The sequence below is a fragment of the Corynebacterium sp. HMSC05C01 genome (genome assembly GCF_001807155.1).
Taxonomy (GTDB): Bacteria; Actinomycetota; Actinomycetes; order Mycobacteriales; family Mycobacteriaceae; genus Corynebacterium; species Corynebacterium coyleae.
This window is the reverse complement of the sequence record NZ_KV787933.1, coordinates 1-54684: the sequence shown is the minus strand read 5'-3', so window position 1 is coordinate 54684 and position 54684 is coordinate 1. Positions and strand designations below refer to the sequence as shown.

Here is a 54684-nt window from a genome sequence, read left to right as displayed (position 1 = left end):
TTCGGTTGACCGCCGAGTGCATGGCGGGGTCTGTGGTGTTTACGTGACGGGTGCCGTCGGCCTTGACCAGCACGGCGGTGCCGGTTGTGGGGTCGTAATCCATGTAGCCCTTGTTAAAGGAGCCGTCCCGGTGGTCATTGTTGCACCGGTGATGGGTGGGGCACAGGCCGGTGAGGTTGGTGATGTCGGTGCCGCCGTACCGCAGCCAGGAGATGATGTGGTGGGCTTCGCACTCGCTCATGGCGGTGGTGCAGCCGGCCCATGAGCACACGCCTTGGATGGCGAACATGGCGATGCGTTGCGCAACAGACGCGAGCCGTTTCGACCTGCCCAGGTGCAGCGGCACTCCGGTGAGGCCGTCGACGGTGAGTAAGAAGTCGGAGGTGCCGTCCATGCCGAGGCGCACGAGGTTGAAGGCGTTGAGCTCCACGCCGACGTTGGTTTGGAACAGGGTGGTGGCGTCGGCGTCGGCAAGATCGTCCAGCGTCACCGAGACCACCACGGAGGCGGCGCCGCCGTTGGCGGCCTGCTCGCCGTGTTCGTATTGGCGCATGATGTCCATGAACTGGTCGTAGCGGCGCTGGCCTCGGGTGCGGGGGTCGCGGTCCTGCTGGTGTTCAGCCGGGATGTTGGAGTTTGGTGCGAGCCCCTTGTCGGTGAGTGCTTTGTAGAGGGCGTAGTCGCCTGCGGTCATGTGAAGGCGCACGTCGTAGGTGCCGTCGGAGTTTTCCTTGCCCAGGGTGGCCTCGCGCTTTTCAAAGCCAGCGTTGGGGTTCTTCTTTGCGTGTGGCTTGTTCGCCTTGTCCACGAGGCGCTTCACAAACAGCCGCAGGTCCTTTTCGCTGCGTGTCTTCGCTTCCTCCATGGCGCGGGCGTAGATGCTCATGCGTTCGCCCTCGGCGGCCTTGAGCAGTTTGTCGAGTTCTCGCCGGATGATGTCCTGCTTGGCGGCGGGGACCTCGCCGGCGCGACGGCGGGCGTCCTCCTGGTCTTTGCGGCGACGCTCGGCTTCCTCGTCGGCGGCCTTGCGGGCGGCTTCTTCGGCGGCGGCGCGCTCCTCGTCGGTCGGTTCATCGCCAGCGCCAAACAAGTCCCCAAGAAAGTCGTCAAGGTCGGGCTCAGGTGGCGGGGGCGGGGCGAACATGGCTTTGGCGCGGGCGAGCCGGTTGTAGGCCTCGCCCTTGGAGATGCCCAACATCTCCATGAGGTAGGCGTCCGGGTAGTTCGCCCCGACGAGTTTGCCGGCGTCGGCGAGCACGCAGGCGTGGGCGAAGGAGGCGTCGACGTAGGCCTTCTTATCCATAGCTTGTTCGAGGCGTGCGATGTCGCGGGCGATGGTAGTGAAGGGGAGGGACGTGGGGTCGTCGAAAAGCAGGCGCAATTGCGTCAGGCTGTCTACGACCTGGTCAACGAGCCGAGACACGTTGTTCATGTTCCCTCCTTCAAGTAGTTGAGGGTCAATCTATCAACGCGCCCGACGTGACAATCAAACGTTCGAACACCCGTTCTATTGCAACTGCTTGACCAGGTGCGCTGCCGCCGCAAGGCCGAGCCGCGGATTCGCCTCGCGCACGTCCTTCACCGCGCGCACATACTCGACCTCAGGGTCGGTGCCGGTCTCCGCGAGCACCCCGCGCGCCCACTCGACTGCGGCGTCCATGTCGGGGAAGAAGCCGACGAGCGACTCCTCCGGGGTCGGCCCGGCATTGACCACACTGTTGAAAATGTTGCGTAAAAAGCGGAACATGGGCCCCACTATGCCTGAAGGTGATTCCGTTTATCAGCTCTCGAAGCGCCTGCAGTGGATGCAGAACCGCGAAGTCGCAGCCACAAGCATTCGCGTCCCGCGCTACGCCACCGTTGATTTCACGGGCATGACCTGCGAGCGCGTTTGGCCTCGCGGCAAGCACCTCTTCATGCAGTTCGCTAAAGGCGGCCACCAGGCGCAGATCCTGCACACGCACCTCAAAATGGAGGGCACGTGGTCGATGCATCGCGCCGGAACACGCTGGAAGAAGCCTGGTCATGCGGCTCGCGTGGTGCTTTCGCTTAGCGACGACCCCCAGCCCGACATCGAACTCGTCGGCTTTTGGCTCGGCCTCGTTCGGGTGTTCCCCGCCCGCCAATACGAGCAGGAGATGGGGTATCTCGGTCCGGATTTGCTCGACCCGGATTTCGATCTGGCGGAGGCGGTCAGGCGCATTGAGGCACAGCCGAACCTCGAAATCGGACGTGCCCTGCTGGATCAGCGCAATCTTGCCGGCATTGGGAACGAGTACCGCGCGGAGATCAACTTCCTCGCGGGTACCCACCCGAGGGAACGGGTGGGGGAGGTGGACGTCGAAAAGCATGTGCGTCTTGCGCGACGGCTGATGTGGGCGAATAAAGACGCCCCCGTCCGCGTGACCACTGGGATCAAGCGGGCTGGGGAGACAAGTTACGTGTTCGGCCGCAACAACAAGCCGTGTAGGCGCTGCGGCACGCTCATTGAGAAGGGATTTCTCGGCGGCGACGGCGACCTCGAGCGGGTTATTTGGTGGTGTCCGCGGTGTCAGCCGGAGCCCTGATATATTCCATTTCTGGAAAAGGGGGGGCGAGATATGGACTTTGAATTTTTGAGAGAAAAACGTCCGTGGGAGAAGCGAGAAATCGACCGGCGCGGAGAATATTTCGCTGGTAGTGCCAGTGTTCCTGCGGAAGCCGCGGAGATGATTATCTGGCACGACGAGTTAGCTCGACGGACTGCTGCTGCCTGTGCAGGTTTTGCGCAGGAACTTTTTGGCCAGGAAAACCAAAGTCCGGACATTGTCAGTGCTTATCGAGTGAAATCGCAGGCGACTATTGGTGACAAAATCAGACGGTCGAATGAGGACAAAACGAAGAAGGTTCAACTCGGCCGGATGTGGGATTTCGCCGGGGCTCGAATTACGGCCAACGTGTTGCACGACGATTTGCGCCATCTCTCATGGGAGCTGCAGCAGGTGCTGCGGGCAGAGGGGCATCGTGTGATTGAGCGTGACTATATCGCCCGTGCGCAGCCCGGGGGTTACCGGGCTATTCATCTGGTGGTTCAGTCGGCTGCGGGTAATGTCGAACTCCAAATGCGGACCTTGCTCCAGTCGGAGTGGGCGAACACCTTTGAAAAGTTAGCGGACAAAACTGGGCGAAAGATCCGATACGAAAACGATGCGCGGCCAGGGAACAAAGAGCTAGCCAGGGTTTTTGATGCGCTAGTTGCGATTGCGCGTGATATTCACCATATGGAACGGCAACGAGCAGCGACGCGTCGGAGTAGTTCGAACTCGATGAAGCAGTTAGCGAATATCCCGAGGGGTCTGCCATTGAACTCGAGGCTGCATGAATTGCGGGCGGAAGCTTTTCGAGCATTGTCGTACTCGGAGACTGCTACGAGTCAGCATGCCTCGAGTATTCTGAGCCTCATTGAATCTTTGCGAGCCCTATCGCAACGTCTCAGTTCGTACGAGGTGGAAGAGTGAGGGGGAGACGATGAAGCACTTCCTTATGGTGTTCAACCGCAAGACCGGCGCGCTTCGGATGAAAGAGTATGCGGATGTACGTGATGCGATCCTGCAGCGGCTTGAGGAAGAACAGGCCAACGACAATCCAGATGTCGAGATTGTTGTGATCGGGGCGCCGTCCTTAGAAGACTTGAAGGTTACGCACTCCCGATACTTCGCGGTCGATGAACTTCCCGATGTTGCTTCGTATTGGGCGCAAGGCGAGAAGGTTTCTTAAAGGGGAGAGGGCGACCGTCACTTTCGTGATCGGTCGCCCTCGAGCGGGTTATTTGGTGGTGTCCGCAGTGTCAGACTTTTTCGCCTCCCAGTCGCTGAGTGCGCGGCGGATGAAGAACACCAGGAATCCGAGGATGATCAGGATGAGCACGACGTAGATGACGTTGGAGTAGGTGTCCGCGTACTCGGTGGCCTTTTCCCAGTTGTCGCCGAGGATGTAGCCCAGGTAGATCAGGATGGCGTTCCAGATGCCGGAGCCAAGCGTGGTCCACAGGCCGAAGGTGAGAAGGTTCATGTTGCCCAGGCCCGCCGGGATGGAGATCAGCGACCGCACACCCGGGATGAGGCGACCGATGAACACGCTGGGCTTGCCGTATTTGTTGAAGAAATCCATCGATGCGTCCACGTCGGAGGCGCGCACGAGCCACATCCAATCGGCGATCTTGCGCAGGCGCTCCAGGCCGAGCCAGGCGCCGACGCCGTAGAGGATGTATGCGCCGATGACGGAGCCAAGCACGGACCAGATGAACACGCTGACCATGTTCAGGGATCCCTGCGCGACGGTGAAGCCTGCCAGCGGCAGTACGACCTCGGACGGAATGGGTGGGAAGAGGTTCTCCAAGAGGATCGCAATGCCGACACCGGGGGCGCCAAGGGTTTCCATTAGGCCGACGATCCAGTCGATGATGCTCTGCATTGGGCCTATCTTGCCTTATTCGACCTCAAGGTTCCAAGTGTGCACCGGCGCGTCTGCCTGGGAGTTTTTGATGTACTGCCGCAAAACCCGTGCGAGGCCTTCGGCGCGTTCGCTGGTGGCGGGTTTGGATCCGGCGGCGGCGCGGCTCAGGGCGTCGAGTTGCCAGGTGGCACCGTTTTGGCCGGTGCGTACGCGGCCTTCGATGACACCGAGGTATTCGTCGGCGCAGGATTGGTCCACGTCAAGGGCTCGCAGCCCCTCGTAGGCGAGGTCGAGCAGATGCTTCTCGACGAGCTCACGTACCGGAACCGAACCCAACGTCGGCCATTCCATCTCGGCGTTGATGCCGTGCTTGGCGCCGGCGAGGAAGTTACGGTTTGCGGCGTCGAAGGTGAGGCGCGACCACACAGGTCGGGTCTGGTTGCTTAGGGCTTTGACCAGGCCGTAGTAGAGCGCAGCGTCGGCAACGATGTCCTTGACGGTCGGGCCAGCGGGAAGCAGGCGGTTTTCCACGCGGATGTGGCTGAGTTCGCCCGCCGGATCGTAGATGGGCCGGTTCCAGCGCCAGATCGTGCCGTTGTGCAGGTTGAGGTAGTGCAGGCCAGGGTTGTCGCCGTTCATGAACGGGGTGCCTGCGTCGGCGCGGCCTTCGGGCAGCAGCGGGGAGAAGTAGCGCACGTTTTCTTCAAACAGGTCGAAGACGCTGGTGATCCAGCGTTCGCCGAACCACACACGCGGGCGCACGCCTTGGTTGATCAGTTCTTTGGTGCGTGTATCGATGGACTGTTTGAACACCGGGATGCGCGACTCGTGCCACACCTTGTGGCCGAGGAACAGCGGTGAGTTTGCTGAGAGCGCGACCTGCACACCCGCGATGGCTTGGGAAGCGTTCCACGCTTCCGCGAACCGGTCTGGTGCCACCTGGAGGTGTAGCTGCATGGATGTGCAGGTGGATTCGGGGGCGATGGTCTCAAAGTAGTGGGTGTATTTCTCCTCGCCCCGCAGGTCGATTTTGACCAGTTCACCGCGCGATTCCAGGATCGAGTTGTTCAGTCCGGCGTAGCGATTCTCTGGCGTCATCCACTCGTCGCTATCGAGAAACTGCGAGGTCATCGTGGGCAGGGTGCCGATCATTGCCAGGTGCGACCCGGCCCGCTTTGCTGCCTCGCGCACGCGGGCAAGTCGCTTCTCGACGCCACCAGCCAACTCCGCTAGCCCCTGGCCTTGAATATCCAAGGGTGGGTGGTTCATCTCCACGTTGTAAGCGCCGATTTCGGCCTGGTACTCGCTATCAAGCAGCGCGAGCACGGCTTGGTTGTTGGGGTGGGGGAGCATGGTGTCGTCGACAAGATTGAGCTCCAACTCCAGCCCGATCGTGCCGTGATCGACGAACTCGGCGCCCTGGAGGTGCCGGTCGAAGCGCTCCAGCTCATCCTCGAGCCGACGGCGGTACGTGGTGCGCTGGCGTGGCGTGTAGGACTCGGATGAGATGGCGTCGCCCATTAGCGGTGCTCCCTAAACCAGGTGATGAGGTTGTCGGTGGATTGGTCGCCGGAGGCGGGCTCTTCCTCGCCCGCAACGGCAGCGGCGAGGTCATTGGCCTGAGCCTTGCCCAACTCCACGCCCCACTGGTCGAAGGCGTTGATGCCCCAGATGGCGGCCTCCACGAACACGATGTGCTCGTACAACGCAATCAACGCGCCGAGGGAGTGCGGGGAGAGTTCCTCCGCCAGGATCGTGGTGGTGGGGCGGTTGCCAGGCATAACCTTGTGCGGCGCAAGTGCATGCGGGACACCTTCTGCTTCGATTTCCTGCTGGGTTTTGCCAAACGCCAGCACCTTCGTCTGCGCGAAGAAATTACCCATGAGCAGGTCGTGCATGGAGCCTTCGCCGGTGGCGGTGGGCAGATCAGCGCGTGGTTTGGCAAAGCCGATGAAGTCCGCCGGAATCAGTGTGGTGCCCTGGTGGATCAATTGGAAAAAGGCGTGTTGGCCGTTGGTGCCGGGCTCGCCGAAGAAGATTTCGCCGGTGTCATAGGTGACCGGGGTGCCGTCGATACGCGTGCGCTTGCCGTTGGACTCCATGGTCAACTGCTGCAGATACGCCGGGAAGCGGGCGAGGTCCTGCGCGTACGGCAACACCGCATGGGTCTGGGCCTGGTAGAAGTTGCGGTACCACACGTTGAGCAGCCCCATGAGTACAGGCACGTTGCGCTCGAAATCGGTGGTGCGGAAGTGCTCATCCATCGCGTGGAACCCGGCGAGGAACTCGCGGAAACGCTCCGGGCCGATGACCACCATCAGCGACAGGCCGATTGCGGAATCCACCGAGTAGCGGCCGCCAACCCAGTCCCAGAAGCCGAACATGTTGTTCGTATTAATACCGAACTCGGAGACCTTCTCCACATTGGTAGAGACGGCTACGAAGTGCTTCGCAACCGCGGTGTCGTCGCCATCGAAAGCCTCGAGCAGCCAGCGCTTCGCCGCATGCGCGTTGGACAGGGTTTCCTGGGTAGTAAACGTTTTGGAGGCGACGATAAACAGCGTCTGCTCCGGGTCAGCGTCAGCGAGCACCCGGGTCATATCGGCCGGATCCACGTTGGAGACGAACTCCGCGCTCACCCCAGCATCCGCGTAGGTACGCAACGCCTGAGCAGCCATGGCTGGCCCGAGGTCAGAGCCGCCGATGCCGATGTTGACCACCTTGGTAATCGGCTTGCCCGTGTGGCCGAGCCAATCGCCAGAGCGCACCGACTCCGCAAACGCACTCATGCGCTCCAGCACATCGTGCACGTCAGCGGTGACATCCTGGCCGTCGACGATCAGCGCCCGATCCGCCGGGGCGCGCAGCGCGGTGTGCAGCACAGCCCGGTCCTCGGTGGTGTTGAGGTGCTCGCCCGAAAACATTGCAGTGATGCGTTCGGTCAGGTCGGCGTCGTCGGCAAGTGCAATCAGCGCCTCCATGACACGCCCGTTGAACAGGTTCTTCGACAGATCCACGTGCAAACCGGCGGCGTCGAAAGTGAAGCGCTCGGCGCGCTGCGCGTCGGCCCGAAACAGATCACGCAGCGTCGTGCGAGACGTTTCAGCATGGAGTTTTTCGAGCTTTTTCCAGCTCGGTGCGGACGTAATGTCGTGCATTGCAGCCTCCCAGGCGGCGGTAATCATCTCCAGCGTTCAATGCAAACTACGGTAGTCAAAACCTGCCGTACCTTCCGGGTATACACCCCACCACCCGGCAAATCTGGATAATGGCGCCCATGAGCATCGTCAAGATCAACGCGATTACTGTCCCCGAAGGCGCCGGCGAGGAACTCGAGCGCCGCTTCGCTGCCCGCAAGCACGCCATCGACTCCCAGCCCGGCTTCGAAGGCTTCCAGCTTCTGCGCCCAGTCAAGGGGGAGGAGCGCTACTTCGTGGTCACCCGCTGGGCCGACGAGGAGTCCTACAACGCCTGGTGGGAAGGCGCAGGCCGCGCCGGGCACGCTGAAAGCGACAAGGGCGGCGATAACGGTGAGGGCCCGCGCAAGCCGGTGTCACAGTCTGCTGAACTGCTGGAATTTGAGGTCGTGCTCGATTCCACCGAGCAGGACTAGCCGTCCGGAGCGCTAGCCCCAAGTGCGTTAACCCAACTTGCCCCGGCCGAGCCGCAGCAGGATCTGTGCCAGGCCGGGGCCTTCCTCGCCCAACTCGTCGCGGAACTGGTTAATGATGGCCACCTCGCGAGTGTGGACAAGGCGCGTGCCGCCCGAGCCCATGCGTGTCTTACCAATCGCGGCGGAAATCTGGCTGCGGCGCTTCACTGCGTCGAGGATGACGCGGTCAAGTCGGTCGATTTCCTTGCGGTATTCCTGGATCTCCGCGTCCGAAAGGGGATCGTCGGTGCCGGATGGCATGCGGATTTCAAGCTCACTCATGGCAGTAGATTATGCCAGTTCGAACACACGGTCAGGGTCGTGTCGGCGGCGTTAGTACAGTGACTGCCATGACTGATGTGACCCTTGGCCTGAACCCGCAGCAACAGGCGGCCGTCGTGCACGAAGGTAGCCCGCTGCTTATCGTCGCCGGCGCTGGTTCCGGCAAAACTGCGGTGCTGACCCGCCGTATTGCCTATTTGCTGCAAAACCGTGGGGTAGCGCCGTGGCAGATCCTTGCCATCACCTTTACTAATAAGGCCGCAGCGGAGATGAAGGAGCGCGTCGGCCAACTCGTCGGACCTGAGGCGGAACGCATGTGGGTGGCCACGTTCCACTCGGTGTGCGTGCGTATTTTGCGCCAGCAGGCGCAGTTGGTGCCGGGGTTGAATACCAACTTCACTATTTATGATTCGGACGATTCACGTCGACTGCTCGGCATGATCGGCAAAGACATGAACTTGGATCTGAAGAAGTTCTCGCCGCGCGTGCTGGCCAACGCGATTTCGAATCTGAAAAACGAGTTGGTGGATCCGGACCAGGCGCAAGCACAGGCGCAACGCACCCACAACCCGTTCGAGACCACGGTGGCGAACGTGTTCGCGGAATATCAGCGCCGCCTGCGTCAATCCAACGCGCTCGATTTCGACGATCTGATCGGCGAGGTAGTCCGCATCTTCAAGACGCATCCGCAGGTCACGGAGTACTACCGGCGTCGCTTCAGGCATGTGCTTGTCGACGAATACCAGGACACCAACCACGCTCAATACGAACTCATCCACACCCTGGTGGGCGACGGCCCCGACGCGCCCGAGCTGGCGGTGGTGGGCGATTCTGACCAGTCCATTTACGCCTTCCGTGGCGCGACGATCCGCAACATCGAGGAGTTCGAGCGCGACTACCCCGATGCGGAGACGATCATGCTGGAGCAGAACTACCGCTCCACGCAGAACATCTTGAGTGCCGCGAACGCTGTCATCGCGCAGAACGAGGGCCGCCGCCCGAAGAAGCTGTGGACTGACCACGGCACGGGGGAGAAGATCGTCGGCTATGTCGCGGACAACGAGCACGACGAGGCCCGCTTCATCGCCACGGAAATCGATGCCCTGTCGGATCGCGGCGTGCCGTACTCGGATATCGCAGTGATGTATCGCACCAACAACGCCTCGCGCGCGTTGGAAGACATTTTCATCCGCTCGGGTATTCCGTACAAGGTAGTCGGCGGGACCCGCTTCTACGAGCGCCGCGAGATCCGCGACATCGTTGCTTACCTGAAGGTGCTAGAAAACCCGGACGACACGGTGAGCATGCGGCGCATTGTCAACGTGCCAAAACGCGGCATTGGCGACAAGGCGCAAGCCATGGTGGCGCTGCACTCGGAGCAAAACAATCAAAGCTTTGGGCGTTCGCTTATCGACGCCACTGAGGGCAACGTGGACATGCTGGCCAAGGCCGCCACGAACTCCATTACCCGCTTCGTGGACATGATGAGGGGGCTCCGCCAGGACATGCCGAACATGGTCAATGAGGTCACCGGCATGCCAGACCTCGGGCAACTGGTCGCCCAGGTGCTTGATGCCACCGGCTACAAGGCAGAGCTTGAAGCCTCCAACGACCCGCAGGACGGGGCGCGCCTGGACAACCTCAACGAGTTGGTCTCTGTCGCCCGTGAGTTCTCCTCGGACGCTGCGAACCAGATGGCGTACATGACCGATGAAGAAATCGACGAGGTTATGCAGGAAGGCGAACCCGCGCCGGGATCACTGCAGGCGTTTTTGGAGAAGGTTTCGCTCGTCGCTGATGCGGATCAGTTGCCGGACAACGAGCAGGGCGTGGTCACGTTGATGACGTTGCACACTGCAAAGGGCCTGGAGTTCCCGGTGGTGTTTGTTACCGGCTGGGAGGACGGACAGTTCCCACACCTGCGTGCGTTGGGGGATCCAGCGGAGCTCGCCGAGGAACGTCGCCTGGCGTATGTGGGGATTACGCGCGCCCGCGAGCGGCTATATCTGACGCGTGCGATGCTGCGCTCATCGTGGGGCTCTCCGGTAACCAACCCGGCCAGTCGCTTCCTCGCAGAGGTCCCGGAGGACCTCATCGACTGGCGCAGGTTGGAACCGGAGCGCTCCTTCAACGCGGATGCGTGGGGCTCGCCCTCGCGTCCACGCACGCAGATGCGCTCTGCGCGCCGTGCACCGAAACAGACGGTGCACAAGAATTTGAACTTAGTGGCCGGAGACCGCGTCAACCACGCGAAGTACGGGTTGGGCACGGTCCTCACCGTGGAAGGTTCCGGCGTGAGGGAGACGGTGACAATCGATTTCGGGTCGTCTGGCACCGTCAGGCTGATGACCATCGGCGGGGTGCCGATGGAAAAGCTTTAGATCCGGATACCCTGCTGGGCCAGCCAGACCTCGGGGTCGGCGTGGTTCACACCGTCCGGCTTGACCTCGAAGTGGAGGTGCGGGCCCGTGGAGTAGCCCTCGTTGCCGATGGAGGCGATCTTCTGGCCCGCCTTGACGCGCTGGCCGACCTGCACGTCGTAGTAACGCATGTGGCCGTAGACGGTCTCTTCGCCACCGTCGTGCTTGATCACGACCCAGTTGCCAAAGCCCTGCGCCGGACCTGCTGCGGTGACGGTGCCGTCCATTGCCGCGTAGATCGGGGTGCCTTCCGTGTTGGCAATGTCGATGCCACGGTGGAACGTGCCCCAGCGTGGACCGTAACCGGAGGTGTAGCGGCCAGACGCCGGCATGACCACGGTGCGGCCATCTGCGGTGCGGCCGCGCTGCGGTGCGACCCAGTCCGTGCCATCGGCAGGAGCGAACGCGGCCGACAGCGGCGCATCGAGGGCGCGCGGGTCGTACACGATCTTGTAGCCGCCGGCGGTCACGGTTGCACCGTTGTCCAGGATGGCGTCTGCAGCCTTTGCAAGGGCGCCCAAGGCGTCGCCCTGGTTGCCGATAGGTGCGCCACCGACAGTGAGGGTCAGTGCGTGCGCTGGCGACGCTACAAGCGTCAGCGCCAATGCTGCAGCGGCTGCCACGGAGGCACCGGGGAACATACGACTGGTTTTCACAGTTTTACCTTCTCTACGCAGGTCTGGTTCGGCGCAGCTTTGGCTACGCGCACAGCAGGTCAATTTAACGTGTGTCCACCCGCGAAGCAATGGCGTGACCTGCACGTTTGTTCTAATTGGGCGTAGCTATGTGGTATCGCTGCAGGCAGGCGCGATGTTACTGAAGTGAAATTTGTTACGGATGTTAATTGCCTGTGGGGGTGGATGGTGTACCCCCGCATGCTCCGAAAAGTTGGACACCCAACAATGAAAAAGCCCCGCCGAAGCGGGGCAGAAGTCTGTGTGGCTTAGAGCTGGATGCCGCGTGCGGCCAACCAAGGCTCCGGGTCGACGGCGGTTGCGCCGTCCGGCCAGATTTCAAAGTGCAGGTGCGAGCCGGTGGAGAAGCCCAGCGAACCCATGCCGGCGATGTCCTGGCCGGCATGGACCTGCTCGCCGACGCCTACGTACAGAGACTGCATGTGGCCGTAGACGGAAATGGAGCCGTCCTCGTGGCGGATGCGGATCCACTGGCCGTAGCCCTGGGCCGGGCCGGAGTCGATCACAGTGCCATCGGCAACTGCGCGGATCGGGGTGCCTTCCACGTTGGCGATATCGATGCCGGAGTGCATCGAACCCCAGCGCATGCCGAAGCCGGAGGTGTAAGCGCCGTCGGCCGGGCGGACGACCAGCGGGGCACGTGCTGCTTCGTCTTGGCGAGCGACCTCGTCGGAGTGCTGGACTGCCTTGTTGAGCTGGTCGGTAAGGTTCTCAACCGGCTTGTACTCCGCGATCGCCAGGATCTGCGGGGTTGCGGCGTCGCTGTCTGGGGTGCCGGCAATTTCGTCGGTATCGGCTGCGAGCTGGATGGAGTAATCCGCGTCTTGGCTCTTGTCTGATGTGAGAGCGCCTGCGGCGAGGCCGGAGAAGCCGGCGGTGGAAACCGCGCCAGTGGCGGCGGCGACGACAGCTGCGCGACCCGTGTTCGGCGTCTGCTTACGGTGCTTGCCGCCCTGCTTCTTCGAAATGAACATTTGCCCTCTTTGAGATTTCCCGTTGGTCCCGAATCTTCCCTGCTGGCAGTGTTTCCGGCAGGGGAATCGTAACCTTCCTGTTATCTACGAGTGGTTACTGTAACGAATTGGTTTCATCGGGGCAAGATGAATCTGAAAATTGTCTTAATCGTTCGCTGTCTCTGCAGTGTTACATCCCGGTCGCATCCACGTCATGTGTAGTCGTGTGTGAACGGTGTGACTCTCCGGACGGGTGGGGCAAATTGGAAGATCGGGTGTCCTTCCCCAGAAGTGGGGGTGAGGAGTGGCAGAGTTGGCGGGGATGAGCACCACACCGAAACCACGCCCGGCGTCGTCGACAAGCGGGCGCCGCGCGCGCAACGCCAGCATGTCCAAGCGCAAGATCACCGGTATTAAGAAGCGGTCTGCCCCCGCAAAGGTCCCGGAGACGACCGAAGAGCGGATCAAGCACTACCTGCCGTATGTCGCTGTGCCGAATGCTGTCGTCGGGCTCGGGCTGCTTGTGGTGTGCTTTGCCGTCATCCTCATCGCAGGTTGGCGCCTGACCTACTTGCCTGCCGCGGTGGGGGAGAGCTGGTTCGTCTTCCACGGAGTGCCAGTGCGTATCGACGACATCGAGCTCGCCGCCGTACCCCTTTTGCCAGCCATCGGTGTTGTCGCACTCGTGGCGCGCCGTATCCGTGCGGCTACGGCGGGACGAGTAAGCATCCTGGACCTCCTCGTGCTGCTTGGTCTTGTCATCGGCTTTGCGCTGGTGTTCAGCGGCATCGCGTTGTTCATGGTCGCTGACGCGTCGGCCGTCTATCCGGTGGCCGCACCACACCCCGTGGCCGCGCTGCTTTGCCCGGTCATCTTGCACCTCATTGGTTACTGCATCGGAATCCGCAACGTGGTGTGGCATGCGCTCGCGAAGCGTGCGGGGGTTCCCGCGGAAACCGTTGATGCAGGTGAGGCTGCAGGCAACATCGTTGTACGCCTGCTGAGTGCAGCCGCAGTGATCTACCTTGCGTTCCTCGTTGCAGGTTTTGGTGAGGTTCGCGAACTGCTCGGCCAGTACCCATCCCTCGGGTGGGGCGGCGGTATTGGCCTGTTCGTGCTCTGTGTGGCGTACCTGCCAAATGCGGCTATCGGGGCGCTGTCGGTCATGCTCGGCGGGTCCTTTACCTACGGTGCCGGTTCGATAAACCTCTTCGACGCAGTCCAGATCCCGTACCCACCCCTGCCCCTGTTTGGTGCGATCCCGGCGGAGGTGCCCGCGTGGGCGCCGGTGCTGTTGGTGGTGCCGGCGGCGGTGCTGGTGCATTACTTCGTCGCAAAGCAAGTGTCTCTGATTGCTATTGCAGCAACTGCCACGTGGTGCGCCCTATTCGGCGCGGCCGCAGGCGTCTTCTCCTCAGGGCAAGCAGGCGCTTATGGGGTCATCGGCGTGGACCCTTGGGTGCTGGCGCTACTGCTATTTGTATGGGTTGCCGTCACCGGTGCAACCGTGTTGGGGGTAGCTGCGCTAAGGCAACGCACACCTGCGAACACTGACAGCTAGACTGCTTCGCGTGAGTGATTCAGTGAAATCAATTGCTGTGCTCGTCTCTGGAACGGGTACGTTGCTGCGGTCCATGATCGACAATGCGCAAGGTCGCTACCGCATCGACATTGTGGTGGCGGATCAAATTTGCCCAGCGATCCAACGTGCGAAGAACGCGGGTATCCGCACCGCAGTGGTGCCAATGGAAACCAACCGCAACGCGTGGAACGAAAAACTTGCCGCCACGCTTGCGTCCGTGAAGCCAGACCTTGTCGTTTCGGCGGGCTTCATGCGCATCCTGGGCAAGCCCTTCCTTGAGAAGTATGAAGGTCGAACCATCAACGCGCACCCGTCGTTGCTGCCATCATTCCCGGGCGCACACGCTGTCCGGGATGCTCTGGAATACGGTGTGAAGGTCACCGGCTGCACCGTCCACTACGTCGATTCCGGACTGGATAGCGGCGAGATCATCGCCCAGCGTGCCGTTGAGGTGCTGCCGGACGACACCACCTCCACGCTGCACGAGCGCATCAAGAAGGTCGAGCGCGAGCAGATCGTGGAACTGCTCCATAACGCTCAAGTAGTAAACGGAAAGGTCCTTTTCTCATGACGAATGCCGCGAAGCGGGAAATCAAGCGCGCGCTAATCAGCGTCTACGACAAGACGGGGCTGGAGGATCTGGCTCGCGCGTTGGGCGAAGCCGGCATAGAAATCGTCTCCACCGGTTCCACCGCGAAGCGCATTGCAGACGCAGGCGTGCCGGTGACCGAGGTTGCAGAGGTCACCGGTTTCCCGGAGGTGCTCGACGGCCGTGTGAAGACGCTGCACCCGCGCGTGCACTCGGGCATCCTGGCAGACCTGCGTAAGGACGACCACAAGGCGCAGCTTGAGGAGCTGGGCATCGAGCCGTTCTCGCTCGTCGTGGTCAACCTGTACCCGTTCGAGGAAACCGTCGCCTCAGGTGCCAACTTTGACGAGTGCGTCGAGCAGATCGATATCGGTGGTCCGTCGATGGTGCGCGCGGCAGCCAAGAACCACCCGTCTGTCGCGGTTGTGACCTCCCCGAAGCGCTACGCCGACGTTGTGGAGGCCGTGAAGAACGGTGGCTTTACGCTCGACGAGCGCCGCGAGCTCGCCCTCGAGGCGTTCACGCACACTGCGCGTTACGACGCCGCCGTGTCCTCCTGGCTCGCCTCCCAGCTCGAGAGCCAGACCGAGTCTGGTGCGCAGACCACGGAACTGCGCTACGGCGAGAACCCGCACCAGGCAGCCCGCCTGGAAAGCGACGGCTGGGGCATTGCCGCTGCGAAGCAGCACGGCGGCAAGGCAATGAGCTACAACAACTACCAGGACGCTGACGCCGCATGGCGTGCGGCTTGGGATCACAACCGTCCGTGCGTCGCGATTATCAAGCACGCCAATCCGTGTGGTCTCGCAGTTTCCGACGAGTCCATCGCGGATGCACACAAGAAGGCACACGCCTGCGACCCTGTCTCTGCTTACGGCGGCGTGATCGCTGCGAACCGCGAGGTTACCCTTGAGCTTGCAGAGCAGATCCACCCGATCTTCACCGAGGTGGTCATCGCCCCGTCTTTCGCGCCGGAAGCACTCGAGCTGCTGCGCACGAAGGAGAACCTGCGCCTGCTGGAGGTCACCCCGGAGCAACTCACCGAGGAACGCAAGCAGATCACCGGTGGTTGGCTGGTCCAGGAGCGCGACCAGTTCCAGGCCGACGGCGACGCAGCCGCCAACTGGAAGCTGGTTGCCGGCGACGCTGCCGACGAGCAGACCCTCGCCGATCTTGAGTTCGCGTGGCGCTCGGTGCGTTGCGTGAAGTCCAACGCCATCCTGATTGCCAACGACGGCGCATCGGTGGGCATCGGCATGGGCCAGGTCAACCGCGTCGATTCGGCCAAGCTGGCCGTTGACCGCGCGAACACACTGGACGAGGGCCGCAACCGCACCAACGGTGCCGTGGCAGCCTCCGACGCGTTCTTCCCGTTTGCCGACGGATTCCAGTTGCTTGCAGACGCCGGTGTGAAGGCCGTTGTCCAGCCCGGCGGATCCATCCGTGACGAGGAAGTCATCGCTGCAGCCAAGGAAGCCGGCGTGACCATGTATCTCACCGGAACCCGCCACTTCGCCCACTAACCCTCTGAAGGAGAGTACCTCCGTGTCCTCCAAGCTCGCCGCGCTTGCGCTCACCGCAGGTATTTCGCTTCCGGGCCTGCCGGCCATTCCCACCTACTCCGCGATTGATCAGATCCCGGTTGTAGGCCCGGCCATTGTGCAGACCTACAAGCAACTGCCGCCGCAAGTGCAGCGAGCCATCCACCTGCCGTTGCCGCTGACGGCACCGGCCGCCGCGAAGAGACAGCCGACGGGCAAGAGTGCCACGGAGGTTCAAGCGCAGCTTGATCAGCTTGTGCGCGACGTTGTTGCGCGACATGGTGGCCGCGCGACAGCATCTGTCGGTGGCATTACCGCAGGGGATAACCGCCCGGAGCCGGCATTTTCCACTATGAAGGTCCCGGTGGCTATTGGTGCGCTGCGCAAGAGCCCGGCAGCCTACCCGGATGCTGAGGTCGCCGTGACCCGCTCCGATAACCCTGCCGCGCACCGTATGTTTGGCCAGGTATCGGGCGCGGAACTCGACGGCATCATCGCCGAGGCAGGATCGCGGACCACCAACTCCGCGGGATACCAGATGGGCACGCTGTGGACCACCAGCGACCAGGCGGCGTTTGCATCGGGCCTGCGCTGCGTGAAGGGGCATGAGCCGGTGCTGGACATGATGGGGCGCGTCGTCGATTATCAGCGCTGGGGTGTAGGGCGCATCCCTGGTGCACGCTTCAAGGGCGGCTGGAACTACTACGAGAACGGGCACCTCGCCCGCCAGTTTGGCCTCATCCCTGGGCCGAACGGGGATATCGCCGTGGCGATCACCGCGCACAGCCCGAATGGGCACGAGGGTAGTTTCGCCATGCTCAACGAGCTGGCGGACGGCATCGCAGCAATGCGCGGCGATCTGCCGACGGCCCGCTGCTAAACATGACGCCGCGACTGAGGTTTGCTGCAGCGCTGGTCGCCGCTGGGCTTGCGCTCAGCGCGTGCGGGGCAGGGGAGCGGGCCTCAGAACCAGCGACGGAAACTGTGACGGCAACCCACGTAATTACGCCGAGTTCACTCGCACCCTCGCCCGTCCCCGCGCCTGTTCTGGAGCAGTTGCAACCGCAGCTCCAAGCAGCAGTCGATGCCGTGGTTGCTCAATACGGGGGAACGGCAGAGCTCGCGGTGTCTGACGGCCGGGACGCAGTAGGATCGCCGGAACAAGATCCGCAGGTAGCGTGGTCAACTTCGAAGGTTCCGATCGCGGTCACTGCGCTTCGCAAAGACCCTTCGCTACTTCCGGTTGCGGAGTCTGCGATTACCGCCTCAGACAACTTCGCAGCAGAAACACTGTGGGCGACGGTTGAGCCTGCGGAGGTAGAAGCAGTGCTGCGTGAAGCAGGAGTAGATCTCCCGATGAACACCGTTGTGCTCAGGCCTGGATTCACGGCTTTCGGTCAAACGCGATGGGGCACTCGTGAGCAGGCAGTGTTCGCCTCCAACCTGCGCTGCGTGGCGGGGGCCGACGAGGTACTCGACATGATGCGCAGAGTCGTGCCGGAGCAGCGCTACGGTCTGGGGATGTTGCCGGATGTTGCCTTCAAAGGTGGCTGGGGTCCGGGGGACGACGGGAAGTACACCGTGCGCCAGCTCGGCGTGTACAACGGCTACGGCATCGCCATGACAGTTTCGCCTGCAGACGGCACGTACGCAACGGCTCAATTGATGGTCACTGATCTTGCAAACGCTGTGCTCGAGCTGCAATTGGGCTCGCCAAAGCCTGACTGCTCGTCTACCGGACGATAGACTGCGGGACAAACACCCCCGTAGCTTGGAGATTCCACGATGTCGAACCCAAATGCCAACCCCAACGATGAGTGGGCGGCATACACCCCGAAACCATCCGAATACGACGAGTGGGGACAACCACAGCAGCATATGCCCACCCAGCAGTTCCCGGCGCAAAGTTGGGAACAGCAGCAGTGGAGCCAACCTGCGTACGCGCCGGCGCCCGGCCCACAAGAGCCGAAGTCGTCGAACCGGGTGCTCTACATCATCATTGGCGTGCTCGCCGTTGCCCTCCTGGCTGTGCTCGGTGCGTTCGCCGCGTGGAGCTTTAGCGGATCGTCCAGTGGCTCCAAGGAGCCGGTGACCTCCACTGTTGTGGAAACGTCGACGCGTGCTCCAGGTGGGGCCGCGACTGACGGCGCAAAGCCATCGGCGGCACCGTCGTCGGCGAAGCCAGACGCTGACCGAAAGGACCGTACCTTCGGGGTTGGCGTGCCGGAAACGTCCGTCACAACTGAGGGCTTCGCGCGTGCCGTAGGTGATGATTTCCGCGCGTACTACGCGGAGCACGGAAAGACGCCGACTTCGCTGCGTAGCCTGAGCCCGAAGACCGGCCAGTACTACATGATGTCCTGCTCGCCGGCGCAGGGCGGTTTCCGCTGCACCGGCGGCAACAACGCCTCCGTCTTCATCAGCGAGCAGTAGAAGGAAACCGGGATGCAGCATTACAACCTGTACAAGACGCTCGAACTTGATCCGTCGGCTTCGAGCGAGCTGCTTGTCGACGAGCTCACACAGCGCCTCAACAACGGCCTCACCTCCAACCCTGGTGGCGAGGAGGAACTGCGCCTGGCTCGGGAGATTCTGGGAGATCCGACTAAGCGCCAGATGTACGACTCTCGCCTGAAGGCAGACAGTGGAACGCCCATGAACGTGCAAAGCCTTCGGTCGCTGGCCGCCATGGCGTCACCGGCTGCAACGGCTGCACCGACCGCACCCGAAGCACCAGAAGCCCCCGAAGTTTCCGAACCAGCCGCTGTTCCCGCCCCTGGCGACAGTGACAGCACACCGGAGAAGTCCTTCGATGTGAAGCGTTGGTGGCCTATTGCTGCTGTTGTTGCGGGTGTGCTCGTCATTGCGCTGGTAGTTCCTCAGCTTGTTGGCGCTGGGCTGGGCTCGAGCGGACCTGAGAAGCTCGCCAACGAAATCGCCCAGCTTGATGAGGACGATAGGGCCGACTGGATGAATCAGCATGCCGCTGCTGGCCGTGCAGCGTTGCTTGAAAACAAGCTTGAGAACACGAGCATCGGATCATCCGACGATGCCGAGTACGCCGCGGGGGAGAGCTACGACCTGAAGGACCTCGTCGCAAAGAAACAAGGTGACGATGCGTCGGAGAATACCGACTACCTCGACCGTCTTTACGGGTTGAGTGGGATCAAGGAGGCGCGACTCGTTGGGATCAACACGGAGGTGAAAAACAAGAACGTCCATGCGACATCGGTCAATACCCAACTGTTTCTGTTCGCTCGAGATGGCGGCGACTGGAAGCTCTACGACATCTTTGACTAACACGGCGAGAGAAAGAAGAGGTTGAACATGAATAAGACGAAAGCAATCGCACTTCTTGGAGCAGGGCTGTTGACAGTTTCGCTGAGTGCCTGTGGCGGCGCGGATGAAACCGAAACGGAAGTGCTTGACCCAACTAAGCACGCAACTACGGCTGCGGAATCCCTTAAGCCACAGTGGAACAACAACGCACGCATGGCCGTCGATCCGTTAGAGGCGGCGCCTGAAGCAGCACGTGACTTGCCAGAAACAAGGTCACTTGGGATCGACAACCTCGACGTGTTCAATCCGACATTCAATCAGGCGGTCCCTGCAAAACTCGCTGTCAAATCTTGGGACGAAGAAACCCGTGCACTCGATCTGGACACGGGAGCGTTGTACGACGTCTCCCCGAAGAAGTTCGATGGCTCTGAGGACAAACGTTTGACCACGACGATGATGCTGGTTGCCGACGATGGGAAGACCAAAGGTGCCAGCCTTGTGAAGACTGTGGAGAGTACCCAAGGCCTACAAACCGAGAAGGTAAGCCTGTCGACGTTCCTTGACGATTTTGCATCCTTCGACGAGCCAACCCTCGCGGAAGTGGATTCGAAGAACCTCGACGCTAAGTCCGCCGAAATTATCGCGGCGAGTGCGGAGAAGATCTATCTCGCGAACATTCCGGAGGCCGGCTCGAAGAAACAAATCGATGTCGTTGCGGTGGATATCGCCTCTGGCCAAGAAACAAGGCATGAGCGCATCGAGACCAATGATTTCTTCGGCGTGATTGCACAGAGCGGGGAGCCCGTGCTGTATTACGCAAGCAACGATGGGGATTTGAGGCGCCGAAACCTAGAGTCGGGCGAGGACGTTGAGATACGTAAAGGTTTCGCACCCGAAGCCGTGTGGCGTATCGGCGACGATGCCCTTGTGTACGGCAAGGATACTGCGGAAAAAGAGCGCTGCATCGTTGGGGTAACGAAACTTTGCGAAGTGACATTCCTTTATGTCAGCGGTGGCAAGGCAGACGAGGCAATGAGCATGGAAACCAGAACCTACAGTTCTGTACCTGTGGTGCGGCGCAGCGGTGACGTCATTACGGCCATCTTCTACTCGCCACTCGATGACCTAGAAAAACTCTTTGTCCTCAAGCCCGAGACTGGAGAAGTCCTGCTCGAAATAGGCGAGGACGAACTCAAGAAGTTGGACTTCGTCGACGCGATTTCGGACGGGGAGTCGATCTTTACCTACGACGGCAATCGAACTTCCCCGCGCGTTGCTCAAAGCGATGTGAAGACTAAGGAACTTATCACCGCTGATGCGGATGTGTTCCCGATTGATTCACCGTCAGGGGCCCGGATTTGGGGCGTGAAGCGAGACGACGGGGATTGGTTCGAGGCCCGCGTCGCGGTCGAGGATTTAGACAAGTTCTAAACTAAGCGTCCTCGTCGCGCGATACCTGCGCGACGAGGCTGAGCATGCGCTCGGCGCGGCGATCCGGAAGGTCCGTATGGAGCACGTCCAAAACGGCATCGGCGATGGTGACGGAGGGGGCGGGCAGGGCGTCGTCGACAAGCGGGTATGGCGCAACGCCGGTGTTGTCGCGCATCTCGATGGCGGCGAGCGTCATGTGGAACGGTAGGTCGATGCGGGGGTCGTCGTCGCCAACGATCTGCGCCGCCAGGTCGCGGAAGATACCCTCCAGGCGTTGGCGTGCCTCGTGGTACTCGTCAAACTCCTCCGACTCCAACACTGGCAATTGGTAGAGTCGGCCGACGTTCCAATTCGAGGACAACAAGATACGGGTCTCGGCGGCGACGAGCGCCCAGAGCTTCACAGCTGCGGTCTCGTCGGTCTTGGCCAAGTCTGATGCGAGATCCAGCGAAGGCTGCAGTGTCCCCATGAGCAGCGTGAGGAAGATGTCGCGCTTGGAGGGGAAGTGGTAGTACAGCGACGCCTGACGGATGCCTACGGCGTCAGCAATGTCGTGAGTGGAGGTAGTTGCGAAGCCTTTGCGTGTGAAAAGTTCGGATGCGGCATCGAGGATTTCTTCGCGGGCGGTTGCGCCTTTGCGCCGTGGGCTTTGCTTGCGTGGTCGTCCGACCGAATTCGCCATACCCTGCCTACCTTTCTGGGATACGCCACTACTTTAGAAGAAAAACACCCGCTCTCAACCCTCACGGAGAGGGGAGTGCGGGTGCTTAGAGCCGAAGACTCTTACGCTGTCATCGTCAACCGGCTAATTAGCGGGTGGTGAACGGCAGAAGAGCCATCTCGCGCGCGTTCTTCACAGCGGTAGCGACCTGGCGCTGCTGCTGCGGGGTCAGGCCCGTGACGCGGCGGGAACGAATCTTGTGACGGTCGGAGATAAACAGACGCAGGGTCTCAATATCCTTGTAGTCGACGGTCTCGATGCCCTTTGCCTTCAGCGGGTTCTTCTTCGGGCGACGGGACTGCTCAATGCGCGGCTTACGCGAATTGTTGCGCTTCATAATTTGAGTCCTCCTTACCACGAAGACTTACGGACGCCAGGCAGCTCACCGCGGTGAGCCATCTCGCGCATACGGACACGGGAAACACCGAACTTGCGGAGGTAGCCGCGGGGGCGGCCGTCACGCGAGTCACGGTTGCGCACGCGCACCGGGGATGCGTCGCGCGGCTGACGGTTGAGCTCAAACTGAGCGTCCAGACGATCCTCGTCAGAGGTCTCCGGGTTCTTGATGATTGCCTTGAGCTCGTTACGACGCTCCGCGTAGCGGGCGACGATCTCTTTACGCTGCTCGTTCTTAGCGATCTTAGACTTCTTCGCCATGGATTATCGCTCCTCGCGGAATTCGACGTGCTTGCGAACTACCGGATCGTACTTCTTCAGCGTGATGCGGTCCGGGTTGTTGCGCTTGTTCTTGCGGGTGACGTAGGTGAAGCCGGTGCCCGCGGTGGACTTCAGCTTGATGATCGGGCGGATATCGTTACGTGCCATTAGATCTTCTCACCTCGTGCACGGATCTGGGCTACGACGGACTCGATGCCGTCGCGGTCAATGATCTTCAGACCCTTCGTGGAAACGTTCAGGGTGATGGTACGGCCCTCGGAGGGCAGGTAAAACTTCCGCTTCTGCACGTTGGGGTTCCAACGGCGCGAGTGGCGGCGGTGCGAGTGCGAGACGGTCTTGCCGAACGACGGCTGACGTCCCGTGACCTGGCAATGTGCCGACATGGGTTTCTTCCTTACTCTTCTTACCGCCCACGACTCGATCACGATGTGAGGAAAGCGCCAGGTGAGAAGCGGTGTGAGGGTCCGCTACCGGCGCAAATGCAATCGGTTGACGTAGGCGTATATGTGTACTTCGACAACAGCGAGAGACAACCCTACCGTCTTTGCGCCATTTCTCATAATCGCGTTCTTCTTTAATATGGCACCCGTGAATGAACCCACCTATCGGCGAATCGTTGCTCTCGACGTGGCTCGCGGCATCGCAATTCTGGGCACCTTGGCAACGAATATCTGGATCTTTGCCACCTGGCACCAGATGGACAACGTCATGGAGCAATATTTCGATCCGAACTTCACGCTCTGGGATTCGGTTCGCGCCGCTTCCACGAATGGAACTGCAGCAGAGGCCGCCGACGCGCTGTTCAATGCCGCAAGTGCGTTGGTCACGGACGGCAAGTTCCTGGGACTGCTCACCATCATGTTCGGCATCGGCATGGAGATCCAGCGCCAATCTGCAGCGAAACGAAACCAGCGCTGGCCCGGGCTGTACTACTGGCGCGCCATCCTCCTTGTGATCGAGGGCCTGCTGAACTACATCTTCATTTTCGAGTTCGATGTGTTGATGGGCTACGGCCTAACCGCCCTTGCGGTGGCGCCGATTATTGCGCGCAGCGAGCGCGTGCAAAAGGTATGGATGTGGCTGGCGCTGAGCGCACATGTCCTTGTCATGTTGCTGTTCTCCGTGGGCACCTATCTGCTTAACAGTATTCCGCTCGACGAGATCGAGGGTGGCGAGGATATCCCCACGTTTGACCAGTCGTTTGCGCTCTACACCGCAACCGACAGCTATCCGGCGATGGTGCAGGCGCGTATCGACGACTTCTTCGGCGGCAGGTTCGAAATCCCAATCATGTTCGTGATGGGCATCGGTGTGTTTCTCCTCGCGGCCAGGTTGTACCGCGCTGGATTGTTCCAACCCGCCGGGGCGGGGTTGCGTCGCAAAGTAATGCTCGTCGGCCTTGGTGTTGGTATCCCGCTGGACTGGGGGCTGCGCTTGTTTGCCACCGGCGCATCCGCATCGTTGACGCGCTACGTCACCTCGACGGTAGTGGCGTTCGGTGTCCTCGCGCTCATCGCGGCCTTCTACATCCGCCGCGACAACACGCTTGGTGTGGTGGGAACCGGTTTGGCTGCAGTCGGTCGCACCGCGCTGACGTGCTACATCCTGCAGAATGTGCTCGCCTCTGTGGTGTTCTACGACTTCGGGTTTGGTCTAGCCCGGTACGTAGAGGGGCCTGCCGGCACCTTGCTCGTGTGTGGGGTTTATCTCGCGTTGTGTGCGCTGCTTGTTGCCTTCAGCATGTTGTGGCTGAAGCGCTTCCAGCGGGGACCGTTTGAAATTGTCATGCACCGGGCTGTCGACATGGTTGCGGCTAAGCAACGGCAAGCAGTGCAGCGGTAGCGGCAATGACGGTAACTGGTGCCAGGAGTAGGCCCCACAGGATGAAACCGCGCCACGGTACTGGGGCCTTTGCGCGGCGGAGTTGATCTGCCCACAGCAGTGTGGCGAGCGATGCCCATGGGGTGATCACCGGGCCGACATTGACGCCGATCAGGAGAGCCAACACGCTGGCCGGATCGCTGACTGCAGGTTCGAGCATCAAAAACGCAGGGATGTTGTTGATTGCGTTCGCTGTGATCGCGCCAGCAGCTGCAATTGCAAAGGGGTGTGTGCCGGCGAGTTGCTGCATGGCGGACGAAATATCGCTGATCTGCAGGGCCAGTGTCGCCACCGCGGAGAAGGCAGTGGCAAGGCTGAGCGCCGACCACGGGATGAGTGGAGCAATGCCGCCGCGCCGTCCGGTCGGGCCCACCGCACACCACATTGCGGTGGCGGCGACGGTGCTCGTCAGCCAGTAGGGGATCGGGCTGAGGAGTGCGAGGACGGTGACGCCCAGTACCGCGAGGGCGCCCGTTGGGCGTGGGAGGATCGACGACGCTTCGGGCATAGGTTCGGCTGCTGCGCTGCGGTATATCGCCCGGGCTGCGTAGGACGCTGCCACTGCGACCGCCACTGCCACGGCTGCAGGGGCGGCGGCGAGTTTCACGTATTCACCGGTGGTGGAAAACGCGTCGCCGCCCACCGCCAGCAAATTCGTCAAGTTGGAAACCGGCAAAGGCATGGACGCAAAGTTGGCAATCCACACCACGGAAAGCGCCACCGCCGGCACCGGGAGGCGGAAGCGGGAGGCGAGTTGCACCGCCAGCGGGGTCAGCATGATCGCAGTGGTGTCGAGCGAGAGGAACGCCGTTGCGGCGACACACAGTGCGAGAAACCCCGCCAGAACGATCTCTCTGCGTGACGTCGTGCGCTGCAACGCGCCAACCAGCCACTCGAAGGTGTGCACACGAGCAGCGAGATTGACGACGACAGACATGCCGGCCGCGAAACCCAGTACTGGAACAAGCCGAAGGGCAACTTCAGTGGCGTCGTTCAGGGACACCGCGGCGAGCACAGCGAGACTGGCGATTGCGGCCAGCGGCAAAGAAAACGAGGAAAGCTTCATGGCGGAGTTGAGGGTAAGTGGTGGATGAGCAGGGCGGAGGTCGTCGATAAGCAAGTTGCAATGATTAGGTCGCAGCGTAAGTGAGCTGTATGCTATTTCGAGTTGTCCGGCAACCGTCGGATGAAAAGACCATTTCGCACCCAACTCGGGCACGATCCTTAATGTAAGGAACCGACCCGTAGTTCAATCCTGAGGGAGACGAATACTAATGAGGAAAGACATTCACCCGGATTACCACCCGGTGATTTTCCAGGACGCGAACACGGGCCACAAGTTCCTGACGCGCTCCACCCTGACTTCCGCACGCACCGAGCAGTGGGAGGACGGCAACGAGTACCCGCTCATCGTGGTTGACGTGACCGCAGAGTCTCACCCGTTCTGGACTGGCGCTCAGCGTCTCATGGACACCGCTGGCCGTGTTGAGAAGTTCAACCAGCGTTTCGGTGGCATGGCACGCCGCAAGAAGAAGTCCGCTAACTAAAGGGCGTAAAGGAGCACAATCATGGCAACCCCTAAGTTCAAGATGTCCCGCGCTAACACGCGCATGCGCCGTTCCCAGTGGAAGGCCAACAACCCTGACTTGGTCAACGTCAAGATCGACGGCCGCGAGGTGCAGATCCCGCGTCGTCTCGTTAAGGCGGCTCAGGCTGGCCTGATCGACGTCGAGCAGTTCTAAGCTTCCGCAAGGTAAAACTCGCGCAAAAATACCGGGTTCCCACAGGTGGGGCCCGGTTTTTTGATGCCGTTTTCACTCTTAGAGGAAAATAAGTCATAATATCCGCATGAAAATTCTCGTTGCCGATGACGAACAGGCTGTGCGCGAGTCACTGCGTAGGTCGCTTCGTTTCAACGGATACGACGTTGTCCTCGCCGTAGATGGTGAGGATGCGCTCGACCAGATCCGGTTAGAGCAGCCGGATCTGACCATTTTGGACCTTATGATGCCAAAGCTTGACGGCCTCGGTGTCTGCCGTACGCTGCGTTCTTCGGGCTACGATGGCCCGATTCTTATGCTGACGGCGCGCGATGGTGTCGCGGACCGTGTGGCTGGCCTCGACGCTGGTGCGGACGACTACCTGCCCAAGCCGTTCGCGCTTGAGGAGCTGCTGGCGCGTGTCGGCTCGCTGCTGCGTCGCTCCCGTGCGGAATCGCGTCACAGTGAGCAGAAGGATTCGACCACGCTGAAGTTCGAGGACCTGACCATGGATACCTCGACGCGTGACGTGTTCCGCGATGGCCGACCGATCTCGCTGACCCGTACGGAGTTTGCGTTGCTGCACTTGTTGATGCAGAATCCGCGCCACGTATTGGCCCGTCAGACCATTCTTGAGGAAGTATGGGGCTACGACTTCCCAACCTCCGGAAACGCCCTGGAGGTTTACATCGGTTACCTTCGTCGCAAGACTGAGGCTGGCGGTGAATCTCGCCTTATCCATACCGTGCGCGGTGTTGGTTACGTGCTTCGGGAGACTGCTCCGTGATGTTGCGCGTCGCGTCTGGCGATGCCTATGAGACCCGCCTCGGGGCAGGTCATTCCTTGCGCCTGAAATTGGCGGTGTTGTCCGGCTTCATTGTCGCTGCCGCAGTTGGGTTAACGACGATGCTTGGCATGTGGCTGTCTACCAAAACCCACGAAGGCGTGTTGGATACTGAGCTGCGGAGCAAGACGTTGGGGATGGCTCGCCAGCTCGACGGGGCCTCGGAAGATCAGATCCGCTCTGAAATTGCGGCGTTTCGGCGATCAAACCCGTTGACAAGCATTACGGTTTCAGGGGCAGACTCGAACCTGTTCTTGGGGGATCCGGTATCCATTTCAGGGCCGTATTTGCGTACGGAGAGCGGCGATGCGGTATCCGTGCGCTCAGTCAACGGTAAGCGTGTTGTTGTGCGCCAAACACCGGATGGGATGGTCGTTGCCGCATCTCGGACAGAGGATCCGTACGGTCGCATCTCTGGAAGCCGGGCGGCGGCAGCGCTGGTGGTTATCGGTGTCGGCAGCCTGGTGGCGTGGATTTCTGGTGCGTTCATTTCGGCGGTGGGCTTGACTCCGGTGCGCAGGCTGCACCGTGAGTTGGACAACGCTAACGAGTCGAGTGGGCCGCGTGAACTTCCGGTGGAGGGCGACGACGAATTTGCGGAGGTGACCTCTTCGATCAACGCCTTGGTGAGGTCGTTGGAGGAGTCCAAGAAGCGTCAGGCGCAATTGGTGGCGGATGCGGGCCATGAGCTCAAGACGCCGTTGACATCGATGCGCACCAACATTGAGTTGTTGATGATGTTGCATAACTCCGGCCGTCAGGACCAGATTTCGGCTGAGGACCGGGCCGATTTGGAACGTGATGTGCTTGCCCAAATGGAGGAGATGTCGATCCTGATCGGCGACCTGGTCGACCTTTCCCGCGACGAGTCGCATGAGACCGAGCCGGAGGATTTCCGCCTCGACGAGGTGCTCGAAGAGGCGCTGGACCGTGTGCGTCGTCGTCGCCCCGATGTGACGTTCTTGTTCCACGCCGACCCGTGGGTCATTCGTGGTGATCGTTTTGCCATGGGACGTGCGCCGATCAACTTGATCGATAATGCTGCGAAGTGGTCGCCGGAGGGTGGTGCAGTGCGTGTGTCGCTTAAGGCGGCGAAGCGCAACGCGGTGCTTATTGTCGACGACTCGGGCCCCGGCATCCCACCCGAGGAGCGCGAGAAAGTCTTTGAACGGTTCTACCGTTCCCCGGAGTCGCGCGCTATGCCGGGTTCTGGCCTGGGGTTGGCGATTGTGAAGCAGGTAATGGACCGCCACGGTGCGACAATCGTGGCGGAGGAGTCGGACGACGGTGGCGCTCGCTTCCGGGTGGTGTTCCCGGGACGTCCTCCGGAGGACGAGACGGCTGAGGATCTTATAGTCGAAGACGAGAACGAGACCCGCGTCATCCCGAAGAAAAGCTACAGCTAAACCTGTACAGAAAACGTACAGAAAACACTACGTTTCGTTTGGTGAGGTCGCAAGCGCCACCACAGCGCGGTAGGGCATACTCGCAATCCATGAGCAATACGCGCGATTTCGGAGAGCAACCCAACGATGAAACCTCCAGCTTTCCGCACCAGACAACTGAAAACTACGAACAAGCACCGTATGTGCCAAGCGGCGGCGTGTACACGGTTCCGCCGCAATCCCAGGCTCCGAAGCGTCGCGCAGGCGTAGGAACCGCCTTTGCGGTTGCGTTGGTGACAGCCCTTGCAGCCGGTGGTGGTGCGGGTTACGTTGCGGGGTCGGCGGGGTCGTCGCAAAGCGCAGATGCTCCGCGTGGAGAGCAGGCGCAAGAAAACGCCCTGGAGAATCCCTCTGTGTCGAATGCCGCGGAGGCACCAGATGGATCGGTAGAGAAGGTGGCGGCGCAGGTGCTGCCGTCTGTGGTGTCCATTGAGGTGGCCACGCGCTCTGGTGGGGCGGAGGGATCCGGCTCCATCATTTCCTCTGATGGGTATGTGCTGACCAACCACCATGTGATTGCCGCAGGTGCGCAGCCTGGGACCGAAATTCAAGTCACGCTCAACGATGGTTCTCGCCACCGCGCGCAGTATGTTGCCTCCGATGTGAACACCGACATTGGCGTGCTCAAGATCGAGGGCGTAGACAACTTGCCGGTGGTGCAGTTCGGCAATTCTAACGACCTGCGCGTGGGCCAGCAGGTCGTGGCGGTCGGCTCGCCGTTGGGTCTGTCTGCGACGGTAACCTCAGGTATCGTCTCTGCGCTCAACCGACCGGTGCGCGCGAGCCAGGGTGGCGGCGAGAGCTCGCTGATGGACGGCATCCAGACGGATGCGGCGATCAACCCCGGTAACTCGGGCGGCCCGTTGGTGGATATGAACGGCAACCTGATCGGTATGAACTCGGCGATTGCGTCGCTGTCCCAGAGCAGCTTTGGCGGAGAGAGCTCCGGCGGTTCGATCGGTCTTGGGTTCTCCATTCCGTCGAACTTTGCCAAGCGAGTGGCGGACCAGCTGATCCGTAATGGTGAGGCGACGCAACCGATGCTGGGTGTGCAGGTCAGCATCGCCCAGGCCATCACTGGCGGCGCTGTGGTTGCTGCGGTGGAGCCGGGCAGCCCCGCGGAGCAGGCGGGCCTGAAACGGGGAGATGTGATCACGCGGTTGAATGACCGACTTATAGATTCAGCTGACGCGTTGATTGCCGCTACCCGTTCGCAGGACTTTGGCCAGACAGTGACGCTGCAAGTGGAGCGTCAAGGAGAAGGTGAGCCGATTCCGGTAGAGGTGACCCTCAGTACAGAGTAAGTTCTTTAGAGACTTGCAATAATTTCTCACCGCGCTGACGGACGGGAACCCGTTTTACGATGACTGAACTGTATGACTCGGTTGATCTTGCTGATCTGGACATGAACGAGCCGGACGATGCAACCCTTCGTGCCTCTGAGCTGGAGCAGGCTGCGCCGGAATCGCCGCGTGCCATTGTTGTGCTGGTGGGGGATCGTCGATACGACGCCCCCGGCGACAACACCGACAAGATGGTGGTGGAGCTCCTTAGCGAGTTCAATTACCGGGTTGACGGTGTGGTGCGGGTGAAGTCGAAGAAGTCCGACATCCGCAAGGCGATTGAGACCGGTGTCGTCGGTGGTGTGGACTTGGTGCTCACGCTCGGCGGTACGGGTGTTGGCCCGCGCGATAAGACGCCGGAGGCGACGCGCGGCATCATCGATAAGGTGGTGCCGGGGGTGAGCCAGGCGATTCGGGCGTCGGGGCAGGCGTGTGGCGCGGTTGATGCGTGCACCTCCCGCGGCATTTGCGGTGTATCCGGCTCTACGGTGGTGGTGAACCTGGCGTCGAGCCGTCAGGCGATTCGCGATGGCGTATCGACGATTGCCCCGCTGGTCACCCACCTCATCGGCGAACTCAACCAGTACTCGGTGTAGATAGCGCGCGGTGACAGTGCAGATGGAACGCAAGAGAAGAAGAGTCGTGCGTCGTGCGGATGTGGATTACGACCGCACGGCGGATAAGGCGCCGTCGCAACAACGCAAAAGCCCGGCGTTCGACGGCGAGCGCGAAGTGCTACTCGATGACGAAGAGCCGGGCTTGACTGGCCGCGCCTTCTACGAAGAGCAGCGGCCGCCGCATCACGGGGATTAGTTCAGCGGCTTCTGGGTGGAGTTCGGGTTCTGGTTGGACAGCAGGTCGCGGATTTCCGCGAGCAGCTCGGTCTCGGTCGGAGCCGGCTCCTCTGGGTCGACGCCCTTGTGACGCTTCTGTGCCTCGTCGAGCTTGTTCATCGGCATGACCAGCAGGAAGTAGATCACTGCAGCGATGAGCAGGAAGTTGATGATTGCGGTGATCAGTGCACCGAAGTCAACGAAGGTAGCCTCGTTGCCCTCACGGACGAAGAAGCCGAGGCCGGAGTAGTCCACGCCGCCGAGGGCTGCGAGGAACGGGTTGATGATGGAATCGGAAAATGCGGTGACGACAGCGGTGAAAGCTGCACCAATCACAACGCCAACGGCAAGGTCAATGACGTTGCCGCGCATGATGAAATCTTTAAAACCTTGAAGCATGTTAGGGAATACTAGGCGGTTGTATATGACGACTCAAAAGTAAGGTCAATGGGCCATCCAGCGAGGCTGCAGCAACGGCTTCTGCTTGAGACTGCCGAAATAGCACAAGAACTGTACCTTTCTCACCTGATGTGACCACGCGCCCGCCAGTTGCGACAGTGCGCGGCCCTTGTGCGATCACGTCCACCCGTGCACCGTGATGCAGCAGCGGAATGATGTCTGATTCCGCGACCGGAACCGGCACCAGAGAGAACTCTTCGCCGGGTGGTTCCTCCGCAATCAAGGTTGCGGTGAGATCCGGTCCGACAAGGCGTGTGGAGGTCACCACCTCACCAGCTGATGCCGCCGCGGCAAGAAGTTGGCCCTCCGCCAGCGCGAGATCAGACAGTGCCCCCTGCGGTACTGCGTCAGCTGGAAGTCGCCGCAGGGCCACGTCCTCGCCGGTAAGCGTGGTGCCGGGCGCAACCTCACGGGCAAAGACAACCACCGCTGGATCATCGCGTGACACACCGACGATGACGTGCAACGCCGCGGCGATGACAAGAACCACCGCAACGATGCGGCGAATGATGACAGACCGGCGGTATCCGGGCGTGCGCAACTGTGCGAACTGTGCGTGAAGGTCCATAGGTATCTGACGGACCCTGCGCTACCCCGGTTCCCTCAGACCCTAAAAAATCCGCTTGGGGTGATGATGTAGTCCACGGGTTGGTCGTGGTCGTCGCAAGGCACGGCGTCCACGATGTCCGCGTCGTAGACCACCGCGGCCACCGGCACGTTGAGTCCTGCAAGCGCACGGTCGTAATAGCCTTTGCCTTTACCTAGGCGCATCCCGCCTCGGTCCACCGCGAGTGCCGGCGCGACGATCAACCCGCACGAGCGCAACACCTGGGAGGTGAATCGTGCGCCGGTGGGCTCGACGACTCCGAGTGCACCGGTTGCACCGGCGTCGTCGGCTGCGGCTGGGGACCACGCCAGCTCGCCGCTGCTGAGCGAGATTGGCAAGAACACCGTGCGGGCGGGCCCGGTAAGACGTGTCGCGAAATCGGCTGGGCCCGGCTCAGTAGCCAACGGGTTGTAGGCCGCGATGTTGGTCCCCACCGCATTCGTCTCACGCAAACACGCCAGTGTGTGCGACACAATCGCGTCGTCAAGTGACTGCTTACGTGCAGTGTCTGCGGCTAATTCGCGCCGGGTGGAGAGGTGGGCTCGTCGTAAAGCATCTTTTGCATTGACGGCTGGTGTGGATTGAGACACGGAACTCCTTGGGTCGCTCACCGGGTTTACAGGGGCGTCAGGTTAAGCTCATGACTTATGCGGAATTCTACTGACCACACTGCTGCGGCCCCGGCTGCCACGGACGGCAACGCGTTTTCGCTGAAGACGGTTGTTGTTCCTGCTGCTGGTATGGGGACGCGTTTTTTGCCGGCGACGAAGACTGTGCCGAAGGAGTTGCTGCCGGTGGTGGACACTCCGGGCATTGAGTTGATCGCCCAGGAGGCTGCGGCCTGTGGTGCGCAGCGTTTGGCGGTGGTGGTGGCGCCGAATAAGGAAGAGATCATGCGCCACTTCGGTGACTTTGCCGAGTTGCAGGATCTCATGGTCGCGCGCGGCAAGGAAGAGCAGGCTGAAAAGGTTGCTCGTGCTGGCGAGCTGATTCAGGCTGTTGCGGTTGAGCAGGATCAGCCCCTCGGCCTGGGTCATGCTGTGGGGTGTGCGGAGCAGGCGCTTGACGACGACGAAGATGCCGTGGCCGTCATGTTGCCGGATGATCTTGTGCTGCCGATGGGGGTGATGGACAAGATGGTCGAAGTGCGCAATCGCCTCGGTGGGTCTGTGCTGTGCGCGTTTAACGTCTCGCGTGAAGAGGTGTTTAACTACGGCGTGTTTGATGTTGAGGATGCGGGGGAGTCCTTTGATGGCATCGAGGTGTTGAAGGTGCGTGGCATGGTGGAAAAGCCTGCTGTGGAGGATGCGCCGTCGACGCTTGTGGCTACTGGCCGGTATTTGTTGGATCGTGGCATTTTTGATGCGCTGCGTCGTATTACCCCGGGTAAGGGCGGCGAGCTGCAGTTAACTGATGCCATTGAGTTGATGATCTCTGAAGGCCACCCGGTGCATGTGGTGGTTCATGAGGGCAAGCGCCATGACCTGGGCAACCCGGGTGGTTATATTCCGGCGAATGTGGACTTTGGTCTGCACGACGAAAAGTACGGGCCGGCGTTGTACACGGCGTTGAAGAAGATCATCACCGAATACGAAGCAGAACACCCCGAACTGACAAACTAAGGCGAAAGTAAGGCGGGTACATCCATGCGCAGCGTTGAGGAGCAGCTTGCAGCGGTGATTGATGCTGCCGTTGCGCCGGAGCCCATCCGCGTCGCACTCACTGATGCCCTCGGGCTGCGGTGCGCGGAGGAAATCGCCGCCACCCGCCAGGTTCCCGGTTTTGCTCAGGCTGCCATCGACGGGTTTGCGGTTCGCGCCGTCGACGTCGGCGGTACCGCAGGTCTGCGCAGGCGACCAGCAGCTGGCGCCGAGGATGAGTCCGAAGCGGACGCCGAAGAGCAGAAGGCCCCGCGCCCGGCGCCCGATCGTGCGCTGCCGGTCGTCGGTGAGGTGCCCGCCGGATCTCAGAAGCCGCTGCGCCTCCAACCGCGCCAGGCGGTGCGTGTGGCCACGGGCGCACCACTGCCCACCCTGGCTGATGCTGTGTTGCCGCTGGAGTGGACCGACCGCGGCCGCAAGCGCGTGACTCCGCTGCGCCCCGTGCGCACCGGTGACTTTGTGCGCAAGGCCGGCGACGATATCCAGCCCGGCGACGTTGCCGTGCGCCAGGGCACCATCTTCGGTCCCGCGCAGGTGGGGCTGGCTGCTGCGGCCGGTCGCGACAAGGTGCTCGTTTACCCGCGCCCGCGAGTGACGGTGATGAGCTACGGTCTGGAACTCGTCGATTTGGAGCGCGACCCCGGTTTGGGTCAAGTCTTCGACATCGCTTCCTACGCTGTGGCTGCCGCTGCTGAAGAGGCTGGCGCTGAGGTGCAACGCGCGGGCATCATCAACGCGGAGCCGCGCCGCATGCGCGAGACCATCGCCGGTTACGTGGATAAGAGCGAGTGCATCATCATCACCGGCGCCGTCGGTGGCTCCGGTGCTGCGGCGATCCAGGAGATCCTGCGCGAGATGGGGCAGATCGACACCACCCGCGTTGCCATGCACCCTGGCTCCGTTCAGGGCTTCGGCGTGCTGGGGGAGGAGAGGATCCCAGTGTTCCTCTTGCCCTCGAATCCGGTGAGCGCTCTGGTGATTACGGAGACCATCGTCCGGCCACTCATCCGCCGTGCCCTCGGGGCGCCGACGATCACGCGTCAGACGGTGCGTGCGCGTTCGTTGCGTCCGATGGAGTCCATCGACGGTCGTCGGGGCTACATTCGCGCCCGCCTCATGCGAGACAGCGAGACCGGCGAGTACCTCGTGGAGCCGCTGAGCGTGCTCGACGCCGGCCCGACCCACTTGCTGGCTGGGTTTGCGGAGGCCAACGCCATGATCCACTTGCCAGAGGGTGCCACCCACGTGCGCCCGGGCGACGAGGTGGACGTCGAGTTCATCCGGCAGCGCAGCTAGCGTGTTTGCCATGTTTCGCCCGCCCACACCGGGCTGGCCAGAACTGACCCCTGCCGTCGGGCTGCCGGACGGTGCGCGTGTGCAGTTGCGTCCGCTGCGCGGTAGTGATGGGGCGGATTGGTGTGAGACGCGCGTCGTCGATAGGCAATGGCTCGCGCCTGTCGAGCCCACAGTGGACGGCACCTGGGAGGACGCCCACTCGCATGCAGCGTGGCGCAACTCGTGGCTCAACCTCAAACGCATGGCGCAGCAGGGCACGGTGGTGCCGATGGTCATCGAGGTCGACGGCGCGTTTGCCGGCCAAGTGACGTTGGGCAACATCCAGCACGGGATCGTCTCCGAATGTTGGATCGGCTACTGGGTGCATTCGCCGTATATGGGTCGCGGGGTCGCGTCGGCGGCGTGTGCACTCGGCGTGGATCACGCCTTCGGGCGCGTGGGTCTGCACCGTGTGACGGCGACGTATCTGCCGGGCAATCCTGCCTCTGGCAAGGTGCTGCGCACCAACGGCTTTGTGGAGGAAGGCTATTTGCGACGCAACCTGCACATCGACGGGCAGTGGCGTGACCATCACTTCGTCGCCATCAATATCGACGACTATCCCACGACCGCGGTGCAACGGCTCCGCCGCGCGGGTCGGCTTGTCTAGGTTGTCTGGTTTTTGAATTCCTTTCTGTGACCACGGCGCGCCAACCCGCCGAGTGTCGGTTGTGCCGATACCGTGGCGTGAAGTGTCTATTGGGTGCATGTAGTTGCGGAAAGGTCTGTGATGGGCAGCTCGAGCTTATTGATCGTTTTGATCCTCATCGTGTGGGTGATCGTGCTCGCGCCGTTGGCGGTGGGGAATAACAAGCCGATTCGCCGCTCCGGTGAGGGCTACGAAGAGACGCGCGTGCTGCACAAAGGTGGCGACGCCCCCATGGCAACCCGCCGTCGCCCGAAGCTGACCCAGGCTGACATCCACCGCCACGACGACGCAGATGACGATTACGAGGTTGTCGAGGCTGTCGCCGAGGAGGAGCAGGTGCTTATCGACGACGCCCCGAACCTGCGCCTCTTCAAATCCGCACAGGCCGAAGACGCTGCCCAGGACGACAACACCGTCGATGGCGAAGTTATCGAGCACGTCGCCGACGAGGCTGACGCTGAATCCCAGGACGAGGCTGCACCCGCCGAGTCTGAGGAATCTGTCGAGACCGCTGAATCTGCTGAGACCGCCAGTGTTGTCGCCGCAGAGGCTGGCGGCTCGACCGCAATCTCTGTGCTCGTCCAGAACGAAGAAGGCGCTGAACACACCGCTGAAGAAGCTGTCGAGGAAGACCTCTACGAGCTCGACGAGACGTACACCTCGCCGGCGGACCTGGGCTACGCCACCGCAGACACCGTCACAGATGCAGACACAGGCGCTGAGGCTGAGGTCGCTGACGCTGAAGGTGCGGAGGACGCAGAGGACAACCCGGACGCTGTCGAGGCCGTCGACGCTGAGGATGCTGTGGACGCAGACACAGACGCTGAAGACGCGGCCGAAAACGATGTCGTCGACGAGGCAGACATCGCATTTGCGGCGTCGCGTCGTGGCCGCGGTGGCTACGACCCACAGCGCGAGCAGGCAGCCAAGGCCACGCGCCAGCAGCGCCGCCAGCGCACGCTGCTCGGTCTGCTTGCAGCGTGTGTGATCACGTTTGTGGCCGCGTTCGTCGCCGGTGGCTGGGTGTGGGCGCTCAACATCGTCGCGCTTGGCCTGACCGCGTGGTACATGATCGCACTGCGCCACACCGTGCTGCAGGAGCGCGCACTGCACCAGCGTCGTCTCCGCCAGCTGCGTCGCGCGCGCCTGGGTGTCGCTCTGGGTGATGAGGCCAACTCGCGCGAGCGCGTTGCTCGTCGCTACTCGGGCTCGGTGATCCTGGATCTTGATGACGACAGCCCCGACTTCGACGCACTGCCCGTTTCTCGCTTCACTCCGCCAGAAGACGACCACGACCGGGCCGACTACCGCGATATCCGCGACCGCTTCGCTGCACGCGCCAGCTAGGGCTTATAACCAGGCGATTTAACCACATCGGGTTGCAGGAGTAACGTGGCAATCGCCTTCAAGAGGCGCCCTTGAGGGGCTATAGCTCAGTTGGTAGAGCGTCGCGTTCGCAATGCGAAGGTCAGGGGTTCGATTCCCCTTAGCTCCACTTTCCGCCCCGCACGATAGAACGATCGTGCGGGGCTTTCGCTATGGAAAGGATTGGTCACAGTGTCCGCGCAGTGCTCATCGTTGCGCTGCTGAACCTCGCGTACTTCTTCGTTGAGTTCGTCGCTGCGATATCGATTGGTTCCGCATCATTGTTTGCGGACTCGGCCGACTTCCTCGAAGACACCGCTATCAACCTGCTCGTGTTTGTTGCGGTTGCATGGCCTGCTTCGAGGCGACGCGCTGCCGGCAGTGTCCTTGCCACCCTGATTCTGATCCCGGCGGTGGCAGCCGTGGTGACTGTGGTGGTCAAGATTTTGAACCCAGAGCCACCCTCACCGGAAGGGCTGACCGGTGTTGCGCTCGGCGCGCTGGCGGTCAACCTGATCTGTGCCGTGATCCTGCTGCGGCTGCGCGACGAAGGCTCGTCGCTTGCCACCGGCGCGTGGCTCGCGGCACGCAACGACGCGTTGGCCAACGTGCTCATCATCGTCGCGGGATTGCTGACCTTCGTGTGGCACACCGCGTGGTTCGACATCATCGTCGGCGCGATCATCGCCGCGGTGAACTTTTCGGCGGCGAAGGAAGTGTGGGAGGCCTCCCGCGAGGAGTACGACTCGGTCGAGGACGCCTTCGCCGAAATGGACGACGACTAGTCCCACACTCCGGATCTGCCACGCTTCCACGTGCCGATGAGGTTCGTGTCCAAGATGCCGGTGGACTCCATCAGCGCGTACATGGTCACCGGTCCGACGAAGGTGAACCCCCGCTTCTTCAGATCCTTGGCTAACTGTGCAGACTCGTCGGATTGTGTCGGGACTTCCGCCATCGTGCGCGGGGCAGGGGTTGTTTCCGGCTTGTAGGACCAGATGAACTCGCCCAGGTGCGTGCCCTCCTCGCGCAGGGCAAGTGTTGCCTTGGCGTTGGTCACGGCGGCTTGGAGTTTGCGGCGGTTGCGGATCAAGGTGTCGTCGTCAAGCAAATGCTCAATGCTCATGCCCGCGACCACCTCCGGGTCGAAGTTTGCAAAGGCGTCGCGGAACGCATCGCGCTTTTGCAGGATCAACCGCCACGACAAGCCCACCTGGAAGCCCTCGAGGCAGACGCGTTCAAACATGCCCCGCTCGTCGCGTACGGGGTCGCCCCACTCTGCGTCGTAGTAGTCGCGCAGCAGGGGATCGGTTGCGGCCCATGGCGGGCGCGCACGGCCGTCTTCGCCGACGACGGGCCATCCTGCGGCGTCTGGAAGTTGGTCAGTTTCGTTCATCTTGTTTTCACTCATAACTATTGGACTCGTTTCTACCCCATTCGGTTCCACGGGTACGCTCATTGGCATGAATAGGCCTGCCGTACGTGACTTTGCGCTGCTCCTTTTGCGTCTTGTCCTCGGCACCGTATTTGTCGCCCGCGGGTTTCAACACTGGTTTGACACCGGCATGGCGCAAACCGGGCGCGATTTCGCGGCACTCGGGGTGCCGCAGCCACAACTGTCCGCATACCTGACTGGTACCGCTGAACTTATCGGTGGGGCGTTTTTGGCAGTGGGGCTGCTCACTACGATCGTCGCGTCGGTGCTGACGCTGCTCGTGCTCGCCGCGGGGTATTTCGTGCACCTGGATAACGGGTTCTTCGTGGAAAACGCCGGGATCGAGTACCCGCTGGTGCTAGCTGCGGCGTTGTTTATCATCATCGTGTTCGGCACCGGTCGTGCGAGTTTGGATGGGGTGTTAACGCGTGCTTAGCCACGAGGAAGTTCAGACAGCGCTGTCTGCGCGTATCGACGGCGAACCGGCCGGTCTCGACGACGCCGTCGTCGACGCACACCTGGCGAGCTGTGATGAGTGCCAGGCCTTCCTCGACCAGGCCCTGGTGCTCTCCCATGAGTTCGTGCCGCAGGAGCGTCCCGCGATGGCCCCGCCGCAGGATCTGTCAGAGGTGATCCTGGCAAGCGTGGACGACGAATGGCGCAAGCTCTCGCAACGGCGCGCTTTCGGCCTTGCCATCGGGCGCACCCTGCTTTTCGCTATGGCGGTGGCGTGGGTGCTGTGGGCCATCAGCCTTATCGTTGCCGGTGGGGAAGAACCGGTGGTGGCGTCTAGCGCGTCTGTACGCCTCGGTGTGGCGCTCGCGCTGGCGTTTACGGCGTGGAAGCCGCGTCAGATCCCGGGCGTGCTGTTGATCGTGGGGTCGATGTTCACCTTCACGGTCGGCTTCGCGGTGCGCGACGCGGTCCTTGGCGCGGGTGAGTTTGAACCTGCCGCGGTATTCATCCCGTTTGTCAGCGTGATCGCGCTGGTGTGGACGTGGTTCGCGGATCGCGGCGGGGAAGTGCGCCGGGCGTGGCGCATTCTCGGCGCCAACCCGTTGTAGTTACTTCCAGCTCGGCAGCCACATGAGGGATTCGTAGTAGGAATCCGGGATGCGCATGCCGTAGAAGATCGGGGACCAGTAGAAGAAGCTTGCCGCGACCAAGGCGATGTAGACCACGGCAGCGAGTTGGCCCCAGCGCATCTCAAAGCCTGCGACCTTGTTGACCCACCCCCACGTCACGGGTCTGCCCTTCTTCGCAAGGTTGCCCACCGCCAGCGCAAGCAGCACCGCCGTAAACGGCACCAGTGCGGTGGCGTAGAAGAAGTACATCTGGCGGTCGAATGCAGCCAGCCACGGGAGGAAACCGGCGGCGAAGGCGATCACCGGAACGATGACGCGGAAGTCCTTGCGGGTCAGCCAGACCCAGCACGCCCAGAGCAGGACTGGCACGGTGAGCCACCAGATGGCAGGGGTGCCGAACATGTAGATCATCTCGCGGCAGGTGCCATCGCCCGGGGCGACCTTGCACTCCAAGTCAGTGGCGGAGTAGTAGAGGATCGGGCGCGCAGAGACGAGCCATGCCCACGGCTTGGAGTCCCACGGGTGAGAGTGCCCACTCGAGGAGGTCAGGGATGCGTGGAAGTTCAGGACGGAGAAGTGGTAGTACAGCCAGCCAGCGACGGAATCGGGCAGGTTTGTCAGCCAGGGCCAGTCGGAGCCGGCGATGGTGCCGTCGGCAAGCGAGTGGCGGTACACAGAGGTCTCGGATGCGAACCAGGCGCGCCAGGACCAGATGTAGAGCAGTGCCGGGATGAGCACGATCGAGGCGAGTGCGGCTGGGACGTCGCGAAGCAAGGTGCCAGCGACCGGCTTTTCCACGCCGTAGCGGCGGCGCAGGTAGAGGTCCCAGAACGACGACAGCAGGCCGAAGAACATGATGTAGTACAGGCCTGACCACTTCACCGACAGCGCAAGACCAAGGGCGACACCGGTGGCGAAGCGCCACCAGCGAAAGCCCATCCGCGGGCCGAACGGGCCAGTGCCATCCAACTTGCCTGCCAGCCAGGCGTCGTGCCAGCGGTGGTGCACCTCGCGCATATCGCCGGCGAGCGTCCAGGCAGCAATGACGATGAACAACACCTGGAAGATATCCAGCATGCCGAATTTGGCGGCGACGAGCAGGACGCCGTCGAAAAGCGCGATGATGCCCGCGATCACACCGATGGAGGTGGACTGGCTTATGCGCCGTGCGAGGAGGAATACGAACACGACCACTGCGGTGCCGAACAGGGCAGTCATGATGCGCCAACCCAAAGGCGTGTAGCCGAAGATGGTTTCGCCGAGCGCCAGCAGCTGCTTGCCCAGCGGCGGGTGCACGACAAGACCGTAGCCCGGGTTCGACTCAATGCCGCCGAGTACCGGGTTGAAGGAGCTGCGCACCATGTCCCAACCCTGCGGTACGTAGTGCTTCTCGTCGAAGACCGGGGTGCCGGAACTGGTCGGCTGGGTCAGCCCCAGGAACCTGGTAAACAGCGCGAGGACACCGATCACGCTGGCGGCGATGGTGTCGCGGCGTGTCCACGGCACCGATACGGGTGCCGTGGGGGCCGGTCGGCTCGGGCGGACTTTGCGCGCCGCGCCTGGTTCGTCTGACGCCGGGGTGGCGTTGGAAGTGCTCGCGATAGTGGTCACGGACGAAGATACTAGCGCCTGACGCGTATGCTTCAGGCTTATGTCCGCCGAGCATGATCGTGAAACCCAGTTCCCAGCTACCGGAGTGGTGCTCGCCGCCACACCGCTGGGCAACATCGGGGACGCCTCTCCACGGCTCGTGCAGGCCCTTGGTCGGGCCGATATCGTCGCTGCGGAGGACACGCGTCGCACCCGCGCGCTGGCTGCGGCACTCGGTGTGGAGATCACCGGGCGTGTGGTGTCCAACTTCGACCACAACGAGGACGCGCGTTCGCGTGAGCTTCTCGACGCCGCCCGCACCGGTACCGTCCTCGTCGTCACGGATGCCGGCATGCCGATTGTTTCCGACCCAGGGCATTCGATCGTCGCCGCCGCCCACGACGCCGGCATCCCCGTGACCTGTATCCCGGGCCCGTCTGCGGTAACCACGGCACTCGCGCTGTCCGGGCTCAACGTCGGCCACTTCATCTTCGACGGCTTCGTGCCCCGCAAGGCCGGTGCGCGCCGGGCCTGGCTGGAAACTCTTATCGACGAGCGCCGCGCCGTCTGCTGTTTCGAATCCCCGCACCGCATCGCGCAGTTGCTTGACGACGCCGCCGACGTCCTCGGCGGTACACGCCGCGCCGCGGTGTGCCGGGAGCTGACCAAAACCTACGAAGAGGTCAAGCGCGGCACCCTAGCGGAACTTGCCGAGTGGGCCGCGGACGGCGTGCGCGGGGAGATCACGCTTGTGATCGAAGGCGGGGAGCCGAAGCAGCCGGAAGCGGAAGATTTGGTGGGGAAGGTGCTTGAGCTCGTCGAAAAGGGCGAGCGTATGAAGGACGCTGCGAAACAGGTCGCCAAAGCGCACGGCGTGAAAGTAGGGGACCTGTATGATGCTGCGCTCGCTGCGCGCGGTTGAGTAAGTTCTCGCGACAACTCGGTTAGCACAAAGGTGTTATTTACGTTAGCCTGCTTGGGCACTTTTAAACACCTGAAAACTTCAAAGGAGTAACCGTATGTCTCAGCGAGACTCACAAAGGGATCCACACGATCCCGATGCGGAGACGCAGAGCACTGATCAATACGCACCCCAAGAAACTTCTGCAGCCAGCGAACTTGCTGCGCTGCTCGACGCCGACCGCGACGGCGTTGCGACGGACTACGTCGACCCGGAAGAGCGCATGGAGCGTGCCGCGGATGCAGAAGATGCCCCAGTGAACTGGGGCATTGTCATTCCGTTGGCCATTATTGTCGCGGCAATTGTCGGCTGGGGCCTGGCTGCCCCCGACAGCTTTTCCAACTTCGCCGATGCCGCCTTCACCTGGGTGATTGACAACCTGGGCTGGGCATTCGTCCTCGGCGGCACCATTTTTGTCATTTTTGTCATCGTGATTGCGGCGTCGAACTTCGGCACCATTCGCCTCGGCACCGCAGACGAGCGACCAGAATTTAAGACCACTTCATGGATCGCCATGATGTTCGCCGCCGGCATGGGCATCGGCCTGATGTTCTACGGCGCCGCAGAACCACTGGCGATGTACCTCGACGGCGTACCCGGCCACAACGAACGTGAAGTAGGCGCTGCCATGGCACAGACCATGTTCCACTGGACGCTGCACCCGTGGGCTGTGTACGCCATTCTCGGCCTGGCCATTGCGTATTCGACGTTCCGCCTTGGCCGCAAGCAGCTGCTGTCGAGCGCTTTCATCCCGCTGATCGGACAGAAGGGTGCTGACGGCTGGCTCGGTCGTCTCATTGATGCGTTCGCTGTGTTCGCCACCATCTTCGGCACCGCCTGCTCCCTGGGCCTTGGCGCGCTGCAGATCAGCTCCGGCCTGGAGGCGTCCGGCTTCGTGGACAACCCATCCACCAAGCTGACTATCGGTATTGTCTCCGTGTTGACCCTGGCGTTCCTGCTGTCCGCAATGTCAGGCGTGTCCAAGGGCATCCAGTGGCTGTCCAACGCCAACATGGTCATCGCCGCGATCCTGGCGATCTTCGTCTTTGTCTTCGGCCCGACCGTTGCGCAGCTGAACATGCTGCCGACCGCATTTGGTAACTACCTGCAGAACTTCTTCGAAATGGCAGCCCGCACCGCAGAGAGCTCCGACGGCCAGGCTGGTGACTTCCTCTCCGGCTGGACCATCTTCTACTGGGCGTGGTGGATCTCCTGGTCGCCGTTCGTCGGTACGTTCCTGGCTCGCATCTCCCGCGGCCGCACCGTGCGCGAGTTCTGCCTCGGCGTCCTGCTCGTCCCGGCTGGCCTGTCCACCGTATGGTTCGCCATCTTCGGCGGCACCGCCATCAAGATGGAGCAGGATGGCCAGTCCATCGTCGGCGGCGGCTCCAACGAGGAACAGCTGTTCAACCTGCTGCACGCCCTGCCGGGCGGCTACGTTGTCGGCGTGTTCGCCCTGTTGCTGCTGGGTACCTTCTTTATTACCTCCGCAGACTCGGCCTCGACCGTGATGGCGTCCATGACCCAGTCCGGCAAGACCGAAGCCAAGCCGTGGCTGGCCGCTATGTGGGGCGTGGCTACCGCATTCGTCGGTCTGACCCTGCTGATCTCCGGTGGTGCTGACGCGCTGAACTCTCTGCAGTCCGTCACCATCGTGGCCGCAACACCGTTCCTGTTCATCCTTATCGCGCTCATGTTCGCGATTGTGAAGGACATGTCCAACGACACCATTTACCTGGATAAGAAGGAACACGAGCGCTTCGCCCGCCAGCTGGCTATCGAGCGCCGCATGCACCGCGACCAAGCGCAACTCGACGCACGTCGCGAGCAAATGAAGAAGATGCTGAAGCCGCGCGCGAAGAACTAACGCGTAGCGTTTCGCACCTTCGTTGCTGGCCCCGCGGAGCAGTTTCATTGCTTAGCGGGGCCATAACTTATGCTGGGAGCCATGACTGCTGCTGATTCCACCCAGAACGTTCTTGTGTGTGTGGCCTGGCCGTACGCAAACGGCCCGCGCCACATCGGACACGTCGCCGGCTTCGGCGTCCCCTCCGATGTCTTCGCCCGCTACCAGCGAATGTCCGGCAAGAACGTGCTTATGGTCTCCGGCACCGACGAACACGGCACCCCGCTGTTGGTCCAGGCGGATAAGGAAGGCGTCAGCGTCAAGGAATTAGCGGACCGCTACAACAAGCAGATCGTCGAAGACCTCGCAGGCCTTGGCCTATCCTACGACCTGTTTACCCGCACCACCACCCGCAACCACTACGCGGTGGTCCAAGAACTGTTCCGCGGGTTGGACGCTAACGGCTACATGGTGAAGGAAACCACCAAGGGGGCGATCTCCCCGTCGACGGGCCGCACACTGCCGGACCGCTACATCGAGGGCACCTGCCCAATCTGTGGCGCAACCGATGCCCGCGGTGACCAATGCGACACCTGCGGCAACCAGCTGGACCCGGCAGACCTGATCAACCCGGTATCCAAGATCAATGGCGAGACCCCGGAGTTCGTCGAGACTGAGCACTACATGCTCGACCTGCCGTCGCTCCACGACGCACTCGAGGCGTGGCTGTCCACCCGCGAGGACTGGCGCCCGAACGTGCTGAAATTCTCCCTGAACCTGCTCGAGGACATGCGTCCGCGCGCCATGACCCGCGACATCGACTGGGGCATCCCGATCCCAGTAGAGGGCTGGCAGGACAACCCGTCGAAGAAGCTCTACGTCTGGTTCGACGCCGTCGTCGGTTACTTGTCTGCCTCCATCGAGTGGGCTCACAACATTGGCAAGCCGGAGGCCTGGAAGGACTTCTGGCAGGACCCAGCCACCGAGGGCTACTACTTCATGGGCAAGGACAACATCACCTTCCACTCCCAGATCTGGCCGGCGGAGCTGCTTGGCTACGCGGGCAAGGGCTCCAAGGGCGGCGAGGTACACAGTCTTGGCGAGCTCAACCTGCCCACCGAGGTTGTCTCTTCTGAGTTCCTCACCATGTCGGGCTCGAAGTTCTCCTCGTCGAAGGGCGTGGTCATTTACGTCAAGGACTTCCTCAAGGAGTTCGGCCCGGACCCGCTGCGCTACTTCATCGCAGTCGCAGGCCCGGAGAACAACGACACCGACTTCACCTGGGACGAGTTCGTCCGTCGCGTGAACAACGAGCTGGCCAACGGCTGGGGCAACCTGGTCAACCGCACCGTGTCCATGGCGCACAAGAACTTCGGCCAGGTGCCCGCGCCGGGCCCGCTGGAGGCGTCCGACGAGCGCATCCTGAACCTTGCGGAAGAAACCTTTGCTACCGCCGGTGCGGACCTGAGCGAGGCTCGGTTCAAGAACGCGATCACCAAGATCATGCACGTCGTTGGTGAAGCGAACGCCTACATCGCCGAGCAGGAGCCGTGGAAGCTGGCTAAGGACGAGTCCCAGCGTGAGCGTCTGGCCACCGTGCTGTGGACCGCGCTGCAGGTGGTGTCGGACTGCAACGCCATGCTCACCCCGTTCCTGCCGCACACCGCCCAGAAGGTCCACGAGACTCTCGGTCGCAGTGGTGTGTGGGCTGCTGAGCCGCGCATCGAGGAGATTGTCGACGACGCCGACTTCGACCTCGTCGGCGTCGGCCTTCCGGAGAAGGGCCAGAAGTACCTGACCATCACCGGTGACTACACCCAGCAGCAAGCCGTGTGGCAGCGCGTGGAGGTCACCCCGGGCACCGAATTGGCTAAGCCGCAGCCGCTGATCGCCAAGCTCGATCCTGAACTCGGCGAGACCGGCCCAGAGTGGGCGCCGGTGCAGAAGTAGTCCTAGAGAAACTGGTTGAGGAACCCGGTGAGTTTGCCGGGTTCTTCGTCTTCAAAGCGCTGGTCTACAACGACGAGCGGGGCGGTGTATTTCTCGTCCGCGCCGCCGGGATTTTTGACGACGACAAGATCGGTGCCGTAGTCGTCGATAAGCAATTGCCACGAAAAGCCCTCCCGCACGAGCGCCTCGCCGAGTGCGGTGCCGTAGATGCGGGCGGTGTCGCCGCGAGGAAATGCACGCTGCACATCGCGGGGAAGCGCCAGGTAATCGGCAAGTTCCTCCTCGAACGAGGCGACGATATCCGCCGGGGAACCGTTGATGCCACGCCCGGCGGCTTCCGCCAGGTCGGCCTCAATTTGGGTGCGGGTGGCTGAGTCAATGTCTTCAAATGCCATAGGGTGCATCGTATGAGCAAAAAGAAGCCACGTCCCACTCCCGTGCCCGCCGAACCGATCGAAGGTCTTGTCGATGCACACACGCACCTCGCGTCCTGCGGGGCGCGCACCGCGGAAGAGATCGACGCGTTTGTCCAGCGTGCCGTAGCTGCCGGGGTCAAGCGCATCTGCACCGTCGGCGACGGCCTCGACGAAGCCGAACTGGCGCTTCAGGCCGCACATCTCAACGAGCGCGTGTTTGCTGCGTGCGCGATCCACCCGACCAGGGCGCATGAACTTGACGACGACGCCCGCGCCCGCCTACAGACCATGGCCGCCGACGCGCGCTGCGTGGCAGTGGGGGAGACCGGCATCGACACGTACTGGCTCAAACACGACGCGGAGCGCACCGCGCCCCTGGAGGTGCAGGAGGAAGCGTTTCGCTGGCACATCGACCTGGCCTGCGAGTCGGGCAAGGCGCTGATGATCCACAACCGCGAAGGCGACGAGGAGATGATGCGGATCCTCGACGACGCCCCGCGCCCCGAACACGTCATTTTGCACTGCTTCTCCTCGCAACTGGACGTTGCACGCGAGGCGATCGAGCGTGGCTACGTGCTGAGCTTCGCCGGCAACGTCACGTTCAAGCGCAACGAGGAACTGCGCGAAGCCGCCCGCTTGGCACCTGCCGGCCAGTTGTTGGTGGAGACCGACGCGCCGTACATGACGCCGGAGCCGTTCCGCGGTGCGCGCAACGAGCCATCGCTTATCGGCCACACCGCGAAGGTATTGGCTGAAGTTCGCGACATGGATGTGGCCGATGTGGCACGTGATATCAGTGAGACGTTTTCGCGAGTCTACGGGGTGTGACCTGGAACATTAGTGCGCGTCGGTCCTTGTGTCCCGGCGGGCGTTACCGTATTGTTACCGAAGTTGCTTTACGTTAACCCCTCGGAGGAAGCGCGAATGTCTCGTCAGATCAAGCGGATCAACCCGAAGAACTCCGCCGCGAAACGCGTCGCGGTTGGCACTGTCGCCGGCGCCGTGCTCGTCGGTGGCGCGGGCACCGCGCTGGCGTCCCAGAAGCAGATCACCGTGGATGTCAACGGTGAGGAGACCAACGTCCGCACCTACGCCGCCGACGTCGCAGGCGTGCTGCAGTCCGCAGGCGTTGACGTTGACCCGCAGGACCTCGTCTACCCGGCGCCGGGGGAGAAGATCTCGCGTGGCGATACCGTCACCGTGCGCACCGCCAAGCCGGTCGCCGTCGTCGTCGACGGTGTTGCCCAGCAGATCACCTCGACCGCCAGCACCGTCGGCGAACTGCTTGAGGAAGCCGGCGTTACCTCCGCCGCGGGCGTGGACATCGACCGCGACGAGACGGTCACCGAAGGCCTCAACGTGGACGTGACCACACCGAAGATCGTGGCACTTCGCGACGGCGGCAACCTCACCTACGTTTCCGCCGCAGCCAAAACCGTCGGCGACCTGCTCTCCGCGCGTGGCGTCACCTTCGATAGCGACGACCGTTTGAACCATGCGCTCGCCGACGCGATCGTGCCGGGCATGGAAATCGTCCTCGACCGCGTCAACACCATCGACCGCCCAGAGACCGTCGCGGTGGAAGAACCCGCCGAATACATTGACGACGACACCCTCGACGAAGGCACCGAAGAAGTCCGCGAAGAAGGCGTGCAGGGCGAAAAGCAGATCATCCACCGCACCGTGACCGTCAACGGTGTTGTCGAATCCGAAGGCGTTGCCGAGGAGAAGGAAACCAAGAAGGGCAAGCCCGCCGTCATCGCGCGTGGCACCAAACAGACGGGCAACACTGGCGCGGCAGCCCCTGCCGTGGCTAACGGTTCCGTCTGGGACGCGATCGCAGCCTGCGAATCCGGCGGCAACTGGTCCATCAACACCGGCAACGGCTACCACGGTGGCCTGCAGTTCAACCCAGGCACCTGGGCCGCCTACGGCGGCACCGCCTTCGCGCCGACCGCCGACCTGGCCACCCGCGAACAGCAGATCGCCATCGCCGAGCGCACCCAGGCCGCCCAAGGTTGGGGCGCGTGGCCTGCCTGCACCGCCCGTCTGGGCCTGCGCTAAATGGCCGGCGCGCAACTGCTCGGCCCGGCCGAGATCCGCGAACTCGCGGCAGAACTCGACGTCACCCCCACGAAGAAACTGGGGCAGAACTTCCTGCACGACCCAAACACCGTGCGCATGATCGTCGGCGCCGCAGAACTCTCACCCGACGACGTCGTCGTCGAGGTCGGCCCTGGCCTGGGCTCGCTCACCCTCGGGCTTGTGGATACGGTCTCGCAGGTCGTCGCGCTTGAGATCGACCCACGTCTGGCGGGACGTCTACCGGCAACCGTTCAGGCGCGTGCGCCCGAGTACGCAGAGCGCCTCACCGTCATCAATACCGACGCGTTGAAGGTGCGCCGCGAAGACCTCAACGTCGCACCAACCGCGCTGGTGGCCAACCTGCCGTACAACGTCTCCGTGCCAGTGCTGTTGCACCTGCTGGAGGAGTTCCCCACGATCAGGCGCGTGCTGGTCATGGTGCAAAAGGAAGTCGCCGACCGCCTCGCCGCGGTGCCCGGCTCCAAGATCTACGGCGTGCCGAGTGTCAAAGCTGCGTTCTACGGGGACGTCTCGCGCGCCGGCACGATTGGCAAGCACGTCTTCTGGCCCGCGCCGAACATCGAATCGGGGCTCGTGCGCATCGACGTCAACGACGACAACCCGCGCGAACTCCGCGAGCGCGTCTTCCCGATCGTGGACGCCGCCTTCGCGCAACGCCGCAAGACGCTTCGCTCCACACTTGCGGGCATCTACGGCTCGCCCACAAACGCCGAAGTAGCACTGCGCGCAGCGGGAATCGACCCAGGCCTGCGTGGTGAAAAACTTACCGTGGCCGACTTTGTACAGTTAGGCCATGCGTAAGTACGTCGCCTCCGCACCAGGCAAGGTCAACCTCCACCTCGGAGTAGGGGAGGCCCGCGCCGACGGCTATCACGACCTGGTCAGCGTCTTCCACGCCGTGGACCGCCGCGAAGTGGTCACGATTATCGCCTCCGACACGCTCACCGAGGGCCCCATCGTGCGCTCCATGCAGACCACGTTTTACGTCGACGAGCCGGAAGAGAGCATCGACGGGCCAACCAACCTGGCGTGGCGCGCGGTCAACGCAGTTGCTGAGCGTGCCGGGGTCGCCCTTCCGGAGGTCCACATCGAAGTGGCCAAGCACGTCTTCGTTGCCGGCGGGATGGCGGGCGGTTCCGCAGATGCTGCCGCAGCGCTTGTCGCCGCGAACGCGCTGCTGGCCGACCATGGCGAGCCGCTCCCGCCCGAGACGTTGCACGAGTTGGCAGCGTCGCTCGGTGCCGACGTGCCGTTTTCGCTCATGGGCGGCACAGCACTCGGTACCGGCCGGGGTGATGAACTCGTCGAAATGCTGTCGCGCGGCCGTTTGAACTGGGTGTTCGTCAACCCCAAGGTGGGTATTTCCACCGGCGGAGCATTTTCGCTTCTCGACGACCTCCGCCACGGCAACCCAGCCCTCGTCCCACACCTCAACACCGCGGGCCTGTCCCAGGCGTTGACCTCGGGTAACGCCACGCGGGTGGCGGAGGCGCTGCACAACGACCTCGACGCTGCAGCGCTGACGATGCGCCCGCAACTTAAGCGGCTTATCGACGTCGCAAGCGAAGCAGGCCTGCGTGCAATGGTGTCCGGCTCGGGACCTACGGTCGCGGTGCTGTGCGAAAGCCTCGAGCACGCCCAATGGGTCGCCGAACACTTGGCGGAGCGATTCGAGGGCTACGAGATCTTCGTCGCCGAAGGACCCGACCGCGGCGCGGTGCTCGAGACCGCCGATTAGGCAGGGTGCGTAGACTATGCACCCGATATGGCTAACCTGATCAACCTTGAAAACGTCTCCAAAACGTGGGGGCTGAAAACCCTGCTCGACGGTGTCTCCCTCGGCGTGCAAACCAACGACCGGATCGGCATCGTCGGCGTCAACGGCGGCGGCAAAACCACCCTGCTTGAAGTGCTCACCGGCATCGAGAAGCCGGACGCGGGCCGCGTCTCCCACAACTCGGGCCTGCGCATGGCAGTGGTCACCCAGCGTTTCGACCTCGACGAGACCCTCACCGTCGGCCAAGCCGTCGTCGAACCGCTCGGACTGCAAACCTTCGAGTGGGCTTCTAACGCCAAGGTGCGCGAGGTCCTCCAGGGCACCGGTGTGGCCGAGCTCGGCCTGGACACCCCGGTAGGCAACCTCTCTGGTGGCGAGCGTCGCCGCGTGAACCTCGCCGCGGCACTCGTGCAGGACCTCGACCTGGTCGTGCTCGACGAGCCGACCAACCACCTCGACGTCGAAGGCGTGCAGTGGCTCGCTGACCATTTGTTGTCGCGCAAGGTGGCGGTGGTCGTCGTCACGCACGATCGCTGGTTCCTCGACACCGTGGCCACCCTGACCTGGGAAGTCCACGACGGCACCGTCGATGTCTACGAAGGTGGCTACAACGACTGGACCTTCGCGCGCGCCGAACGTGCCCGCCAGGCCGACGCCATCGAGCAGCGCCGCCAAAACCTCGCCCGCAAGGAACTCGCGTGGCTACGCCGCGGCGCACCCGCACGCACATCGAAGCCGCGCTACCGCATCGAAGCCGCAGAAGCCCTGATCAAAGACGTCCCGCCGCCGCGCGACACCGTCGAACTCATGGCGTTTTCCAAGCAACGCCAAGGCCGTGTCGTCATCGAACTCGAAGACGCACGCATCGACGCCCCCGACGGCCGCACACTCGTCGACCACCTCACCTGGCGCCTCGCACCCGGAGAGCGCATCGGACTTGTCGGCGTCAACGGCTCCGGCAAAACCACCTTGCTGCGCACGCTTGCCGGCGAATACCCACTCGCCGCGGGTAAACGCATCGAAGGCCAAACCGCACGCATCGGCTGGCTGCGCCAGGAACTCGACGACCTCGACCCTGAGCGCCGCGTCATCGACGCCGTCGAGGACGTCGCCACCTACATCTCCTTCGGCAAAGGCGAAATGTCCGCCTCCCAACTCGCCGAACGTCTCGGCTTCTCCCCGAAACGCCAACGCACCCCCGTGCGCGACCTCTCCGGCGGCGAACGCCGTCGCCTCCAACTCACACGCGTGCTCATGGCCGAGCCGAACATCTTGCTTCTCGACGAGCCCACCAACGACCTCGACATCGACACCCTCCAAGAGCTGGAAAACCTCCTCGACTCCTGGCCAGGCACACTCGTGGTGATCTCCCACGACCGCTACCTCATCGAACGCATCGCGGACACCACCTACGCCCTGTTCGGCGACGGCACCTTAACCAATCTGCCCGGCGGCATCCAGCAGTACCTGGACCGCAGGGCAGCCGAGGACACCGCGACCGGACCGTTGGATTTGGGGGAGCGGGGGCAGGAGGTCGTCGACAAGCAAAAGGGTCTCAGTTCGCAGGAAGAGCGCGAGATCCAAAAGCAGATGAAGTCTCTGGAGCGCAAGATCGCCAAGGAAAGCGAGCGGGCAGAAGCACTCGAGGCCGACATCACCGCCCTGTCCGAGGCCGGCGACTTCGACGCCATCGGGGCCAAAACCAAAGAGCTCACCGCAGCGAAAGACACCCGCGAGGAACTCGAGATGGAGTGGCTCGAGTTGGGCGAAACGCTTGAAGGCTAGGGTGGGGCGCATGATTCTGATCAACGTACGATTCAAGCCCCTGCCCGAACACGTCGACAACTTCCGCGAACTGGTCAAAGACTTCACCGACGCCTCCCGCGCCGAAGAAGGCAACATCTTCTTCGACTGGTACCGCAACGAAGACAACCCCGACGAATACCTGCTCATCGAAGCATTCCACGACGACGCCGCCGAAGCCCACGTCAACTCCGACCACTTCAAGGCCGCGCAGGAATTCTTCCCGACGATCCTGAAGGAAACCCCGACCATCATCAACACCCTCATCGAAGGCAAGACCGAATGGGACACCATGGCGGAGTTCAAGGTCAATTAGGGGTAATCCGGGTGTGACGATGTGTGACGAGGTGTCACCCAGGGCGCTTTTATGCCCTAATATCACCCACGTCACATTCCCCGTCATTGAAAGGAGTGCCCCCGTGACCGCTCCAAACCCCAACACCGGCGGCTCAACCGCAGCCGACGTACCCACCAAGCCGCCAGCAGCGGCACGAGGCATCGGCCCCATGGTCGGCGCCATCTTCCTGATGGCCACCTCCGCCATCGGGCCGGGCTTCCTCACCCAAACCTCCGTCTTCACGGTCCAGATGGGCGCGGCGTTCGCGTTCGCCATCCTGCTGTCCATCATCGTGGACATCGTCATCCAATTGAACGTCTGGCGCATCCTCGGCGTTTCCGGCCTGCGCGCCAGCGAACTTGCCAACGCGGTGCTGCCGGGCCTCGGCTGGTTCCTGGCCATCCTCGTCGGCATCGGCGGACTCGTCTTTAACATCGGCAACATTGCCGGCACCGGCCTCGGCGTCCAAGCGCTTACCGGCGACACCGTCGACCCGAAGATCGGTGGCGCCATCTCCGCCATCATCGCCATCTGCGTGTTCCTCTGGAAGCGCGCCGGCGCCGCCCTCGACGTCCTCGTCGGCATCCTCGGCGCACTGATGATCCTGCTCATGCTCTACGTCGCCATCTCCTCAAACCCGCCAGTAGCGGAGGCGATGCGCCAATCCGTCGCCCCGGACGCCGTGGACTTCAAGGTCATCACCACACTCATCGGCGGTTCCGTCGGCGGCTACATCGTGTTCGCCGGCGTGCACAGGATTATCGACGCCGGCCACACCGGCCCCGAAAACCTCGACTACATCTCCCGCTCCTCGGTCACCGGCATCATCGTCACCGGCATCATGCGCGTGCTGTTGTTCCTCGCGGTGCTGGGTGTCGTCGCTACGGGCGTTGCTCTGTCCAAAGACAACACCGCGGCAGACGTCTTCTACCAAGCCGCAGGCGACATGGGACGCCGCATGTTCGGCCTCGTCCTGTGGGCCGCGGGCCTGTCCTCGGTCATCGGCGCATCGTTTACCTCGATCTCGTTTTTGACCAAGCAGGGCTTCGACCCGAAGAAGCGCGGCTGGCTCACCGTCGGCTTCATCGTCATCTCCACCGTTATCTACCTGTTCGTTGGCTCTGCACCGCAGAAGCTCCTCATCTTCGCAGGCGCCTTCAACGGTCTGATCCTGCCGATCGGTTTCGCCGTCGTCCTCTACGTCGGTTTCTTCCGCAAGGACCTGCTGCGTGGCTACAAGCCGCCGATGTGGATGCTGGTCCTTGGCGCCATCACGCTTGTCGGTTGCGCTTGGATGGGTTGGAGCTCCATCAGCACCTTGCCCACACTGTGGGCGTAGTCTGAAGGGCATGCAGCCTGCCTCTATGACCCCAGCGCAAGCCCGCGCGTTGTTCCGCACCACCGATGTGCCGACGACGGCGGGCTTTTCCGCTGGTTACGCCCAAGCCAACCTGATCGCGCTGGATAAGAAGTACGCATTCGATTTCTTGCTGTTCGCGCAGCGCAACCCGAAGCCGTGTCCGATCCTGGGGGTGTTGGAGCCGGGGCAGGTGGAGTCGTCGCTACTCGCGGGTGGCGATATTCGCACCGACATTCCCGCCTACCGAGTGTTCAAGGACGGCTCGCTTATCGACGAGCCCCTCAACGCCACCGAATACTGGACCGACAACACCGTCGCATTCCTTATCGGCTGTTCCTTCACCTTCGAGGCGGCCCTGCTGGACAACGGGGTGCCCGTGGCGCACATCGAGCAGGGGCGCAACGTGCCGATGTATATGACCAACATCGACTGCGAGCCAGCCGGCGTGTTCTCCGGCAAGATGGTCGTCTCCATGCGGCCGATTCCGGCGTCGCAGGTTTCCGATGCGGTACGGATCACGTCGCGCTACCCAGCCGTGCACGGTGCCCCCGTGCACGTGGGGGATCCGGCCGCGATCGGTATCGACGACCTTGATACGCCCGACTTCGGCTCCGCCGTGGACATCCCCGCGGGCACCGTGCCGGTGTTCTGGGCGTGTGGGGTCACGCCGCAGTCGATTGTGATGTCGTCGAAGCCCGATCTGGCAATCTGTCACGCGCCGGGCAAGATGCTCGTCACCGACGCCCGCGACCTCGCCTACCAGGTGCCTTAGGGGTTATCCACAGGGGCGTTTTTGTAAATTTCACAGGCTCGCAGAGGTGGGTTGCGAGTTTGGTCTAGCGTCTTGGGCATGAATTCGTTCGAGGTGTTAGTGCAGGCGATGTCGGCCGCAGCGTTGGAGACGCTGGCTGACTTCGACCTTGAGGTTGCACTCGCCTCGGGCTTTGCACCCGATCGTGCGCGAGCCTGGGCGCGGCTGCGCGACGTGTACTTCGGGCGCACCAAGTTCACCCGCAAGCAAAAGACAGCCAGTTCTTTAGCGCGGGGTTTCTCCCTCGACGAGCTGGTGTTGATCGAGCGTCGCATCGCACCGGTCAAGGATGCGTCCCAGCGGTGGGCGCTGCGCCTTGCCCTGCTTGAGGTCGAAGGTGGCTACCGGGCGATTGAGGCTGCAGCCCGCACGTTGGTGCCGGCGGATAAGACACCGGCGGTGGATGCGGCGAAGTTCGGCCCGTCGCGAAACGGCAAGCGCACACTGCATTTGACCTATGACGAGCGTGAGATCTCCGACATGGAGCATGCCGGGCGTTTAGGGATTGATCAGGAGCGTCCGGCTGCACCCCAGATTGCCGAGAATTTGATTGGGATCTTCTTCGGCGAGGGCAAGGTCGCAACCGCAGCGCCACGTCCCACTGTGTTGGTGCCGCTGCCGGATTACCTGTGCATCCTGGATGGCAATGGTGATGATGTGCTCTTGGCCATGACCGATGGCACCACCATGACCGGTGCGGAGTTTCTCGCCGCCCAGTTCGGTGATGCGTTGGAAGTAGCGGCGTTTCATCCGCAGGCCGGTGCGGTG

General features: G+C 62.3%; 59 protein-coding genes, 1 tRNA gene and 1 pseudogene (1 of these 61 only partly in view). 41 read left to right on the top strand and 20 right to left on the bottom strand.

Annotated elements, in window-relative coordinates; translation table 11 throughout:
- Positions 1-1432: the 5' portion of an HNH endonuclease signature motif containing protein gene (locus HMPREF3145_RS01240; protein ID WP_070421447.1), read on the bottom strand. 83 nt of this gene lie to the left of the window's left edge; the window shows 1432 of its 1515 coding nt (coding positions 1-1432); the start codon lies at positions 1430-1432; its stop codon lies off the left edge, out of view.
- A gap of 75 nt (positions 1433-1507) precedes the next feature.
- Entirely contained in the window at positions 1508-1747 is a 240-nt protein-coding gene (locus tag HMPREF3145_RS01235; RefSeq protein WP_070421446.1) for a hypothetical protein, read from the bottom strand.
- A 10-nt stretch (positions 1748-1757) separates the two neighbouring features.
- On the opposite strand from HMPREF3145_RS01235, the gene HMPREF3145_RS01230 reads away from it, so the two are divergent.
- From HMPREF3145_RS01230 to HMPREF3145_RS01220, 3 genes are read left to right on the top strand one after another with little or no spacing between them, the layout of a single operon-like run.
- The gene (locus HMPREF3145_RS01230; protein WP_070421487.1) at positions 1758-2567 is read left to right on the top strand and encodes a DNA-formamidopyrimidine glycosylase family protein; all 810 of its coding nucleotides are present in this window, start codon (positions 1758-1760) and stop codon (positions 2565-2567) included.
- 33 nt (positions 2568-2600) lie between these two features.
- Positions 2601-3497 carry a RelA/SpoT domain-containing protein gene (locus HMPREF3145_RS01225; RefSeq protein WP_070421445.1) on the top strand — a complete coding sequence of 299 codons (897 nt, stop codon included), beginning with the start codon at positions 2601-2603 and terminating at the stop codon, positions 3495-3497.
- A 10-nt stretch (positions 3498-3507) separates the two neighbouring features.
- Positions 3508-3756, top strand: a complete 249-nt coding sequence (locus tag HMPREF3145_RS01220) for a hypothetical protein (RefSeq protein WP_070421444.1) — start codon at positions 3508-3510, stop codon at positions 3754-3756.
- A gap of 48 nt (positions 3757-3804) precedes the next feature.
- Here HMPREF3145_RS01220 and HMPREF3145_RS01215 read toward each other — a convergent pair whose 3' ends face one another.
- Genes HMPREF3145_RS01215 through pgi form a run of 3 tightly spaced genes read right to left on the bottom strand, consistent with a single transcriptional unit; the run spans position 3805 to position 7592 of the window.
- Positions 3805-4452: a DedA family protein gene (locus HMPREF3145_RS01215; protein ID WP_070421443.1), complete on the bottom strand. Its 648-nt coding sequence runs from the start codon at positions 4450-4452 to the stop codon at positions 3805-3807.
- A 15-nt stretch (positions 4453-4467) separates the two neighbouring features.
- A complete protein-coding gene (locus HMPREF3145_RS01210) occupies positions 4468-5955 on the bottom strand; it encodes a glutamate-cysteine ligase family protein (RefSeq protein ID WP_070421442.1) in 1488 nt (495 codons plus the stop codon).
- Positions 5955-7592 carry a glucose-6-phosphate isomerase gene (pgi, locus tag HMPREF3145_RS01205; RefSeq protein WP_070421486.1) on the bottom strand — a complete coding sequence of 546 codons (1638 nt, stop codon included), beginning with the start codon at positions 7590-7592 and terminating at the stop codon, positions 5955-5957. The genes HMPREF3145_RS01210 and pgi overlap by 1 nt, the downstream gene beginning before the upstream one ends.
- A gap of 119 nt (positions 7593-7711) precedes the next feature.
- Here pgi and HMPREF3145_RS01200 point away from each other — a divergent pair, with 119 nt between their 5' ends.
- Entirely contained in the window at positions 7712-8047 is a 336-nt protein-coding gene (locus HMPREF3145_RS01200) for an antibiotic biosynthesis monooxygenase family protein (RefSeq protein WP_070421441.1), read from the top strand.
- A gap of 27 nt (positions 8048-8074) precedes the next feature.
- Here HMPREF3145_RS01200 and HMPREF3145_RS01195 read toward each other — a convergent pair whose 3' ends face one another.
- Positions 8075-8368, bottom strand: coding sequence for a chorismate mutase (locus HMPREF3145_RS01195; RefSeq protein ID WP_070421440.1), 294 nt, complete (start codon positions 8366-8368; stop codon positions 8075-8077).
- A gap of 68 nt (positions 8369-8436) precedes the next feature.
- Here HMPREF3145_RS01195 and pcrA point away from each other — a divergent pair, with 68 nt between their 5' ends.
- On the top strand, positions 8437-10749 hold the full coding sequence (pcrA, locus tag HMPREF3145_RS01190) for a DNA helicase PcrA (RefSeq protein WP_070421439.1): 2313 nt from the start codon (positions 8437-8439) through the stop codon (positions 10747-10749).
- On the opposite strand, the gene HMPREF3145_RS01185 is transcribed toward pcrA, so the two are convergent.
- Both HMPREF3145_RS01185 and HMPREF3145_RS01180 read right to left on the bottom strand, forming a co-directional pair.
- Positions 10746-11444, bottom strand: a complete 699-nt coding sequence (locus tag HMPREF3145_RS01185; RefSeq protein WP_224212937.1) for a M23 family metallopeptidase — start codon at positions 11442-11444, stop codon at positions 10746-10748. The genes pcrA and HMPREF3145_RS01185 overlap by 4 nt on opposite strands.
- A gap of 287 nt (positions 11445-11731) precedes the next feature.
- The gene (locus HMPREF3145_RS01180; RefSeq protein WP_070421437.1) at positions 11732-12457 is read right to left on the bottom strand and encodes a M23 family metallopeptidase; all 726 of its coding nucleotides are present in this window, start codon (positions 12455-12457) and stop codon (positions 11732-11734) included.
- 301 nt (positions 12458-12758) lie between these two features.
- Between HMPREF3145_RS01180 and HMPREF3145_RS01175 the strand changes: the two genes are divergently transcribed.
- Genes HMPREF3145_RS01175 through HMPREF3145_RS01140 form a run of 8 tightly spaced genes read left to right on the top strand, consistent with a single transcriptional unit; the run spans position 12759 to position 20858 of the window.
- Entirely contained in the window at positions 12759-13997 is a 1239-nt protein-coding gene (locus tag HMPREF3145_RS01175) for a cell division protein PerM (RefSeq protein ID WP_070421436.1), read from the top strand.
- 10 nt (positions 13998-14007) lie between these two features.
- On the top strand, positions 14008-14589 hold the full coding sequence (gene purN / locus HMPREF3145_RS01170) for a phosphoribosylglycinamide formyltransferase (RefSeq protein WP_371325687.1): 582 nt from the start codon (positions 14008-14010) through the stop codon (positions 14587-14589).
- On the top strand, positions 14586-16130 hold the full coding sequence (gene purH, locus HMPREF3145_RS01165; RefSeq protein ID WP_070421434.1) for a bifunctional phosphoribosylaminoimidazolecarboxamide formyltransferase/IMP cyclohydrolase: 1545 nt from the start codon (positions 14586-14588) through the stop codon (positions 16128-16130). The genes purN and purH overlap by 4 nt, the downstream gene beginning before the upstream one ends.
- 22 nt (positions 16131-16152) lie before the next feature.
- Positions 16153-17028: a serine hydrolase gene (locus HMPREF3145_RS01160; protein WP_083279313.1), complete on the top strand. Its 876-nt coding sequence runs from the start codon at positions 16153-16155 to the stop codon at positions 17026-17028.
- Between the two features lie 2 nt (positions 17029-17030).
- Positions 17031-17894 (top strand): serine hydrolase, encoded by an 864-nt coding sequence (locus HMPREF3145_RS01155; RefSeq protein ID WP_141740773.1) that lies wholly within the window; start codon positions 17031-17033, stop codon positions 17892-17894.
- A gap of 39 nt (positions 17895-17933) precedes the next feature.
- Complete coding sequence (locus HMPREF3145_RS01150; protein WP_070421433.1) at positions 17934-18581, top strand: hypothetical protein; 648 nt, start codon at positions 17934-17936, stop codon at positions 18579-18581.
- A 12-nt stretch (positions 18582-18593) separates the two neighbouring features.
- Positions 18594-19448, top strand: a complete 855-nt coding sequence (locus tag HMPREF3145_RS01145) for a J domain-containing protein (protein WP_070421432.1) — start codon at positions 18594-18596, stop codon at positions 19446-19448.
- A gap of 21 nt (positions 19449-19469) precedes the next feature.
- Positions 19470-20858 carry a hypothetical protein gene (locus tag HMPREF3145_RS01140; RefSeq protein ID WP_141740772.1) on the top strand — a complete coding sequence of 463 codons (1389 nt, stop codon included), beginning with the start codon at positions 19470-19472 and terminating at the stop codon, positions 20856-20858.
- Between the two features lies 1 nt (position 20859).
- Here HMPREF3145_RS01140 and HMPREF3145_RS01135 read toward each other — a convergent pair whose 3' ends face one another.
- From HMPREF3145_RS01135 to rpmB, 5 genes are all read right to left on the bottom strand, one after another.
- Positions 20860-21540: a TetR/AcrR family transcriptional regulator gene (locus tag HMPREF3145_RS01135; protein WP_070421430.1), complete on the bottom strand. Its 681-nt coding sequence runs from the start codon at positions 21538-21540 to the stop codon at positions 20860-20862.
- A gap of 127 nt (positions 21541-21667) precedes the next feature.
- Positions 21668-21919: a 30S ribosomal protein S18 gene (rpsR, locus tag HMPREF3145_RS01130; protein ID WP_180950003.1), complete on the bottom strand. Its 252-nt coding sequence runs from the start codon at positions 21917-21919 to the stop codon at positions 21668-21670.
- Positions 21920-21930: 11 nt separating this feature from the next.
- The gene (gene rpsN / locus HMPREF3145_RS01125) at positions 21931-22236 is read right to left on the bottom strand and encodes a 30S ribosomal protein S14 (protein ID WP_034999472.1); all 306 of its coding nucleotides are present in this window, start codon (positions 22234-22236) and stop codon (positions 21931-21933) included.
- Between the two features lie 3 nt (positions 22237-22239).
- Complete coding sequence (rpmG, locus tag HMPREF3145_RS01120; RefSeq protein ID WP_006841072.1) at positions 22240-22404, bottom strand: 50S ribosomal protein L33; 165 nt, start codon at positions 22402-22404, stop codon at positions 22240-22242.
- On the bottom strand, positions 22404-22640 hold the full coding sequence (rpmB, locus tag HMPREF3145_RS01115; protein ID WP_042409504.1) for a 50S ribosomal protein L28: 237 nt from the start codon (positions 22638-22640) through the stop codon (positions 22404-22406). The genes rpmG and rpmB overlap by 1 nt, the downstream gene beginning before the upstream one ends.
- A gap of 205 nt (positions 22641-22845) precedes the next feature.
- Between rpmB and HMPREF3145_RS01110 the strand changes: the two genes are divergently transcribed.
- The gene (locus tag HMPREF3145_RS01110; RefSeq protein ID WP_168162439.1) at positions 22846-24099 is read left to right on the top strand and encodes a DUF418 domain-containing protein; all 1254 of its coding nucleotides are present in this window, start codon (positions 22846-22848) and stop codon (positions 24097-24099) included.
- Here HMPREF3145_RS01110 and HMPREF3145_RS01105 read toward each other — a convergent pair.
- Complete coding sequence (locus HMPREF3145_RS01105) at positions 24071-25204, bottom strand: SLC13 family permease (protein WP_070421483.1); 1134 nt, start codon at positions 25202-25204, stop codon at positions 24071-24073. The genes HMPREF3145_RS01110 and HMPREF3145_RS01105 overlap by 29 nt on opposite strands.
- Before the next feature lie 208 nt (positions 25205-25412).
- Between HMPREF3145_RS01105 and HMPREF3145_RS01100 the strand changes: the two genes are divergently transcribed.
- From HMPREF3145_RS01100 to HMPREF3145_RS01070, 7 genes are all read left to right on the top strand, one after another.
- Positions 25413-25685: a type B 50S ribosomal protein L31 gene (locus tag HMPREF3145_RS01100; protein WP_070421427.1), complete on the top strand. Its 273-nt coding sequence runs from the start codon at positions 25413-25415 to the stop codon at positions 25683-25685.
- Positions 25686-25706: 21 nt separating this feature from the next.
- Complete coding sequence (rpmF, locus tag HMPREF3145_RS01095) at positions 25707-25880, top strand: 50S ribosomal protein L32 (protein ID WP_070421426.1); 174 nt, start codon at positions 25707-25709, stop codon at positions 25878-25880.
- Between the two features lie 106 nt (positions 25881-25986).
- On the top strand, positions 25987-26685 hold the full coding sequence (locus tag HMPREF3145_RS01090; RefSeq protein ID WP_070421425.1) for a response regulator transcription factor: 699 nt from the start codon (positions 25987-25989) through the stop codon (positions 26683-26685).
- Positions 26685-28148: a sensor histidine kinase gene (locus HMPREF3145_RS01085; RefSeq protein WP_070421424.1), complete on the top strand. Its 1464-nt coding sequence runs from the start codon at positions 26685-26687 to the stop codon at positions 28146-28148. Before HMPREF3145_RS01090 ends, HMPREF3145_RS01085 begins: the two co-directional genes overlap by 1 nt.
- 89 nt (positions 28149-28237) lie before the next feature.
- Positions 28238-29491 (top strand): S1C family serine protease, encoded by a 1254-nt coding sequence (locus HMPREF3145_RS01080; protein ID WP_083279310.1) that lies wholly within the window; start codon positions 28238-28240, stop codon positions 29489-29491.
- 59 nt (positions 29492-29550) lie between these two features.
- Entirely contained in the window at positions 29551-30126 is a 576-nt protein-coding gene (locus HMPREF3145_RS01075) for a MogA/MoaB family molybdenum cofactor biosynthesis protein (protein ID WP_070421423.1), read from the top strand.
- A 22-nt stretch (positions 30127-30148) separates the two neighbouring features.
- On the top strand, positions 30149-30343 hold the full coding sequence (locus HMPREF3145_RS01070; protein ID WP_070421422.1) for a hypothetical protein: 195 nt from the start codon (positions 30149-30151) through the stop codon (positions 30341-30343).
- On the opposite strand, the gene mscL is transcribed toward HMPREF3145_RS01070, so the two are convergent.
- The 3 genes from mscL to HMPREF3145_RS01055 are packed head-to-tail and all read right to left on the bottom strand — an operon-like array spanning position 30340 to position 32019.
- The gene (mscL, locus tag HMPREF3145_RS01065; RefSeq protein WP_070421421.1) at positions 30340-30762 is read right to left on the bottom strand and encodes a large conductance mechanosensitive channel protein MscL; all 423 of its coding nucleotides are present in this window, start codon (positions 30760-30762) and stop codon (positions 30340-30342) included. The genes HMPREF3145_RS01070 and mscL overlap by 4 nt on opposite strands.
- Before the next feature lies 1 nt (position 30763).
- On the bottom strand, positions 30764-31390 hold the full coding sequence (locus tag HMPREF3145_RS01060; protein WP_070421420.1) for an SAF domain-containing protein: 627 nt from the start codon (positions 31388-31390) through the stop codon (positions 30764-30766).
- A gap of 35 nt (positions 31391-31425) precedes the next feature.
- The gene (locus HMPREF3145_RS01055) at positions 31426-32019 is read right to left on the bottom strand and encodes a 5-formyltetrahydrofolate cyclo-ligase (RefSeq protein WP_070421419.1); all 594 of its coding nucleotides are present in this window, start codon (positions 32017-32019) and stop codon (positions 31426-31428) included.
- A 57-nt stretch (positions 32020-32076) separates the two neighbouring features.
- Between HMPREF3145_RS01055 and HMPREF3145_RS01050 the strand changes: the two genes are divergently transcribed.
- The 6 genes from HMPREF3145_RS01050 (at position 32077) to HMPREF3145_RS01025 (ending at position 37224) form a co-directional block, all read left to right on the top strand.
- Positions 32077-33051, top strand: coding sequence for a UTP--glucose-1-phosphate uridylyltransferase (locus tag HMPREF3145_RS01050; RefSeq protein WP_070421418.1), 975 nt, complete (start codon positions 32077-32079; stop codon positions 33049-33051).
- Positions 33052-33075: 24 nt separating this feature from the next.
- A complete protein-coding gene (gene glp / locus HMPREF3145_RS01045) occupies positions 33076-34386 on the top strand; it encodes a molybdotransferase-like divisome protein Glp (RefSeq protein WP_070421417.1) in 1311 nt (436 codons plus the stop codon).
- Positions 34387-34396: 10 nt separating this feature from the next.
- Positions 34397-35035 (top strand): GNAT family N-acetyltransferase, encoded by a 639-nt coding sequence (locus HMPREF3145_RS01040; RefSeq protein ID WP_070421481.1) that lies wholly within the window; start codon positions 34397-34399, stop codon positions 35033-35035.
- Between the two features lie 138 nt (positions 35036-35173).
- Positions 35174-36421, top strand: coding sequence for a divisome protein SepX/GlpR (gene glpR / locus HMPREF3145_RS01035; protein ID WP_141740771.1), 1248 nt, complete (start codon positions 35174-35176; stop codon positions 36419-36421).
- Positions 36422-36496: 75 nt separating this feature from the next.
- Positions 36497-36569 (top strand) — tRNA-Ala (locus tag HMPREF3145_RS01030).
- 43 nt (positions 36570-36612) lie between these two features.
- Positions 36613-37224 (top strand): cation efflux transmembrane domain-containing protein, encoded by a 612-nt coding sequence (locus HMPREF3145_RS01025; protein ID WP_070421415.1) that lies wholly within the window; start codon positions 36613-36615, stop codon positions 37222-37224.
- Here HMPREF3145_RS01025 and HMPREF3145_RS01020 read toward each other — a convergent pair.
- Positions 37221-37850 (bottom strand): DNA-3-methyladenine glycosylase I, encoded by a 630-nt coding sequence (locus HMPREF3145_RS01020; protein ID WP_246815441.1) that lies wholly within the window; start codon positions 37848-37850, stop codon positions 37221-37223. The genes HMPREF3145_RS01025 and HMPREF3145_RS01020 overlap by 4 nt on opposite strands.
- Before the next feature lie 52 nt (positions 37851-37902).
- Between HMPREF3145_RS01020 and HMPREF3145_RS01015 the strand changes: the two genes are divergently transcribed.
- A complete protein-coding gene (locus tag HMPREF3145_RS01015) occupies positions 37903-38310 on the top strand; it encodes a DoxX family protein (RefSeq protein ID WP_070421414.1) in 408 nt (135 codons plus the stop codon).
- Positions 38303-38938, top strand: coding sequence for a zf-HC2 domain-containing protein (locus HMPREF3145_RS01010; protein ID WP_070421413.1), 636 nt, complete (start codon positions 38303-38305; stop codon positions 38936-38938). Before HMPREF3145_RS01015 ends, HMPREF3145_RS01010 begins: the two co-directional genes overlap by 8 nt.
- Here the strand turns inward: HMPREF3145_RS01010 and HMPREF3145_RS01005 are convergent, their stop codons facing one another.
- Entirely contained in the window at positions 38939-40570 is a 1632-nt protein-coding gene (locus HMPREF3145_RS01005) for a dolichyl-phosphate-mannose--protein mannosyltransferase (RefSeq protein WP_371325686.1), read from the bottom strand. It lies immediately after the preceding gene.
- 40 nt (positions 40571-40610) lie between these two features.
- Between HMPREF3145_RS01005 and rsmI the strand changes: the two genes are divergently transcribed.
- The 3 genes from rsmI to metG all read left to right on the top strand — a co-directional run bounded on the left by rsmI (position 40611) and on the right by metG (position 45306).
- On the top strand, positions 40611-41471 hold the full coding sequence (gene rsmI / locus HMPREF3145_RS01000) for a 16S rRNA (cytidine(1402)-2'-O)-methyltransferase (protein WP_070421412.1): 861 nt from the start codon (positions 40611-40613) through the stop codon (positions 41469-41471).
- A gap of 97 nt (positions 41472-41568) precedes the next feature.
- On the top strand, positions 41569-43377 hold the full coding sequence (locus tag HMPREF3145_RS00995) for a BCCT family transporter (RefSeq protein WP_083279308.1): 1809 nt from the start codon (positions 41569-41571) through the stop codon (positions 43375-43377).
- An 81-nt stretch (positions 43378-43458) separates the two neighbouring features.
- Positions 43459-45306 carry a methionine--tRNA ligase gene (gene metG, locus HMPREF3145_RS00990; protein ID WP_246817453.1) on the top strand — a complete coding sequence of 616 codons (1848 nt, stop codon included), beginning with the start codon at positions 43459-43461 and terminating at the stop codon, positions 45304-45306.
- A 2-nt stretch (positions 45307-45308) separates the two neighbouring features.
- Here metG and HMPREF3145_RS00985 read toward each other — a convergent pair whose 3' ends face one another.
- Complete coding sequence (locus HMPREF3145_RS00985; RefSeq protein WP_070421410.1) at positions 45309-45701, bottom strand: DUF3806 domain-containing protein; 393 nt, start codon at positions 45699-45701, stop codon at positions 45309-45311.
- A 12-nt stretch (positions 45702-45713) separates the two neighbouring features.
- Here HMPREF3145_RS00985 and HMPREF3145_RS00980 point away from each other — a divergent pair, with 12 nt between their 5' ends.
- The 9 genes and pseudogenes from HMPREF3145_RS00980 to HMPREF3145_RS00940 form a co-directional block, all read left to right on the top strand.
- Positions 45714-46550, top strand: a complete 837-nt coding sequence (locus HMPREF3145_RS00980; RefSeq protein ID WP_070421409.1) for a TatD family hydrolase — start codon at positions 45714-45716, stop codon at positions 46548-46550.
- Positions 46551-46646: 96 nt separating this feature from the next.
- The gene (locus HMPREF3145_RS00975) at positions 46647-47786 is read left to right on the top strand and encodes a resuscitation-promoting factor (RefSeq protein ID WP_070421408.1); all 1140 of its coding nucleotides are present in this window, start codon (positions 46647-46649) and stop codon (positions 47784-47786) included.
- Positions 47787-48629: a 16S rRNA (adenine(1518)-N(6)/adenine(1519)-N(6))-dimethyltransferase RsmA gene (gene rsmA / locus HMPREF3145_RS00970; RefSeq protein WP_070421407.1), complete on the top strand. Its 843-nt coding sequence runs from the start codon at positions 47787-47789 to the stop codon at positions 48627-48629. It abuts the gene before it with no gap.
- Positions 48622-49566: a 4-(cytidine 5'-diphospho)-2-C-methyl-D-erythritol kinase gene (locus HMPREF3145_RS00965; RefSeq protein WP_070421406.1), complete on the top strand. Its 945-nt coding sequence runs from the start codon at positions 48622-48624 to the stop codon at positions 49564-49566. Before rsmA ends, HMPREF3145_RS00965 begins: the two co-directional genes overlap by 8 nt.
- Before the next feature lie 27 nt (positions 49567-49593).
- Entirely contained in the window at positions 49594-51390 is a 1797-nt protein-coding gene (locus HMPREF3145_RS00960; RefSeq protein ID WP_070421405.1) for an ABC-F family ATP-binding cassette domain-containing protein, read from the top strand.
- A gap of 10 nt (positions 51391-51400) precedes the next feature.
- Positions 51401-51724 (top strand): putative quinol monooxygenase, encoded by a 324-nt coding sequence (locus HMPREF3145_RS00955; protein WP_070421477.1) that lies wholly within the window; start codon positions 51401-51403, stop codon positions 51722-51724.
- A 190-nt stretch (positions 51725-51914) separates the two neighbouring features.
- Positions 51915-53084, top strand: coding sequence for an NRAMP family divalent metal transporter (locus tag HMPREF3145_RS00950; RefSeq protein ID WP_083279318.1), 1170 nt, complete (start codon positions 51915-51917; stop codon positions 53082-53084).
- 10 nt (positions 53085-53094) lie between these two features.
- Complete coding sequence (locus tag HMPREF3145_RS00945; RefSeq protein ID WP_070421403.1) at positions 53095-53877, top strand: putative hydro-lyase; 783 nt, start codon at positions 53095-53097, stop codon at positions 53875-53877.
- 78 nt (positions 53878-53955) lie between these two features.
- A pseudogene (locus HMPREF3145_RS00940) lies at positions 53956-54684 on the top strand (HNH endonuclease); the annotation flags it as partial.

Bases quoted from the DNA above. Each gene is read 5' to 3' on its own strand.
- HMPREF3145_RS01075 (WP_070421423.1), top strand. From the start codon at position 29,551: ATGACTGAACTGTATGACTCGGTTGATCTTGCTGATCTGGACATGAAC.
- HMPREF3145_RS01135 (WP_070421430.1), bottom strand. From the start codon at position 21,540: ATGGCGAATTCGGTCGGACGACCACGCAAGCAAAGCCCACGGCGCAAA.
- HMPREF3145_RS00995 (WP_083279308.1), top strand. From the start codon at position 41,569: ATGTCTCAGCGAGACTCACAAAGGGATCCACACGATCCCGATGCGGAG.
- HMPREF3145_RS00955 (WP_070421477.1), top strand. From the start codon at position 51,401: ATGATTCTGATCAACGTACGATTCAAGCCCCTGCCCGAACACGTCGAC.
- HMPREF3145_RS01145 (WP_070421432.1), top strand. From the start codon at position 18,594: ATGCAGCATTACAACCTGTACAAGACGCTCGAACTTGATCCGTCGGCT.
- HMPREF3145_RS00985 (WP_070421410.1), bottom strand. From the start codon at position 45,701: ATGGCATTTGAAGACATTGACTCAGCCACCCGCACCCAAATTGAGGCC.
- HMPREF3145_RS01230 (WP_070421487.1), top strand. From the start codon at position 1,758: ATGCCTGAAGGTGATTCCGTTTATCAGCTCTCGAAGCGCCTGCAGTGG.
- metG (WP_246817453.1), top strand. From the start codon at position 43,459: ATGACTGCTGCTGATTCCACCCAGAACGTTCTTGTGTGTGTGGCCTGG.
- HMPREF3145_RS01100 (WP_070421427.1), top strand. From the start codon at position 25,413: ATGAGGAAAGACATTCACCCGGATTACCACCCGGTGATTTTCCAGGAC.
- HMPREF3145_RS00960 (WP_070421405.1), top strand. From the start codon at position 49,594: ATGGCTAACCTGATCAACCTTGAAAACGTCTCCAAAACGTGGGGGCTG.
- HMPREF3145_RS01060 (WP_070421420.1), bottom strand. From the start codon at position 31,390: ATGGACCTTCACGCACAGTTCGCACAGTTGCGCACGCCCGGATACCGC.
- rpmF (WP_070421426.1), top strand. From the start codon at position 25,707: ATGGCAACCCCTAAGTTCAAGATGTCCCGCGCTAACACGCGCATGCGC.
- HMPREF3145_RS01220 (WP_070421444.1), top strand. From the start codon at position 3,508: ATGAAGCACTTCCTTATGGTGTTCAACCGCAAGACCGGCGCGCTTCGG.
- purH (WP_070421434.1), top strand. From the start codon at position 14,586: ATGACGAATGCCGCGAAGCGGGAAATCAAGCGCGCGCTAATCAGCGTC.
- HMPREF3145_RS01040 (WP_070421481.1), top strand. From the start codon at position 34,397: ATGTTTCGCCCGCCCACACCGGGCTGGCCAGAACTGACCCCTGCCGTC.
- rpmB (WP_042409504.1), bottom strand. From the start codon at position 22,640: ATGTCGGCACATTGCCAGGTCACGGGACGTCAGCCGTCGTTCGGCAAG.
- HMPREF3145_RS01175 (WP_070421436.1), top strand. From the start codon at position 12,759: ATGAGCACCACACCGAAACCACGCCCGGCGTCGTCGACAAGCGGGCGC.
- HMPREF3145_RS01090 (WP_070421425.1), top strand. From the start codon at position 25,987: ATGAAAATTCTCGTTGCCGATGACGAACAGGCTGTGCGCGAGTCACTG.
- HMPREF3145_RS01210 (WP_070421442.1), bottom strand. From the start codon at position 5,955: ATGGGCGACGCCATCTCATCCGAGTCCTACACGCCACGCCAGCGCACC.
- rpsN (WP_034999472.1), bottom strand. From the start codon at position 22,236: ATGGCGAAGAAGTCTAAGATCGCTAAGAACGAGCAGCGTAAAGAGATC.
- HMPREF3145_RS01025 (WP_070421415.1), top strand. From the start codon at position 36,613: ATGGAAAGGATTGGTCACAGTGTCCGCGCAGTGCTCATCGTTGCGCTG.
- HMPREF3145_RS00945 (WP_070421403.1), top strand. From the start codon at position 53,095: ATGCAGCCTGCCTCTATGACCCCAGCGCAAGCCCGCGCGTTGTTCCGC.
- HMPREF3145_RS00975 (WP_070421408.1), top strand. From the start codon at position 46,647: ATGTCTCGTCAGATCAAGCGGATCAACCCGAAGAACTCCGCCGCGAAA.
- HMPREF3145_RS01105 (WP_070421483.1), bottom strand. From the start codon at position 25,204: ATGAAGCTTTCCTCGTTTTCTTTGCCGCTGGCCGCAATCGCCAGTCTC.
- HMPREF3145_RS00950 (WP_083279318.1), top strand. From the start codon at position 51,915: ATGGTCGGCGCCATCTTCCTGATGGCCACCTCCGCCATCGGGCCGGGC.
- HMPREF3145_RS01085 (WP_070421424.1), top strand. From the start codon at position 26,685: ATGTTGCGCGTCGCGTCTGGCGATGCCTATGAGACCCGCCTCGGGGCA.
- rsmA (WP_070421407.1), top strand. From the start codon at position 47,787: ATGGCCGGCGCGCAACTGCTCGGCCCGGCCGAGATCCGCGAACTCGCG.
- pcrA (WP_070421439.1), top strand. From the start codon at position 8,437: ATGACTGATGTGACCCTTGGCCTGAACCCGCAGCAACAGGCGGCCGTC.
- HMPREF3145_RS01050 (WP_070421418.1), top strand. From the start codon at position 32,077: ATGCGGAATTCTACTGACCACACTGCTGCGGCCCCGGCTGCCACGGAC.
- HMPREF3145_RS01020 (WP_246815441.1), bottom strand. From the start codon at position 37,850: ATGAGTGAAAACAAGATGAACGAAACTGACCAACTTCCAGACGCCGCA.
- HMPREF3145_RS01015 (WP_070421414.1), top strand. From the start codon at position 37,903: ATGAATAGGCCTGCCGTACGTGACTTTGCGCTGCTCCTTTTGCGTCTT.
- HMPREF3145_RS01150 (WP_070421433.1), top strand. From the start codon at position 17,934: ATGTCGAACCCAAATGCCAACCCCAACGATGAGTGGGCGGCATACACC.
- HMPREF3145_RS00965 (WP_070421406.1), top strand. From the start codon at position 48,622: ATGCGTAAGTACGTCGCCTCCGCACCAGGCAAGGTCAACCTCCACCTC.
- HMPREF3145_RS01200 (WP_070421441.1), top strand. From the start codon at position 7,712: ATGAGCATCGTCAAGATCAACGCGATTACTGTCCCCGAAGGCGCCGGC.
- HMPREF3145_RS01235 (WP_070421446.1), bottom strand. From the start codon at position 1,747: ATGTTCCGCTTTTTACGCAACATTTTCAACAGTGTGGTCAATGCCGGG.
- HMPREF3145_RS01070 (WP_070421422.1), top strand. From the start codon at position 30,149: ATGGAACGCAAGAGAAGAAGAGTCGTGCGTCGTGCGGATGTGGATTAC.
- HMPREF3145_RS01195 (WP_070421440.1), bottom strand. From the start codon at position 8,368: ATGAGTGAGCTTGAAATCCGCATGCCATCCGGCACCGACGATCCCCTT.
- HMPREF3145_RS01215 (WP_070421443.1), bottom strand. From the start codon at position 4,452: ATGCAGAGCATCATCGACTGGATCGTCGGCCTAATGGAAACCCTTGGC.
- rsmI (WP_070421412.1), top strand. From the start codon at position 40,611: ATGTCCGCCGAGCATGATCGTGAAACCCAGTTCCCAGCTACCGGAGTG.
- HMPREF3145_RS01180 (WP_070421437.1), bottom strand. From the start codon at position 12,457: ATGTTCATTTCGAAGAAGCAGGGCGGCAAGCACCGTAAGCAGACGCCG.
- rpmG (WP_006841072.1), bottom strand. From the start codon at position 22,404: ATGGCACGTAACGATATCCGCCCGATCATCAAGCTGAAGTCCACCGCG.
- HMPREF3145_RS01080 (WP_083279310.1), top strand. From the start codon at position 28,238: ATGAGCAATACGCGCGATTTCGGAGAGCAACCCAACGATGAAACCTCC.
- glp (WP_070421417.1), top strand. From the start codon at position 33,076: ATGCGCAGCGTTGAGGAGCAGCTTGCAGCGGTGATTGATGCTGCCGTT.
- pgi (WP_070421486.1), bottom strand. From the start codon at position 7,592: ATGCACGACATTACGTCCGCACCGAGCTGGAAAAAGCTCGAAAAACTC.
- HMPREF3145_RS01225 (WP_070421445.1), top strand. From the start codon at position 2,601: ATGGACTTTGAATTTTTGAGAGAAAAACGTCCGTGGGAGAAGCGAGAA.
- mscL (WP_070421421.1), bottom strand. From the start codon at position 30,762: ATGCTTCAAGGTTTTAAAGATTTCATCATGCGCGGCAACGTCATTGAC.
- HMPREF3145_RS00980 (WP_070421409.1), top strand. From the start codon at position 45,714: ATGAGCAAAAAGAAGCCACGTCCCACTCCCGTGCCCGCCGAACCGATC.
- HMPREF3145_RS01155 (WP_141740773.1), top strand. From the start codon at position 17,031: ATGACGCCGCGACTGAGGTTTGCTGCAGCGCTGGTCGCCGCTGGGCTT.